Source organism: Bradyrhizobium sp. UFLA05-125 (genome assembly GCF_059803515.1).
Genome location: NZ_JBANBJ010000010.1, coordinates 56,985 through 112,708, shown reverse-complemented (window position 1 = coordinate 112,708; position 55,724 = coordinate 56,985). Strand labels below are relative to the sequence as shown.

Sequence of the window (55,724 nt, the reverse complement as noted above, 5' to 3'; positions counted from 1 at the left end):
GAGCTCAATGACCAGCGCGCGCGGCGCGGCCGCCGGGGGCGGCACCGGCTCCGCTCGGGCAAGTTCGTGCTGCCATTGGGGCTGCTCCATTCGAATACGCGCTCTTAACTGGCTGGCATGACCGGCCAGCGGCCGGGGAGCAGGGAAATGGACGGATAAAACCGTAATTTCCAAACGCTAAGGACGGCTTAATCGGACCGGAGAAGGTGGGGCGGGATTTCCCGGGATCAGGAACCGGCGGCAATGGCTCGGGGCCGGCTGCCCATTCGGACCCATGGCAGCGCCAAGGCCTCGATTCGGCCGTCACATCAGGGAGCTACCGAGAAAAATGGTGCCCAGGAAAGGACTCGAACCTTCACGGCCGTGAAGCCACTGGCACCTGAAGCCAGCGCGTCTACCAATTCCGCCACCTGGGCATGCCTGTGAGGCACGGGGGCGGTTACTACGGATCGATGACGCGCTTGTCAAATCGAACGTGACCAGCCGATTGCGCATCGCAAACCGGCCCGATACAAGCCTGCCTCAGGCACAGCCTTCGGCAGGAACACCCCCATGGCATCGAATCTCGACACCCTCGTCACGGTTTTCGGCGGATCGGGGTTTTTGGGCAGAAACGTCGTCCGCGCGCTCTGCAAGCGCGACTACCGGATCCGGGTCGCGGTCCGGCGGCCGGAGCTCGCCGGCTTCCTCCAGCCCTCCGGCAAGGTCGGGCAGGTCCATACCGTGCAGGCCAATCTGCGCTACCCGGCCTCGGTCGAGGCGGCGCTGCGTGATTCGCACATCGTGATCAACCTGGTTGGCATCCTCGCCGAGAGCGGCGGCCAGACCTTCGATGCCGTCCAGGCCAAGGGCGCCGAGACCGTGGCCAAGGCCGCGGCGGCGGCTGGGGCCGCCCTGGTGCATGTCTCAGCAATCGGCGCCGACGCGCAGTCGGCCTCGCACTATGCCCGCGCCAAGGCAGCCGGCGAGCAGGCGGCGCTGGCGGCGGTGCCTTCGGCCACGATTTTCCGTCCCTCGGTGGTGTTCGGGCCTGAGGATCAGTTCACCAACCGCTTCGCGGCGCTGGCGCGGATGTCGCCGGTGCTGCCGCTGATCGGCGGCGAGACGAAGATGCAGCCGGTCTATGTCGGCGACGTCGCGACCGCGATCGCGGATGCCGTCGACGGCAAGGCCAAGGCTGGCGCGACCTATGAGCTCGGCGGTCCGGAAATTCTGACCATGCGCGAGATCTTCGAGACCATCCTCGCGATCACCGACCGCAAGCGGATGCTGGTGCCGCTGCCGTTCGGGCTTGCCCGCTTCCAGGCGAACTTCCTGCAATTCGCGCCGGGCGCGTTCAAGCTGACGCCGGACCAGGTGACGCTGCTCGAGAAGGACAATGTGGTCTCGGACACGGCGAAGGCGGCCGGGCTGACGCTGCAAGGCCTCGGCATCACGCCGGATTCACTGGAAGGGATCGCCCCGCAATATCTCTGGCGCTTCCGCCCCGCCGGGCAGTTCCAGCGCAAGAACGGTGTAGCTTAGCCGCCATCCAAAATTTGCGAAAACAACCCCATGCAAAGTAGGGGGGCTTGGCTCGTCCTGTAGGTGGCAGGTCCTTTGTGCCGCGGGGCATTGCGTGAATGGCCGGGACAAGCCTGGCCACGACGATCTGGAAGCTTCAGAACTTCAGCTTCTTGAACACGGCTTCGGGCAGCGCCTTGATGGTGAGCATCACGAGGCGCCATTTGCCGCTGACATAGACGACGTCGGTACGGCGCTCGACGGCGCCAAAGATGGCATCGCCGACGATCTGTGCCTCCACGGTCAACGGACCGATCAGCTTCATGCCCTCGGTCATCTTGGTGCGCACGAAGCCGGGCTTGACGGTGACGACGTGAACGCCACTTCGGCTGGCACGGGCGCGCAGGCCGGACAGGAATGCGGAAAACCCGGCCTTGGCGGACCCGTAGACGTAGTTCGAGGCACGGCCGCGGTCGCCCGCGACCGAGGACACGCCGACAATCGAGCCATTGCCGCGCGCAAAAAATTTTTCGGCGAACAGGCCGAGGATCAGCGCGGGGCCTTCGTAGTTGGAGCGCATGATCGTCGTGGCGTGATCGAGGTCACGTTGTGCCGTCTCCTGCGAGCCCAACAGTCCGACGATCGAGATGACGACGTCGGGCAACACCGGCAGGCCGGCCGTAAAGCTTTCGAACGATGCGGTATCCAGCACGTCGAAGCGATGCGTGCTGGCGCTGATGCCGTAGCGCGCGTGCAGGTCGGCGGCATCAGGCTCCAGCGCCGCGGCATCCCGGCCCGCGAGCTGAACGTGCCAGCCGGCCTTGGCGAAGCTGCGCGCAGTGGCGCGTCCGATATCGGAGCTGCCCCCTAACACCAGCACGATCTTGCGAGTAGTCACGGCTGCACCTCATCAAACAGACGCTGTGAAAGCTTTGAGCGGATTTTTCCGGTTGGATCGAGCGATGCCCGGATTTCCTTGAACCGTTGCAGGGCCGGATAGCCGGCCTCGAAAGTGGCGCGCGACTGGCGCGCGTCCTTCGCGAGATAGAGACGGCCACCGGCGGCGACGACGAGACGGTCGATCTCGTCGAGAAAATTCAGGATGTTTCCGGTCACCGGGAAATCCAGCGCCAGCGTGTAGCCGGGCATCGGAAACGACATCAGGCCGTCGCTTGGTCCGAGCTTCTTGAGCACGGCGAGAAAGGAGGCATCGCCGCGCCGCGAAACGCGATCGAGGATGTCACCGAGCACGGCAAGCGCGCCCTCGTGCGGGATCACACATTGATGCTGGAGGAAACCGCGCCGGCCGTAGATCCGATTCCAGGCCCCGACGCCGTCGAGCGGAAAGAAGTAGGGAAAGATCGAGACGAGGTGACTGCCGCCGGCGCGCCGCGCACCCGTGCGGTAATAGAGCTCGTTGAAGGCGCGGACACTGTAGCGGTTCAGCGTCATCGACGGGAGATCGATGGGCACGTTGAGCCGCGGATCCTGCCCGCGGAAGAATGCTTCCGCGCCATGCGGAACCTCGTTCGCGCGGGCATGCTCGCCGAGATAGATCAGCGAGCGGCCGAGGCTGCTGCCCGTCGCCACGCAATCGATCCACGCTACCGAATAGGTCGCGGAGTCACCGGCATCGAGCGCGCGCATCGCGGCATGCAGATCGGATGTCGAGATCACCCGCTCGCGGATCCAGCCGGTCTCGACCGGTCGGAGGCGCAGCGTCGCCTCGAGGATCACACCGGTCAGGCCCATGCCGCCGATGGTGGCGAGAAAGACGTCCGGATTCTCCTCGCGCGACACCTCGATGGTCTCGCCTGCACCGGTCGCGAGCTGAATGCTGTCGACATAGCGGCCGAAACCGCCTTCGCAATGATGGTTCTTGCCGTGCACGTCGGCAGCGATGGCGCCGCCGACCGAGACGAAGCGGGTGCCCGGCACGACGTAGGGAAGAAAGCCGCGCGGGCCAAAGGTGTCGATCAGATCCGACAGCAGCACGCCGGCCTCGAGGCGAATGCGCCCGGTTGCCGGATCGAACGACCTGATGCGGTCGAAGGCCGTCATGGCGAGGGTCTGGCTGACGCCGATGCCGGCATCGCCATAGGCGCGGCCGTTGCCACGCGCGACGCCGCCGGAGGTCGCGGCAATGGCGTCGCCGACCGCACCGAACGATCGCGGCGTCAGGAGGTCGGTATCGACGACCGGGAAACGTCCCCAGCCGCTGACGAGGGTCATGGTTCAGCTCCTGCGCCGGGCGCGCGCCGCCCGGCTCTGGAAACTGCCTACCGATCAAAAGCTTATTTTGCGTTGAGCTGCGTTAGTGAGTTTTCGAGAAGTTAACGGCCGAACGCCAGCGGCGTCGCCCGGATGGAGCGCAGCGCAATCCGGGGTCGGTAGCGCTTGTGGCACGATCCCGGATTACGCTTGCGCTCCATCCGGGCTACGGGCCTACGCGATTTGCGGACGGAATTACCGTCCCAGCGCCAGTGCGATCAGGCCGAGCGAGCCGACGATGACGCGCCACCAGGCGAACAGCGTGAAGCCGTGACGCGTGACATATTCGAGGAAGGACTTCACTACGATGATCGCGGTGACGAACGACACCACGAAGCCGATCGCGACGATGCCCATGTGATCCATCGTCATCTCGGCGCGGTTCTTGTAGAAGTCATAGGCGAACGCGCCGATCATGGTGGGGATGGCGAGGAAGAACGAGAACTCCGCCGCCGCGCGCTTGTCCGCCCCGAGCAGCATCGCTGCGACGATGCTGGCGCCCGAGCGCGACACGCCCGGAATCATCGCCAGGCACTGCGCGATGCCGATCAACAGATAGGTCAGAAGCGGAAACCGCGTCGCATCGTGCTCCCGCGGCTTGAGATCGAGCTGATCGACCCAGAGCAGGATGGCGCCGCCGACGATCAGCGTGAAGCACACCACCCAGGGATTGAAGAGCATGAGCTTGATGTATTTGCCGGCAACGAGGCCGACGATGACGGCGGGGAGGAATGCGACGAGCACGCCGATCACGAAGCGGCGCGCATAGGCATCGCCCGAGAACATGCCGATCGCGACATCCCACAGCTTCTTGAAATAGAGGCCGACGATCGCGAGGATCGCGCCGAGCTGGATCAGGACGGTAAAGGAGTCCCAGAACGCGCCTTCGCCGAGACCAAAGAAGCGCTCGGCAAGCAAGAGGTGTCCGGTGGAGGAAACGGGGAGGAACTCGGTCACACCCTCGATGATGCCGAGGATCACTGCCCGTATTGTGTCTGACATATTTACGGTCCATTTCGGCTGGAAAAGCGGGGCTCTTCTCGCCTATTCGTCCCTCTGCCGCAATCGCTAAATGCGAGTTACACGGGGTTGCCTCGCGGATTTGAGGAACTAGTGTGGCGCCGAACAAACATTGATGGATTCTTAAGCACCCTCGACATAGTCAAAGACATGTTCACGCTGTTTCATCATCCTTTCTGCCCGCATTCGCGCTTCATTCGCCTGATCATCGGCGAATACGGGCTCGACCTGAAGCTGGTGGAAGAGCGCGCCTGGGAACGGCGCGAGGCCTTTCTGACGCTCAATCCAGCGGGCACCACCCCCGTGCTGGCGACCGAGGAACAGCCCTCCGTTCCCGGCGCCACCATCATCGCCGAATATATCGACGAGGCCCATGGCGCCGCGATGGGCGTCAAGCGGCTGATGCCGGAAACAATTGCCGAGCGCATCGAGGTGCGGCGGCTGATGGCGTGGTTCAACGAAAAATTCTTCGAGGAAGTGTCTCATCCGCTGGTGACCGAACGCATCTACAAGCGTTTCATGAGCGAGGAGAATGGCGGCGGCCCGCCTTCGGCGGACGTGATGCGCGCCGCCAAGGCCAATGTGCGCTATCATCTGGCCTATATCGGCTGGCTGGCGCAGACGCGAAACTTCCTCGCCGGCGACCGGCCGACCTATGCGGATCTCGCCGCCGCGGCGCATCTTTCGGCGATCGACTATCTGGGCGACGTGCCATGGAGCGAGGACGACGCAGCAAAGGCGTGGTACGCGCGGGTCAAATCCCGCCCGTCGTTCCGCCCGCTGCTGAGCGAATGGCTGGCCGGCGTGCCGGCCTCGCGGACCTACGTGGACCTGGATTTCTGATGAAGATCGTCATGCCCGGGCTGGTCCCGGGCATCCACGTTCTTTCTGTCTTCCTGATTGCTGAACGAAGACGTGGATGGCCGGGACAAGCCCGGCCATGACGACGTCAAGCGTGGATGCTTCAACATTGAATACGTCGGAAGCAGACACTGTTGCTCTACGCGCCGCCCTTACGGAACAGGCGCAAGCCTTGGGCTTCGACTGCATCGGCGTCACCGCGCCCGGTGCAATCGAGGGTGCCGGACGACACTTCCTCGAGTTCATCGCGTCCGGCGCACATGGCGACATGGACTGGCTTGCGGCACAGCCGGAGCGTCGCGTCGATCCGCGCGGTCTCTGGAGTGACGTGCGCTCCGTGATCATGCTCGGCGTCAATTACGGCCCCGACGAGGATCCGCTGGAGATCCTGAAGCAACGCTCTCGCGCCGCGATCTCGGTCTATGCGCAAGGCGATGACTATCACGACCTGATCAAGAAGCGGTTGAAGGCGCTGGCGCGCTGGCTGGTCGCGACTGCACCTTGCGAGGTCAAGGTGTTCGTCGACACCGCCGCCGTGATGGAGAAGCCCTTGGCACAGGCTGCGCGCCTCGGCTGGCAAGGCAAGCACACCAACCTCGTCTCGCGCGAGTTCGGCTCCTGGCTGTTTCTCGGCGCAATCTACACCACGCTGAAGCTGCCGCGTGATGAGAGCGAGATCGATCATTGCGGCTCGTGCCGTGCGTGCCTCGACATCTGCCCGACCGCGGCATTCCCCGCGCCCTACAAGCTCGATGCGCGGCGCTGCATCTCCTATCTGACCATCGAGAACAAGGGACCGATCCCGCACGAATTCCGCAAAGCGCTCGGCAACCGCATCTACGGCTGCGACGACTGCCTCGCCGCCTGCCCCTGGAACAAGTTCGCGAAGGAGGGACGCGAGGCAAAGCTCGCCGCACGCGAGGCGCTGCGCGCGCCTGATCTGGCCGAGCTCGCGCGGCTCGACGACGCGGCGTTCCGCGCGCTGTTCACGAAGTCGCCGGTGAAGCGCATCGGTCGCGATCGCTTCCTGCGCAACGTGCTGGTGGCGATCGGCAACTCCGGCGATGTGAGGCTGGCGGAGGAGGCGCGGCGTCTGCTCGCCGATGCAAGCCCCTTGGTGCGCGGCGCGGCGGTGTGGGCGCTGGGGCAACTAACGTCGCACGAAGAGTTCGTGGCGTTGAGGTCGGCGGCGATTGCCGCCGAGCACGACGAAAGCGTGCGTGAGGAGTGGCAAGCCGCTTCCTAAATCTCGATGTCATGCCCCGCGCAGGCGAGGCATCCAGTGCGCCGCGGCCTATCGATTCAATCACAACGTCTCGGAGTACTGGATCGCCCGATCAAGTCGGGCGATGACAGCGGTGGATGAGGAAAGCGCCCATCGCTCCTTCCCCTCATCCTGAGGAGCGCGCTTGCGCGCATCTCGAAGGATGAAGGCCAGGATGCTGCAGCAGATCTGCATGGTTCGAGACGCGCGTTCCGCGCTCCTCACCATGAGGGTTGGACATCTTGATTTCCCCGCGCGTTCCTTCAAGGTCGCGCGTCATGACAAACATGCCTTTCTTCACGCGCAACGGCGACGCATTCCATCCGACGGAAGTTGCCAACGGTCCGTGGGATCCGAAGTCGCTGCACGGCCGCGTCATTGTCGGCCTGCTCGGCTTCGGCATCGAGGAGCGCTATTGCGGACCTGAGTTCGTGCCGGCGCGGCTGACGGTCGACATGTTTCGCCTGCCGACGATCGACAAGCCGGTCGAGATCACCACGCGGATCGTCCGCGACGGACTCCGCATTCGCGTGGTCGAGGCGGAGTTCGTCTCCGGCGGCGTCAGCATGGCGCGCGCCTCGTGCCAGCTCCTGCGCCGGACGCAGAATCCGGACGGCAACATCTGGTCGCCGCCAAACTGGGATGCACCGAGGCCTGCCGACATTCCGCCACCGACCGATCCGCGCCTCGGCATGCACGGCAAATGGACGACGCGCCCGATTGTCGGCCATATGGGATCGCTCGGTCCGCGCCGGCTCTGGATGAGCGAGGTGCGCGAGCTGGTCGACGGCTTTGCGCTGACGCCGTTCACGCGCGTCGCGATGGCTGCGGATTTCGCCAGCCCGTTCGCCAATGCCGGCGATCATGGGCTCGCCTTCATCAACGGCGACGTGACCGTGTACCTGCATCGCCTGCCGGTCACGGAATGGATCGGCTTCGAGGTGGTGAACCACCACTCCGCCGAGGGCGTCGCGATCGGCGAATGCTGGCTCTATGACGAGCAGGGACCGATCGGCACGTCGACCGTGGCGGCGCTGGCGCAGCGCAAGCCGATGCCGAATCCGTCGAAGCGGTAGGATTGTTGAGCCGCTTGGGCTGCTGCGCTTCCCCTATCTGTCATGCCCTCGCGAAGGCGGGACATCCAGTACGCCGCGGCTTCTGGGTCAATCGCAGGCACCTCGGAGTACTGGATCCATCCGCCTTCGTGGATGATGGCACCAACAGTCGGGAAGCACCTCACCCGATCTCCGCGACCGCGGCAAGGATGCGTGCGATGTCCTGCGGGCGCGACAGGCGATGATCGCCATCCTGGATCAGCGTCAGCACGACGTCGTCGGCCGGCAGTCGGTGCGTCAGCGCAAAGGCGTGCTGCCACGGCACGTCCGGATCCTTGGCGCCTTGCAGGATGCGCACGGGGCAGCCGACATCGATGGCGCTGCCGAGCAGGAGATGGTTGCGGCCCTCCTCGATCAGGTTCCGCGTGATCGGATAGGGCGAGCCGTCGCCATACTCCGACGGCCTGAGCCAGAGACCCTTGGTTTCGATCTCCTGTTTCACGGACGCCGGAAAATTCTTCCACATCAGCTCCTCGGTGAAGTCAGGCGCCGGTGCAATCAGCACCAGCCCCGCCAGCGATGGCTTGCTGGTTTGCTTGCTGGCTTCCTGGCCGGCCCGTTTCCTGATCTCGCGCGCGAGCAGCAGCGCCATCCAGCCGCCCATGGAGGAACCGATCAGAACCTGCGGCCCCTCGCAGAACCGCTCGAACACCGCGACGCTCTCCTCGAGCCACCGCCCGATGGTGCCGGCGGCGAAATCGCCACCGGATTCGCCGTGGCCGGAATAGTCGAACCGGACCGAGGCGCGGCCATGTGCCGCCGCCCAATCGTCCAGCGCCACGGCCTTGGTGCCCTGCATGTCCGACTTGAAACCGCCGAGCCAGACCAGCCCGGGCCCCTTGCCGGCCCGGGCGCGAACCGCGATCCGCCGCAGCGCTGGGCCTTCGCCCACATCGATGAAGGTGGGAGCCTGGTTGGCAATCGAATTGATCATGGAACGTTTACTCTTGCTGTGCGGTTTGAGCTGTTCGGCGCCCCTGCGCCACGCCGGGATAGCCATTGACCTTTAGGGACGCTTGCGGAACTGCGGCAAGGTGTCTATGTCGAGCGGCGTGCGGATGGGCGTGACCAAAATGCCTCGCATTTGAGGGTTTTTCGCATGCGGCAAGCCCGACTTGCTTGCCCGCCGCTGCATCTTCCTTCAGACTACCCGCTTCGTTCACAACTTTGGAGAACCAACATTCGTCGTCCCAATAGAGCCCCGGCCCCTGCTGCCAAAGACGGGCCGCGCATCAATGATGATATTCGCAACGCGCAGATCCAGCTCATCGACCAGACCGGTGACAACAAAGGCACGGTCGAGACGATGATGGCCATCAAGATGGCCCAAGAAGCCGGCATGGATCTCGTGGAGATTTCGCCGAATACCAGCCCTCCCGTCTGCAAGATTATGGACTACGGGAAGTACAAGTATTCCGCCCAAAAGAAAGCCGCTGAAGCCCGCAAGCGCCAGAAGACCGTCGAGATCAAGGAGATCAAGCTCCGCCCGATGATCGACGATCACGATTACGACGTGAAGATGCGCGCGATGCAGCGGTTCTTCGAAGAGGGCGACAAGGTCAAGATCACGCTGCGCTATCGCGGCCGCGAAATGGCGCACCAGGAGATCGGCACCAAGCTCTTGGACAAGATCAAGAGCGACGTCGCCGAGCTCGCAAAAGTCGAGCAGGACGCCAGGTTCGAAGGCCGCCAGGTCGTCATGGTGCTGGCGCCGCGCTGAGCCGGATCAGCTCTTATGAGGTCGACGGCCCGTCAGCATCTGGCGGGCCGTTTTGTTTGCTGCAGCCGCGAGCTCCGCTGCAACCTCTCCCGTTTGCGGGAGAGGTCGGCGCGCAGCGCCGGGTGAGGGCTTTCTCCTCTTGGGGGTTCACGTCTGCGGAAGCACCCTCTCCCCACCCCTCCCCCGCAGGCGGGGGAGGGAGCGCATCGAGCGCTTGGCGAGACTTACGTCCGCGTCGCCTGCCAGGTGCCGCTGCAGCGGTCGCCGGAGATGATCCCGCTCCAGAAGCCCGCACCGCCGCTACCTGCAAGCCGGCCGCCGCCGCTGGCGTGCGAAGCGCCGACCGACACCTGGACGGCGACGGAACCGGCACGGTTGACCGTGCCGGCGACCCGGCCGCCGCCGGCGGAGGTCACGCGGCTGCCGGTCACCGTGAAGGGGACGCTATAGCCGGAGCTGCAATTGCCGCGCGTGGTGGCGAAGGTGACGTTCCAAACCCCGTCATAGCCGCCAAGCCGGGCATCGGCGGCGGATGGAACGGCAGCCGCGCCGAGCACGGCAAGGAGCGCGGCAAGCTTGAGATGGCGACAAACACGAGACAAAGGCGATTGCGGAAAATGGGCCATTTTGGTTCGCCTCCAGGCTGCAAGGCATGCAAATGTGAGGGTAACGTCAAATAGTCGGCGAGCCCGTTTCCGCGGTTCATCATTGCCAATTGGCCGCACCTCTGCCATAAGCCCAGCCTTCATCGCCCGGCTGATTTAAAGGGCTGCCGTGGCGGTGCCCGTGCGGGTTTCGCGCTAGTTCGCAGAAACCTGAGCACAATCAACGCTCTAACGAGCATTTTTGACGGCCAGCCGCCTTCACAGGCGGTATTCTGTTATGGCCATTAGGAGAGCCAAATGCCCAAGTTGAAGACCAAGTCGGGCGCTAAAAAGCGCTTCAAGGTGACTGCTACCGGCAAAGTGATGCACGCCCAGCGCGGCAAGCGTCACGGCATGATCAAGCGGACAAAGAAGCAGATCCGTCAGCTCCGCGGCACCCGCGTGCTGTTCAAGACCGACGGCGACAACGTCAAGAAGTACTTCTTGCCGAACGCCTGATCGCGTCCGCGATCAATCCAGCCGAGCCGCAACAACAGCGGCGTTCCGAAAACCAAAGTCATCTCTGAAGGAATTCTGTCATGTCTCGCGTCAAACGCGGTGTGACCGCCCACGCCAAGCACAAGAAAGTCTACAAGGCCGCCAAGGGTTTCTACGGCCGCCGCAAGAACACGATCCGCGCCGCCAAGCCGGCCGTCGAGAAGGCCGCGCAGTACGCCTTCCGCGACCGTAAGCGCCGCAAGCGCACCTTCCGCGCGCTCTGGATCCAGCGCCTCAACGCTGCAGTCCGTCCGTTCGGCCTGACCTACAGCCGATTTATCGACGGCCTTGCCAAGTCGGGCATCACCGTGGACCGCAAGGTGCTGTCGGATCTCGCGATCCGCGAGCCCGCCGCGTTCCAGGCGATCGCCGAGAAGGCCAAGGCCGCGCTGGCGGCGTAAGCCGTCGTCCACTGTGCTCTGCGCAGCTTTCAGCTTGTGATGGCCCGGGCCAAGGCGCGTTGTCGCGCTTGAACTGCCCCGGCCGTCATCTCTCGCGCAAACACACTTCTCAGACGTGGATGCCCGGCGAAACCGCCGGGTGTGACGGGCTAGGAGCATCGGCTAAGCATCCTGGCCAAAAGGGATTGCCATGACCGATCTTACCAGCACCGATCTTGCCAACCTCGAATCCCAGATCATCGCCGACGTCGCGGCCGCCAACGACGAGGCCGCGCTCGAAGCCGTCCGCGTCGCTGCGCTCGGCAAGAAGGGTTCGATCTCCGCGCTGCTTGCAACGCTCGGAAAAATGTCGCCCGACGAGCGCAAGACGCACGGCGCAGCGATCAACCAGGCCAAGGACAAGGTTACGCAGGCGCTTTCCGCCCGGCGTGACGTCCTGAAGTCGGCAGCGCTCGATGCGAGGCTCGCCGCCGAGACCATCGACGTCACCCTGCCGCTGCGTGATACTGCAACTGAGACCGGCCGCATCCATCCACTGAGCCAGGTCTGGGACGAGCTGACCACGATCTTCGCCGACATGGGCTTTTCGGTCGCCGAAGGTCCCGATGTGGAGACGGACGACTACAACTTCACAAAGCTGAACTTCCCGGTCGGCCATCCCGCGCGCGAGATGCATGACACCTTCTTCTTCCATCCGAAGGAGGACGGCTCGCGCATGCTGCTTCGCACCCACACCTCGCCGGTGCAGGTGCGCACCATGCTGAGCCAGAAGCCGCCGATCCGCGTCATCTGCCCGGGCCGCACCTACCGCATCGATTCGGATGCGACCCACACGCCGCAATTCCACCAGGTCGAAGGCCTCGTGATCGACAAGAGCTCGCATCTTGGCCACCTCAAATGGATCCTGCACGAGTTCTGCAAGGCATTCTTCGAGGTCAACCACATCAACATGCGCTTCCGCCCGTCGTTCTTTCCGTTCACGGAGCCGTCGCTCGAAGTCGACATCCAGTGCCGCCGCGACAAGGGCGAGATCCGCTTCGGCGAAGGCGAGGATTGGCTGGAGATTCTCGGATGCGGCATGGTGCATCCGAACGTGCTGCGCGCCTGCGGCATCGATCCCGACGAGTACCAGGGTTTTGCCTGGGGCATGGGCATCGACCGCATCGCCATGCTGAAATATGGCATCGCCGATCTGCGCCAGATGTTCGACAGCGACGTCCGCTGGCTGTCCCACTACGGCTTCAAGCCGCTGGAGGTACCGACGCTTGCTGGAGGACTGAGCACGTGATGGTGGCGTATCCATATGGGCTCACGAAGACTTTCTCCGTTCCCATCGTGGAGAGAACCCTCTCCCTGCCCCTCCCCCGCAAGCGGGGGAGGGAATGGATAGAGCCTGCGCGCAACGTCGATTTCATGGATACGAATGCTCACTCCGCCCAACAGGTCGGACTCCCTCCCCCGCTTGCGGGGGAGGGTTGGGGAGAGGGTCTCTCAACGATGGGATTGCCGATGGTCGATCCTGAACATCCGGACTGGAAAGTATCGGCCAGGCTGCGAGCCAATGCGCGCGCACTCAGGTGCAACTCGACCGATGCAGAGCGAATCCTCTGGTCGGAGCTGCGCGCTGGTCAATTGAACGGCGTGATTTTCCGCCGCCAAGAACCGATCGAGAGCTATGTCGCCGATTTCGTCTGCCATGCAGCAAAGCTCGTCATCGAACTCGATGGAGGCCAGCATTTCTCCGATGAGGGCGAGCGCGCAGACGCACGCCGCTCGGCCGTCATCGAGGCAAGAGGCTTCAAGGTTCTTCGCTTTAGCAATCATGATGTGATGACAAATCGCGTCGGTGTTCTCGAAACAATCGTCACCGCTGTTGCGGAGAGAGCCCCCACCCCGGCCCTCCCCCACAAGGGGGGAGGGAACACCGACCAAACCGACTTAGTGAACACCGATCAGACCCGAGGCACACAGCCATGAAATTCACCCTCTCCTGGCTGAAGGACCATCTCGACACCGACGAGACGCTCGACAGGCTCGCCGAGAAGCTCACCATGATCGGGCTCGAGGTCGAGAACATCGAGGACAAGGCGAAGGCGCTGAAGCCGTTCACCATCGCGAAGGTGATCTCCGCCGAGCAGCATCCGAATGCCGATCGTCTGCGCGTCTGCATGGTCGACACGGGTGACGGCGGTGCGCCGGTGCAGGTCGTGTGCGGCGCGCCGAATGCGCGCACCGGACTCGTCAGCGTGTTCTCGGCCCCCGGCACCTACATTCCAGGCAAGGACATCACGCTCGGCGTCGGCACCATCCGCGGCGTCGAGAGCCGCGGCATGCTGTGCTCTGCGGCCGAACTGCAGATCTCCAACGATCACGACGGCATCATGGAATTGCCGGCCGACGCGCCCATCGGCGCAGGCTATGCCGAATGGGCGGGCCTCGGCGATCCCGTGATCGAGATCAACCTGACCCCCAACCGGCAGGACTGCACCGGCGTGCACGGCATCGCGCGCGACCTCGCCGCTGCCGACATGGGCAAGTTCAAGGACCCGACCATCAAGCCCGTGAAGGGCGAGTTCCCTTGTCCCGTGAAGGTGACGGTCGAGGACACGACGCTATGCCCCGGGTTCGCACTGCGCCTGGTGCGCGGGGTGAAGAACGGCCCCTCCCCGGAATGGCTGCAAAAGCGCCTGACCGCGATTGGCCTGCGTCCGATCAACGCACTGGTCGACATCACCAACTTCATGACCTTCGACCGCGCGCGCCCGCTGCACGTGTTCGACGCCAGGAAGGTGACGGGCAATCTCACCGTGCGCCGCGCGCGCGAGGGCGAGAGCCTGCTCGCGCTCGACGGCCGCAGCTACAATCTCGACTCCAACATCTGCGTGATCGCGGACGAGCACGGCGTCGAATCGCTCGCCGGCATCATGGGCGGCGAGACCTCGGGCTGCGACGAAAACACCACCGACGTGCTGATCGAATCGGCGCTGTGGAACGAGATCAACATCGCGCAGACCGGCCGCAAGCTCGGCATCAATTCGGACGCCCGCTATCGCTTCGAGCGCGGCGTCGATCCGGCCTTCATGGTGCCGGGTCTGGAACTCGCGACCAGGCTGGTGATGGAGATGTGCGGCGGTACGCCGTCGGAAACGTTCGTGACCGGCAAGGCGTTCGGCGACGATCGCGTGATCGATTTCCCGCTGTCCGAGGTCAAGCGTCTCTCCGGCATCGAGGTGCCGCAGGTGGAGATGAAGCGCATCCTCAGCCATCTCGGCTTCATGATGGCGGGCGCGGGCCCAACCGTGAAGGTCGCGGTCCCGTCCTGGCGTACCGACGTGCACGGCAAGGCCGACATCGTCGAAGAGATCGTCCGCATCTATGGCGTCGACAAGGTGCCCGAAACGCCGTTCGAGCGCGGCGAGGACGCGCGCAAGCCCGTGCTGACCGCGCTGCAGCTCCGCACCCGCCGCGCCAGGCGCGCGCTCGCGACGCGCGGCATGGTCGAGGCGGTGACATGGTCGTTCATCGCCAAGCCGGCGGCTGAACTGTTCGGCGGCGGCCAGCGCGAGCTCGAGCTTGCCAACCCGATCGCATCTGATTTGTCCGACATGCGGCCCAGCCTGCTGCCAGGCCTGATCGCCGCGGCGCAGTCCAATGCCGATCGCGGCTTTGGCGATGTCGCGCTGTTCGAGGTCGGCCAGCTCTTCAAAGGCGATCGTCCGCAGGATCAGTTCCTGGCAGCGTCTGGCGTGCGTCGCGGTTTCGCTTCGTCGGAGGGTCTCGGTCGTCACTGGTCGGGCTCTGCCGCGGCCGATGCCTTCGACGCCAAGGCCGATGCGCTCGCGGTGCTCGCTGCCGCCGGCGCGCCGATGCAGGCGCTGCAGGTCGTCGCGGGGGGACCAAAATGGCTGCACCCCGGACGCTCCGGCACCATCCAGATCGGCCCGCAGAACGTGCTCGGCTATTTCGGCGAGATGCACCCCCGCGCGCTCGAAGCGCTCGGCGCCGACGGCCCGGTGATGGCGTTCGAGGTGATCCTCGACCGCATTCCCGAGGCAAAGAAGAAGCCGACGCGGGCAAAGCCTCTGATCGAGCTGTCGGCGTTCCAGCCGGTCTCGCGCGACTTCGCCTTCATCGTCGATCGCGGTGTGAAGGCCGGCGATATCGTGCGCACGGCGCAGGCCGTCGACAAGAAGCTGATCACCGCGGTCAACGTGTTCGACGTCTATGAGGGCAAGGGCATCGACGACGACAAGAAGTCGATCGCGATTGCCGTGACGATCCAGCCGCGCGAGAAGACGCTGACCGACCAGGAGATCGAAGCGGTGGCCGCCAAGATCGTGACCGAAGTGACGAAGAAGACCGGCGGTACCTTGCGGGGATGATGCCGAAAAGCGCAAAGCGGTTTTCGGACAACATCATGCTCCTGAATTTAGAGCATGAGTCTTTGCGACTTCCTCCCCGGGGATGTCAGTCTCACCACTGCGATGGCGCTTTGCGCCATCGCGCTGGATGGGGTGTTGCGATAAACCATCCCCGTCGCAGTCCCGGCGGCGGCCGGGTGACGAGCTGGTCTTGAGTCGCCAATTCAATTGCGCGGCACGTTACGGCCGCGGCGTGCGCCGCCGCTTGGTCGGTTGCGTCGGCATCTCGACCGGCTCATCCCTTAGCGCGCCGATCCTGCGCAGCGCAGCCTCCGCGGCGCGCTCGCCGCTCTCCCAGGCGCCATCGACGGTGCCCCAGAGCGTCTCGTGCGTGGCCTCGCCGGCGAGATACATGCAGCCGATCGGCTCGGTCAGGATTTTTCGCGAAAGCTGGCCGCCCGGCGCGGACGCCGACATCGCGCCCATCACGAAGGGCGAGGCGTTCCAGCGCGTCGCGCTGACCTTCTTGATACCCGCCGTCGCCTCGCTGCCAAACAGCTTCGTCAGCCATTCCCTGGCGAATGCGGCCATCGCTTGCTCACCCTGCTCCGACAGGTCGTGGCCGAAGGAGCCGCCGACGTCGATCGAGCACAGCGAGGAACCGCCGATATTGGCGAACAAAAGTGCGGTGCGGGTCGAATTGCTCTGCTCGACCAGAATGTCGTCGCGCGCGAGCCCGAGCGGATTGCCCGGCAGTTGCAGCACGATGTGATCGTAGCTGCCGAGGCTGAGCTTGGAGGCCGCATCGAGCGTGCGCTTGGGGATGTCGGGCGCAAACTTGATCGCGCCGGCGGTGAGCACATTGGTCGAGACAGTGATAATGGCGGCGCGCGCGACGATCTTGCCGGCCGGCGTCTCGACGCTGACGTCGCGGTTGCTCCAGAGGATACGGCTTGCCGGCGTCGACAGCGCAACCGGCGTCTGCTCGCCGAGCTTGGTGATCAGCGTGCCCAGACCCTGCTTGCAGGCGATCGCGGAATTGCGATCCTGCGCGCGCGCCTTGTCGATGGCCGAAAGCTCCTTGAGGTCCTTGCCGGCAAAGTTCGCGCCCAGCAGGAATTCGGCCGTAGCAGCCCAGTCGCCGAGATCCTTCGGCAGCACCGACGCGCAGGAGGTGTCGAGCTTGCCACGCGAAGCCTCGTCGATGGCGCGATTGGCGCGCACCAGCGCCGCCAGGAATTCCTCGGTCTCGCCGGCGCGCGCGTTGCGGCGGCCGATGCGCATCTTCTGGCCGGCGGGAGCCGGCGAAACGTCGAGCCCGACGCTGCGCGCAAGGCGGATCATCGGGTTGGTGTCGGGATTGTGCATCCAGCGCGCGCCGCGATCGAATGCCGCATCGAACGTTGAGCTGTCCGTGATGCAGCGGCCGCCGATCTGGCTTGCCGCTTCCACCACCACGACCTTGCGGTTGGCCGCCATCACCCGCCGCGCTGCAGCGATTCCCGCCGCGCCGGCGCCGATCACGACGATGTCAGCCTCGCGCGGCAGAGGTGCCGCGGCCGCGCGCAGGATCGGTGCTGCGGCGAACGCCGCCGACGCCGAGAGGAAGCCGCGGCGCGTGATTGTCATGTCATGGTTTCCGGGGACTTGAAGCGAACGGGAACAGCTAGCGAACCTTGCCGTATCTGGCGCAGCGCGGCAACCATCATGGTGAATCAATCGTACTTGATCGCCATGCGCAATGAACCAAATTGCAACGCGTATCGACCATGATAGAGAAGGGGAAAAGGCAGCCGGAAAAGGCTGCGGGGAGCTCGCAATGGGGACCGTCCTAGACTCAGTCGGCAAGCTGATTGCCGCGTACCTCTCCAAGGAGGTGCCGGGCTACGAGCCGTTCACGCCGAGCGATCCCGAGCATCTTCGCGGCGTCATCCAGCCCGGCGACGTGCTGCTGGTCGAGGGCAACAACCGCATCTCGGGCATCATCAAATATCTCACGCAGTCGACTTGGTCGCATGCTGCGCTCTATGTCGGCCCCGTCGAGGGCGCGGAAGAGCCCGACGGTGAGCAGCACGTGCTGATCGAGGCCAATATCGGCGAAGGCGTCACCTCGGCCCCGCTGTCGAAATATTTTCCGTATCACACCCGGCTCTGCCGCCCGGTGGGACTGTCCTACGAGGATCGAACGACCGTCTGCCGCTACGCCGTCAACCGCATCGGCTTCGGCTACGACACCAAGAACATCCTGGACCTGATGCGCTATCTGTTCCCGCTGCCGATCCCGCAGCGCTGGCGGCGGCGCATGATCGCGATCGGCTCCGGCGATCCGACCAAGATCATCTGCTCGGCGCTGATCGCGCAGGCCTTCGACGCCGTGCGCTATCCGATCCTGCCCAAGATCACCAAGGCTGGCAGCCGGCAGGCCAAGCGCGAAATCCTGCACATCCGCGATTCCTCACTCTACATGCCCCGCGACTTCGACATCTCGCCCTATTTCGAGGTCGTCAAACCCACCATCGTGCATGGCTTCGACTACACAGCCTTGCACTGGGCCGACAAGCAGAAGCCGCTCGAGGAGGTAGCGGGCACTTTCAGTGTGTTTCCAGAAACGCTCCGTTCGCCGCCGCTCGTTCCTGAAGCGCCTGACAAAGAAGCGCCGACTGAGGTTCCGACTCAAGAAGTGAGTGCGGCCAAGGCCGATGCAGCTGCGCACGTTCCAGTCAGGGATCGCTTTCCGTTGTTGAAGAGCATCGCCGGGTACCGCCCCCGCCGCCGTGCGCGGACGCGCGATTTCGCGGCGTAACGTCAGCCCCAATGTCGTCCTGGCGAAGGCCACGGGATCCATAGCTTGGGACTAGCTGCGGCGGGAAGCGCCTCGCTGTCATTCCCCGCGAAAGCGGGGAATCCAGTACGCCGCGGCTTCTCGGTTCAATCACAACCGCCTCTGGAATACTGGATCGCCCGCCTTCGCGGGCGATGACAGCGAGAGTGTGGGCAGAGCACACTCCAACCCCGTCATTGCGAGCGTAGCGAAGCAATCCAGACTGCTACCCGCGGAGGGATTCTGGATTGCTTCGCTGCGCTCGCAATGACGGGGAAAGGGGAACTACCGTTCCGCGCGACTGATCACCGCCATCAACTCCGCGATCTTTTCCCGCTGATCCGTCTTGCTGCCGCTCGAGATCGCATGCTCGACGCAATGCGCGACGTGGTCTTTCAGGATCTCCTCCTCGACCCGGCGCAGCGCGGCGCGCACCGCCGAGATCTGCGTCACGATGTCGATGCAATAGCGATCCTCCTCGACCATCCTCGAGAGGCCGCGGACCTGCCCTTCGATCCGGCCGAGACGTTTGCCGACGGATGCCTTGATGTCCTTGCGCATGACGTCTATATACCCCTACCGGGTATGGGTTGCAAGCACCTGAACCGAGGCCGGAGCGCTGGAATGAACGAAACCGAACACAAGCGGGTCGACACGACCGCAGAGCACTCCGGATGCGGCTGTTCGGCCAAGGCTGCCCCGCCACTCGAAAAGCCCGCGGCGTCATCCTGCTGCGCCGGCCATGGCGATCAAGCCGGCCACGCCCATCACCATCACACCGCGTCCGGCGACAAGGTGCGCGATCCCGTCTGCGGCATGACGGTCGATCCCGCAACATCGAAGCACCGCTTCGAACATCACGGCGAGACCTTCCATTTCTGCTCCGCCGGCTGCCGCACCAAATTCGCGGCCGATCCCGCCAAGTATCTTGCGAAGGAAAAGGCATCCGAGCCCGAAATGCCCGCGGGCACGACCTACACCTGCCCTATGCATCCCGAGATCCGCCAGGTCGGCCCCGGAAGCTGCCCGATCTGCGGCATGGCGCTGGAGCCGGACGTGGTGAGTCTCGACACCGGTCCCAATCCCGAGCTCGCCGACATGACGCGGCGGTTCTGGATCGGCGGCGCGCTGGCCCTGCCCGCGGTCGTGCTCGAGATGGGTGGCCATCTTGCGGGCCCGCACAACTGGATCGATCCGACGCTCTCGAACTGGATCCAGCTCGCGTTCGCCACGCCCGTGGTGCTGTGGGCCGGCTGGCCATTCTTCGTGCGCGGCTGGCAATCGCTGGTCACGCGCAACCTCAACATGTTCACGCTGATCGCGATGGGCACGGGCGTTGCCTACGTCTACAGCCTGTTCGGCACGCTGGCGCCGCAGATCTTCCCCGCGACCTTCAGAGGTCATGAGGGGGCGGTTGCGGTCTATTTCGAGGCGGCCGCTGTCATCACCGTGCTGGTGCTGCTCGGCCAGATGCTGGAGCTGCGCGCCCGCGACGCGACGTCAGGCGCGATCAAGGCGCTGCTCCAACTCGCGCCGAAGACCGCGCGGCGCGTCGAGCCTGATGGCAGCGAGCACGAGGTCGAGATCGACACTCTTCATGCCGGCGACCGCTTGCGCGTCCGCCCCGGCGAGAAGGTGCCGGTCGACGGCATTTTGCTGGAGGGGCGTTCCTCGCTCGATGAATCCCTCGTCACCGGCGAATCGATGCCGGTCACCAAGGACGTCGGCGCCAAGGTCATCGCCGGCACGCTGAACCAGTCAGGCAGCTTCATCATGCGCGCCGAAAAGGTCGGGCGCGAGACGCTGCTGTCGCAGATCGTGCAGATGGTCGCCGACGCCCAGCGCTCGCGCGCGCCGATCCAGCGTCTCGCCGACCAGGTCGCCGGCTGGTTCGTGCCGACGGTGATCGCCGTCGCCATCATCGCCTTTGCCGCATGGGCCTGGTTCGGGCCGGAGCCGCGGCTCGCCTTTGGCCTGGTCGCGGCCGTCAGCGTGCTCATCATCGCCTGCCCATGCGCATTGGGCCTCGCAACCCCGATGTCGATCATGGTTGGCGTCGGCCGCGGCGCGCAGGCAGGGGTCCTGATCAAGAACGCCGAAGCGCTCGAGCGGATGGAAAAGATCGACACGCTCGTGGTCGACAAGACCGGCACGCTGACCGAAGGCAAGCCGAAGGTGGTCACGATCGTTCCGGCGGAGGGCTTTGCCGAGGATGACATCCTGCGCCTTGCTGCCAGCGTCGAGCGCGCCAGCGAGCACCCGCTGGCCGATGCGATTGTGCGCGCCGCGAAGGAGAAGCAGCTCATCATCGGCGCGGTCGAGCAGTTCGATTCGCCGACCGGCAGGGGCGCGACCGGCAAGGTCGAAGGCAAGGCCATCGTGCTCGGCAATGCAATATATCTCGGCTCGATCGGCATCGACACGATGCCGCTCGCTCCGGAAGCAGAGCGGCTGCGCCAGGACGGCGCCACCGTCATCAACATTGCCATCGACGGTAGGCTGGCCGGGCTGTTCGCGATCGCCGATCCGGTCAAGGCGTCGACCCCGCAGGCGCTCAGGGATCTCGCCGCCGAGGGCATCAAGGTGATCATGCTGACGGGCGACAACCGCACCACGGCAGAGGCCGTCGCGCTTAGGCTCGGCATCTCCGACGTCGAAGCCGAGGTGCTGCCGGATCAGAAGAGCGCGGTCGTGACCAGGCTTCAGACATCGGGCCGCACCGTCGCGATGGCCGGCGACGGCGTCAACGATGCGCCGGCGCTGGCGGCGGCCGAGGTCGGCATCGCCATGGGCACGGGCACGGATGTGGCCATGGAAAGCGCCGGCGTCACCCTGCTCAAGGGTGATCTCACCGGCATCGTTCGCGCGCGGAAACTGTCGCAGGCGACGATGCGCAACATCCGGCAAAACTTGTTCTTCGCCTTCATCTACAATGCGGCCGGCATCCCGATCGCGGCCGGCATCCTCTACCCGGCCTTCGGTATCCTGCTGTCGCCGATCATCGCGGCCGCCGCGATGGCGCTGTCGTCGGTGAGCGTCGTCGGCAACGCGCTGCGGCTTCGCGCAACACGGCTGTGACCCGCTTGCGCGGCGAGGCAAGATGTGTGTAGCCCGGATGGAGCGAAGCGAAATCCGGGTTCTGTCCACATGCCGATGTCGTCCCGGATTGCGCTTCGCTCCATCCGGGCTACGCACTAAAGCGCGATGAGATTAGGACGAATCGTCATCGCGCTTCAGATTGTTGTTTGCGCATGATCTTTTCGGAAAACCGCTTCGCACTTTTCCGGATCATGCTTTAACGGCCAAGCGGCACGCGGGGAGAACATGTGATGGAGCGGATTACGATCACGATCGAGGACGATTTGCTGGCGGAGATAGATGCGGCGGCGCAGGCTCGCGGCTACCAGAATCGCTCGGAGATCATCCGCGACCTCGCCCGGGCGGGGCTGCAGCAGACGGCCGAAGACACCGCGCAGACGGGTCCCTGCGTCGCCGGGCTCGTCTACGTCTATGACCACGCGGCGCGCGATCTTTCAAAGCGCCTGGTGCAGGAATTCCACGGCCATCACGACCTCGCGCTCGCCACGCTGCACGTCCATCTCGACGACGACAATTGCATGGAGATGACGGCGCTGAGGGGATCCGCCGACGAGGTCAAGCATTTCGCCGACCGCATCATCGCCGAACGCGGCGTACGCTACGGTCGCGTGGTGATGATCCCGACGGGAGAGGGCAAGCAGGCGAAGCCGCGCAAGCACGCGCATAAGCGTGGGTGACTTGGCCCTAGCGGCGTGCACGCTGCACCCTCTCCCCTTGCGGGAGAGGGTGGCTTCGCAAAAGCGAAGCCGGGTGAGGGGTCTCTCTCCGCGGGTGAGTCCTCTGCAGTTGAATTCGCGGAGAGACACCCCTCATCCGGCGCTTCGCGCCACCGTCTCCCGCAAGGGGAGAAGGAAAAGCAGCGCGCACGCGGCTTCACGCCGCCTTCAGGCAGACCTCGCGTCAGAACACGAATAACCCCAAGCCTGCCTTGACCTCGTCCAGCGTCGCCTGAGTGATCCCTTTCGCGCGTTCGGTACCCCTCCGTAGCTCTGCGAGCACGTAGGATCGATCCCGCGCGAGCCGGTGCCGACGTTCGCGAATCGGCGCGAGCAAGGCTTGCAAGATGTCCTCCAGGCGTCTCTTGACCGCGACGTCGCCGAGGCCCCCGGCCCGATAGTGCGCCTTCAGGTCATCCACTTCGGCCTGATCCTCGGCGAATGCATCGAGATAGGTGAAGACGACATTGCCCTCGACCTGTCCGGGGTCGCTGGCCCTGACATGTCCGGGATCTGTGTACATCTTGCGCACGGCCTCGCGAATCTCGTCCGGGGATGCCGACAGCGCGATGCTATTGCCCAGCGACTTGCTCATCTTCGCCCGGCCGTCGATGCCGGGAAGCCGCCCCGTGGTCGGGATCATCGCCTCGGCTTCGGGCAGCAGCTCGCGTCCGGCCTGGCGATTGATCCGCCGCACGATCTCGTTGGTCTGCTCGATCATCGGCGCCTGATCTTCCCCCACGGGAACGACACTCGCCCTGAACGCGGTGATGTCTGCGGCCTGCGCGACGGGATAGCAGAGGAAGCCGGCCGGGATGTCGCGCTCGAAGCCCCGCATCTGGATTTCCGCCTTGACCGTCGGGTTACGCTCCAGCCGCGCCACGGTGACGAAGTTCAGATAGAGCAGCGACAGCTCCGCCAGCGCCGGCAGTGCCGATTGCAGGCAGATCGTCGTCTCGCGGGGATCGATGCCGACGGCGAGATAGTCCAGCGCCACCTCGATGATATTCCGCCTCACCTTGTCGGGATCATCGGCATTGTCGGTCAGCGCCTGGCCGTCGGCGATGAGGACGAATTGCCGGTGCGACCGTTGCAGGGCGACGCGGTTTCGGAGCGAGCCCGCATAGTGCCCGAGATGCAACGGACCGGTGGGGCGATCACCGGTCAGGATGATCGGCTTGATGATCGGCTTTTCATGCGCAGAGGAAAGCATTGACGTCTCCGGAATTGGAGCCGCCGCGCTTCGACAGAGGGTTCTTGAATGACGACCATGCCGAACACGGCGGCGATGGTCGAATGAAAGACATGACGACGCGCCGCTCCTTCAGAAGGAGCGCCACCAGGTGCAGATGGATGGGGTCATCGGATCGGTCATGAGCATCTCCTCGCATAACTCGGGTTCATCGGCAAGGCGCTCGATACCGACGCCACATCCGTCATTGCGAGGAGCACTTGCGACGAAGCAATCCAGAGTCTTTTCACGGAGGCGGTCTGGATTGCTTCGCTGCGCTCGCAATGACGGAGAGGAGGCGCCCCTCTCCCCGCGACGGGCGGGGAGAGGGCAGCCTGAATCACGCCGCCAGCAGATCCTGCAGCGCCGTGCCGTTGGGAACGCCGAGACCGGAGCAGGCATCCCAGCCGGGGCCGGCCTTGTACATGCCGTGCAGCTGACCGGTGATGTCGTTGTTGCCACTGGTGATGTCGCGGAACGCACCTTTCGCGCTGGTTGCGTAGATCAGCGGATTGATGAAACCGACCGTCTTGCCGAACTTCTTGGTCGTCGCCTCATTGATCCGCGCGATCAACCCGGCCATCAGTGGGGCCACCGCGCTGGTGCCGCCGATCGTGGCGCCGGCGCCGTTGAGGAAGATCTGATAGCCGGTCGCCGGATCGGCGTCGCCCGCGATATCGGGCACGCCGCGCCCGCCGTGATGCGTCGGCGATTTCGGGACATGGGCGTTGGCCTGGTACTTTGGCTGGGCGAACACGACGCTGACGCCGCCGCCGCCCGCTCCATCCTGGGGCCCGCCATTCCAGACCACCTCCTGGATCTGGCCATTCGACGCCGTGAGGTTGGTACCGCCGCAGGCCAGCGCAAACGGGCTCGACGCCGGGAAATCGGCATGCGGCTTGCCGTCCCAACCCTCGCCCATGTCGGCTGAGCCGTTGTCGCCGGAGGCGACACAGACGGTGACGCCCATTGCGGCTGCGTCGCGGATCGCCTCGTTCAGGCCATCGACGAATTGCTGCGAACCTTCCGGGTCCTCCGGGCCGCCCCAGCTGATCGAGATCACCGACGGTTTTCGCGCGCTGTCGTGGACTGCCGCCTTGACCGCATCGATGAAGCCGTTGGTGGTGTTGGGCGCGAAATAGACCACGATCCTGGCCCCCGGCGCGATGGCGCCTGCGACCTCGATATCCAGCACGACCTCGCCGTCGGCCTCGGAGTGGCCGGGCTTGTTGGCGCCGCCATCGACGCTCGCCGGCGCGATCTGCGGCATCGGGATTCCCGCTTTCTTGAAGAACGTCTTCAGGTCCGACGTCTTGTAGCCGGCTCCCGTCGGCTTGCCCTTCTGGTCGATGTCGTTGAGCTCGATGATGGCGATGCACTGGCCGGCGCCGGTCTCGCCGTCCGGGAAGTTGTAGAGCTGGGCGACCTGCTCGACCGAGAAGCTGCGGCTCTGCGCCGCGTGCGCGATCGCCGCCCGTCCGATCCGCTTGCGCCGGAAGTGCGGACGCGCGACCGGACGATTGTCGAGCCCGTGCACGCCGATGACGATCCCCTCGAGCTCAGTTGGAATCTGCACGCTGCCCTTGCGCATCCGATAGGTCGCGCCCTCGTGCTTGACCTTGTTGAGCTTGACGCCGAAGGCCGCGCTCAGCGCCTTCACCGTGCCGGTCAGCTTCACCGTGCGCGAGGCCAGATGCACGCTCTTGACGTTGAGATCGTTGTGATGCGCAAAATTGTCGATCTTGGCGACATCAGCGGGATCGGCGCCCATCTGCTCGGCAAATTCGGCGCGGGAAAGATATTGCCGTTCTCGCGGCAGTTGCGCACCCAGCGCCATCACGGTCTCATCGTCGGAGCGCTTGGCGCGCAGGCGGACACTGATCTCGATCTCCTGCTTGGGATCGGCCGCGCCAACCAGCTTGGCCCCTTTCGGCAACTTTCGTGCGCTGTCCGCCAGTGCCACGCGTTTGATCGTGCCTGCCATGACTTCCTCCGTTTGTGATTGGAAGGTCGATTGCCGGTATTCAACTATAGGTGTAATCTGCGATCGAAATTGGTTCAGATATTGGACGATCTTTTTTCAGAAATACCTTTGTTATACCGATCAAAAGATCGACATCCTCAATCCGGAACGAAATTGGTCAGTGGCTCAGACCAATGGATATCCGCGAACTCGATTTAAAATTGCAACCGTCGGTCCGCTTGGCCGACCAATGGAAGATACTGTCAAAATCAATTGCGCAGGAGTTGAGCGATGCTGGCTGATCGCAAATGGGTTCAGAGAAATCTGGGTTTCGATCCGATCACGACGCCGCCGCCGCGAGATACCTTCGCGGTCAAGCGTCTGGCGGACGCAGCGGTGAAGCGGTCCGTAAAAGTTTCTCCGGAAGATTTTCAGCGCGAGATCATCGACTTCGATTCGGAATCGCCCGCGGGCCGCGAGTTCATGGCCTTCTCGACGGCGACCGGACTGTCGCGCTTCACCGACATTCCCTGGCCGAAGGGCCTGGCGCCGCAGACCGGGCCGAAGCCGAAGGGCAACGGCAACAGCCCGTTGCCGCGCGCGGACGTACTCGTGGTGACCTGGACGGTCGACGAGGGCCATGCGCTGAGCCGCGTGCTGACGCCGGGTAAGGACTCCCGCAACGACTACCTGCCCTACAAGCACAATTTCGCGACCATCTCGAAGAAGATGCGCAACGGCTGCCCCGCCATGGAGCTGAAGCGGCTCGGCACCTACTGGACCACGACGATCGGCAAGAAGAAGGTCGTGATCTTCAAGTCCGATTCGCACATGTCGCAGGACGGTCCGCAATTGCCGAACATCGACGTCTGGCGCCAGATCATCCAGGAGGTGCAACCCTCGCTCGTCATCACCACGGGAACCGCCGGCGGCATCGGCAAGCAGGTCGAGGTCGGCGACGTCATCGTCAGCCCGATCGTTCGCTTCGACTGCCTGTCGAAATTCAAGAAGCAGCCGTTCGCGCAGGAGCATTTTTCGAGCAAGTCGGCGAAGACGACGCGCTTTGCAGAGGCCAGGACGCTGTTCAAGGCCAATGCCGGACAACTGCCGAAGGACAATACGCGGCCGCCAAAAATCTTCGTGGTGAAGCCAAGTGGATTGAGCTCGTCCGTGGTCACTACCGACTTCTTCGGCTTTGACACCTCGGACGATCACTTCCATCTCCAGGGCCTCGGTGACGTCTCCGAGATGGGCGATGCGATCCTCGGGCTCGTCGCCAAGGACATGGGCGCGAAGGCGCCGCGCTGGCTTGCGATCCGCAACGTCTCCGACCCGCAGATCAAGGCCGAGGGCACGCTGAAGCAGCAGGAACAGGTCGCAGCCCAGATCTACAAGGGGTTCGGCCGCTGGAGCTCGGTCTGCAGCGCCATCACTTGCTGGGCCAGCATCGCGGCTGAACACTAAAGCGCGATGAGATTGCGCTTTAGGTTGTTGTTTGAGCATGATCTTTTCGGAAAACCGCTACACACTTTTCCGGATCATGCTGTAGGCCGTACGCGCGGCAGGTCAGCCTCACTCGTCAGCCTCCCTTGCCGAAAGAGGTCGGCATGGCTACCTCTCGCGGGTGAATTCTCCTGAGAGGTACCCCGATGCTTGATGCCGCCGTCAAGGCGCTGTCGCAGATCATCTCACCGCCGATGCGCTCGATCCTGTGGCGCTCGATCGGCGTCGCGCTCGTGCTGATCACCGTGCTGGCGATCGGCTTGCAGCGACTGCTCAGCTGGTTTGCCACCTATGGCGAGGCGTGGCTCGAGGGGCTGCTCGGTCCCGGCTGGCACTCCGCGCTGGAGGTGCTGGCCTGGATCGTCTCGATCGCGGCCGGCCTTGGCGTGGTGTTCGGCGGCATCCTCCTGATGCCCGCGATCACCTCGCTGGTGGCGAGCCTGTTCGTCGACGACGTCGCCGATCATGTCGAGCGCGAGCACTATCCGGCCGAGCGACCGGGCGTCGCACTGCCGTTCACCATGGCCATCCATGAGGGCGTCAAGACGGCACTGCTGACCATCCTGGTCTATCTGATCGTGCTGCCCTTCGTGTTTCTCGCCGGCGCCGGCTTCCTGATCTTCTTCCTCGCCACCGCATGGCTTCTGGGCCGCGAATATTTCGAGCTTGCCGCCATGCGCTTCCGCCCGCCGGAGGACGCCAAGGCGATGCGGCGCGATAACGCTGCGACCATCTTCGCCGCGGGCCTGATCATCGCCGCCTTCGTGTCGATCCCGATCGTCAACCTGGCGACGCCGATCTTCGGCATGGCGTTCATGGTCCACATGCACAAGCGCCTGTCGGGGCGGCGGCCCGAGCTGATCGAGCCGGCGCGGTATATGCGGTGACGGCGAGCGATCGCCAGAAGCGGACGATCGGGGCCTTAGCCTGAAAGTGGACGCCCGAGGAGAACGTCCCCACGATGGACCATCGCCGTAGTTTTGCGGATCTTTCGCCACGAATCAGGATTCTCAATCAGCTCGCCAGTCCGAGGCGATCCCGCGGAATGGCGGGGCCTGCGAACAGTTGTCCGGAATCTCTCGCGCATCGGCTCCATTTCCTGAGGGTAGAGTCCATTAGGAGAATTGATCCATGGCAAACATCGAAAGATTTCCGAGAAACAAGTCAGTAGATCTGGCCAGGCTTGAAGCAGATGTCACGGCGGCTTTGCCCGGGTCGCCCGGCTGGGTTGTCCCACCGCCTCTATCCGAGTCATTGCCTGACTACGTCGAGCATCGAGATGGGGTTTCGCGTGTAGGCCAACTCACTGCCGAGGCGGTTGTGCGCGACTATGAGGCCGCGGCCAAAGAGATCGAAGCTATGGGGACCGAGTTGATCAGCGCGGCAAAAAAATGCGAGGCGATGACCGCCGAGGTGCACACTACGATTGCCTTCATGCGAGACACTGCGGCCTCATATCGCGAGGAAGCCAAGAAGATTTTCAAGCGCATCGAAGAATGTGCGCTGTTTACGGAGGATGTTCGCAAGACTTGCGAAACTGTCAAACTCCGGATGATGGAGGGCAGAAGTATCGCCTGATCCGCACGCCGCCGCGCACGAACAGGTTGACCAGTACCCTCCCGGACTCGCGCGCGAGCCGGGCGACAGTTGGCTTGCGGTCGGGTCACGAGCAGCAATGCCCTGGCTGACCGTGAGGTTTCCGCACCCCGAAATCATGCCGCGAATGCAGTTCTTCCATCGTCATTCCGGGCGATACGACGGGATCGCGCGAGCGCGACCCGGAGCATCGCCCCGGAATGACGGAGGAACCTTGCTCAGACCGTCTTCTCCGGCCACCGGCAGAGATCGTTGATCAGGCATACCTCGCAACGCGGCTTGCGCGCGAGGCAAGTATAGCGGCCGTGCAGGATGAGCCAATGATGGGCATGCAGCATGAACTCGGCCGGGATCACCTTTTCGAGACCGAGCTCGACCTCGAGCGGCGTCTTGCCGGGCGCAAGGCCCGTGCGGTTGCCGACGCGAAAGACGTGCGTGTCGACCGCCATCGTGTGCTCGCCGAAGGCCATGTTGAGCACGACATTGGCGGTCTTGCGCCCCGCGCCCGGCAGCGACTCGATTTCAGCACGCGTGCGCGGCACCTCGCCGCCGAAATCGGTCAGCAGCTTGGCCGACAGCGCGATCACGTTCTTCGCCTTGGTGCGGTAGAGGCCGATGGTCTTGATGTACTCGCGGAGGAGCTCCTCGCCGAGATCGAGCATCTTTTGCGGGGTGTCGGCGACCTGAAACAATTCGCGCGTTGCCTTGTTGACTCCGGCGTCGGTGGCCTGGGCCGACAGCACGACGGCAACGAGCAGCGTGAAGGGATTGAGATGCTCGAGCTCCCCCTTCGGCTCAGGATTGGCCTTGCGAAAGCGAGAAAAGACCTCGTGGATCTCGGCCGGCGTCCAGGGTTTCATCGCCTTGAGCTTTGGCTTTGGCTTTGGCTTGGGCTTGATCGTCTTGGGCTTTGTGGCCTCGAGCGATGTCTTTGCGGCCCGCGCGGGCTTGGCGGCTTTCGTCTTTGCCTTCTTCGGCGCAGGGGATTTGCGGACGGCCGCCTTGCGGGTGATTTTTGCCATGACCGGGATATACTGACAGGCCATGAACACAGGCAACGAATTTGAGCGCGAGAGCGAGGTGCAGATCTTCTCCGCGCTGCTGACGCCACATCGCTCGCTGAACCGCACCGGCTTTCTTGCCGTGATGCTGTTCCTCAGCGTCGTCAGCTTTGTGACCGGGATCGTCTTCCTGATGATGGGCGCCTGGCCGGTGTTCGGCTTTTTCGGCCTCGACGTACTGGTGATCTGGTGGGCCTTCAAGGTCAATTTCCGCGCCGCGCGGGCGAGCGAGGAGATCGTGGTCACGGTTTCCGAATTACGCGTGCGGCGGGTCAGCCATCGCGGCCATGTCGCCGAGTGGGTGTTCAATCCGCTCTGGGTCCGGCTCGAGCAGGAGGCGGACGAGGAGTATGGCCTCGAACGGCTCTATCTGGTGTCGCGGGGCCGCAGCGTCTCGATCGCCAGCTTCTTGGGCCCGGAGGAAAAGGCAAGCTTTGCCAAAGCCTTAATTGACGCCCTGAATGCCGCCAGGCGTGGCCCGACCTACAACCCGATCGCGTGAACTCTGTCAGAAATCGGGTGGTTTGGAGCGCCTCCTCCTCCTACATTTCCGGTCATGATGACACTCGCCATACATGACCAGCGCCTGGCCAGGCCGGGCCACCAGAACGCCGCGCTGCGGGACTATGATTCCGTGCGCCGCGCGATCGCCTTCATCTCGGAGAACTGGCGCGCGCAGCCAACCATCGAGGCGATGGCGGACGCTGCCGGCGTCACGCCGGACGAGCTGCACCACCTGTTCCGCCGCTGGGCGTCGATCACGCCAAAAGCCTTCATGCAGGCGCTGACGCTCGACCACGCCAAGCACCTGCTGCGCGATTCCGCAAGCATCCTCGACGCCGCACTCGACTCAGGCCTCTCGGGCCCGGGACGGCTGCACGATCTCTTCGTCACCCACGAAGCGATGTCGCCGGGCGAATGGAAGAATGGCGGCGCCGGCCTGACCTTGCGTTACGGTTTCCATCCCTGTCCCTTCGGCACCGCGATCGTGATCGCGACCAATCGCGGATTGTCGGGGCTTGCCTTCGCCGATCCCGGCGAGGAGCAGGCCGCACTCGCCGACATGACGCGGCGCTGGCCGTCCGCCACTTACGTCGAGGACCATGAGGGCACCGCGCCGCTCGCACAGCGCATCTTCGACACGAAGCTGTGGCGGCCGGACCAGCCGCTGCGTGTGGTCATGATCGGCACCGATTTCGAGGTGCGGGTGTGGGAGACGCTGCTGAAGATCCCGATGGGACGCGCGGTGTCCTATTCGGACATCGCCTGCAAGATCAACAGCCCGAAGGCTTCGCGCGCCGTCGGTGCCGCGGTCGGCAAGAACCCCGTCTCCTTCGTCGTGCCCTGCCACCGTGCACTCGGCAAGGACGGCAAGCTCACCGGCTATCACTGGGGCGTTACCCGCAAGCAGGCGATGCTGGGCTGGGAAGCGGGGCAGCTCGGGGTGCAGTAGCTGCGCCACCTACTCCGTCATTCCGGGGCGATGCGTAGCATCGAACCCGGAATCTCGGGATTCCGGGTTCGCCCTTCGGGCGCCCCGGAATGACAACGTTGTTAATTTGCTACCCCGCCAGATCCAGCTTCGACTCCACCGTCGAATCCGCATTGAGTCGGTAGATGATCGGCACGCCGGTCGCGAGCTCGCGCTTCAAAATGCCCTCGGGCGAGAGCTTTTCGAGCACCATGATCAGTGCACGCAGCGAGTTGCCGTGGGCGGCGACCAGCGTGCGCTTGCCGTTGAGCACGCCCGGCAAAATCTCCTGCACGTAGTAGGGCAGCGCGCGCGCCAGCGTGTCCTTCAGGCTTTCGCCGCCGGGCGGCGGCACGTCGTAGGAGCGGCGCCAGACGTGGACCTGCTCCTCACCCCATTTCTTGCGCGCATCATCCTTGTTGAGGCCGGAGAGATCACCATAGTCGCGCTCGTTCAGCGCGAGGTCCTTTGACGTGGGCAGGCCGGTCTGGCCGAGCTCGGTGAGAATGAGATCGAGCGTGTGCTGGGCGCGCGACAGCACCGAGGTGAAGGCGACGTCGAAGACGAGTCCTTTCGCCTTCAGCTTGCGACCGGCGTCCTTGGCTTCCGCCACGCCCTGCTCGGTGAGATCGGGATCCTTCCATCCCGTGAACAGGTTCTTCAAATTCCATTCGCTCTGGCCGTGGCGCACGAGCACGAGAAGACGTTCGCTCATTCCTGCTTTCCGTTCGTTGCGTTCGATTGATCAGGTATCGCCCAGACCGAGCACATCGGCCATCGAGTAAAGGCCCGGCTTCTTGCCATGGGCCCACAGCGCCGCCTTCAGCGCGCCATGGGCGAACAGCATCCGGTCCTCGGCATGATGCGACAGTGTCAGCCGCTCGAAGGGGCCGAAAAAGCTCACGCTGTGCTCGCCGGCGACGGTACCGCCTCGCAGGGAGGCAAAGCCGATATCGCCGGGCTTGCGCGCGCCGGTGATGCCATCGCGGCCGCGGGCCGAATGGTCCCTCAGCGAAATGCCGCGACCGCTCGCTGCGGCTTCGCCCAGCATCAGCGCCGTGCCCGAGGGCGCGTCGATCTTGGCACGGTGGTGCGATTCCACGATTTCGATATCGAAGTTGTCGCCCAGCGACTGCGCCACGCGCTTGACCAGCGCGGTGAGCAGATTGACGCCAAGGCTCATATTGCCGGATTTGACGACGACGGCGCGGTTGGTGACGCTCTTGATCACCGCGTCGTCCGACGCCGAGAGGCCGGTCGTACCGATAACATGAACGAGCCCGCGCTGCGCGGCGATCGCGACATTGGCAATGGTCGCGGCCGGCACGGTGAAGTCGAGAATGCCATCGGCCTCTGCCGACATCGCCCAGAGATCGGCCGAGAGTTGCACGCCATTGGCCGGCAAGCCTGCGAGAACGCCGGAATCCTTGCCCAGGAGTTCCGAGCCCGGCGCCTCCAGCGCGCCTGCCAGCACCGCACCCTCGGTCTCGGCAATCGCACGCGTCAACGTCCGGCCCATCCGGCCACCGGCTCCTGCAACAATCAAGCGCATCTCGGACATGGTGTGATCCTCTTCGCGAGCCCGTTGTAGCGGGGGGATGCTGTTCCGGCAACCGAGGGGGGCATCCAAACACCGTCGTCATTCCGGGGCGATGCGACGGGACCGCGCAAGCGCGGCCCGGAGCATCGAACCCAGAATCTCGAGGTTGTAGCGCGAGATTCCGGGTTCGCCCTTCGGGCGCCCCGGAATGACGGTTAAGATTTGGACGACCTTACGGCTGCGGGCCGTCATAGCCTTCGATGACGATGAGGTCGGCGATCGAGTGCGGCTGGCGCACCTTGATGTTGGCCTGGTACTCCGGCGAGTTGTAGCAGGCGAGCGCGGTCTCGTAGTCGGGGAATTCGATCACGACGTTGCGTGCGCGGCTCTGGCCCTCGACGCTGGTGAACTTGCCGCCGCGAACGACATAGCGTCCGCCGAACTTCTTGAAGATCGCGAGATTGGCGGCCGCATAGGGCTTGTAGCCCTCGTCATTGTGAACGTCGACGCGCCCGATCCAGTAGCCTTTTGCTGCCATTCTTCTTCTCCTTGTGATGTTCAGGTCAGCGCCTGCGCGATCTCGGCCTGGATGGCCTCGGCAGTCGCCTTGGGATCTGCGGCCTCGACGACCGGGCGTCCGACCACGAGATAGTCGGCGCCCGCGGCAATCGCGCGTCCCGGCGTCATGATGCGCTTTTGGTCACCGGTCGCCGAGCCTGCGGGACGGATGCCGGGCGTGACGAGGTTCATCTGGTGGCCGACGATCTTGCGCAGGCTACCGGCTTCCTCGGGCGCGCAGACGATCCCGTCGACGCCGAGCACCTGGGCCTGCTGCGCGCGCGCCTCGACCAGCTCGGAGACGCCGAGCCGGTAGCCGGCCGCATGCAGATCGTCATCGTTGTAGGAGGTCAGCACGGTCACGCCGAGAATCTTCAGGGCGGACGACCCGCGCCCTTCGACCGCCGCCTTCATGGTCTGCGGATAGGCGTGCACCGTGAGGAAGGTCGCGCCGAGTTTGCTGATGCTCTGGACGCCCTGCATCACGGTATTGCCGATGTCGTGCAGCTTGAGATCGAGGAACACTTTCTTGCCGCGGTCCGCGAGCTTGCCGACCAGCGGCAAGCCGCCGGCATAAGTGAGCCGATAGCCGATCTTGTAGAAGGTGACGCTGTCGCCGAGCCGATTGATCATCGCCTCCGCCAGGTCCGGGCTCGGCAGGTCGAGCGCGACGATCAGGCGGTCGCGGGGGGCGATTTCGGCTTGCGTCATGTCACCTCACATCATGCGTTGGGAAATGTCGATCAGTTGCCGCACCAGGTCCTGCAACGCGGCGATATCGCCCTCGTTCTTCAGCCTGTCCATATCGTCATAGGCCTGGTCGGCAAAGCCGAGCGCGAGCTGGCTGGCAATCACATTGGCGTGGCAGGAGGTCAGGATCAATCGCAGCGCCTGGAGCGCACGCGCGCCGCCGAGACGGCTCTGCGAGGCGCCGGCGATGGCGAAGGCACGACCCCGGAACACCTCCCCGCGCGCTTCATGCGGGTCCTGCACACGACTGACCCAGTCGATCGCATTCTTCAGCAGTGGCGGCACGGAGGCGTTGTACTCCGGCGTCACGATCAACACGCCCTGATGCGCGCCGATCATGCGCTTGAGATTGACGGCGTGCTTGGGCACGCCGGATTTCGCCTGGAGGTCGCCGTCATAGATCGGCAGCGGGAAGTCGGCGAGCGAGACTCGGGTGACGTCGACGCCGGCTTGCGCGAATTCATAAGCGGCGACCGCCGCCAGCTTCGCATTGTGCGAGCCGGTGCGCAGCGAGCCGGGAATGACCAGGATCTTGGGTGCGGGCATCCAGAAAAACGCGTTCGGCGAAAAGGGTCCGCCGCGCGAAGACGAAAGCCGGCGGAATTAGTCTTTGCGATACACCCAGACGCGGGCCGGCGGAAGGTTCATCCAGATCCGTTCCGAGGCCTCTGTGGACACGCCGGGCAGCGATTTCGGGATCGGCGGCACCACCGAATAGGTGAACTGCACGAAGGGCGCGCCGGGCGCGAGCGCGGCGAAGGAATCGCGAATGAGCCGCAGGCGCGTGAACATCGGCTTGGTGACCAGCGGCAGGCCGGAGACGACGGCCGAGGCGGGTGCGCCCAGCACTTTCCAGAGCGTGTCGCGCAGGCGGTAGGCATCGCCCTGCACCACCGTAGCTTGCGGATAGCGGTCGCGCAGCAGCGCGCAGAAACCGGGATTGTATTCGACGAGGACGAGGCGCTTCTGGTCAATGCCGCGCTCGACCAGCGCGGAGGTGATGGCGCCGGTGCCGGGCCCGAGCTCGACCACCGGCGCGTCCGAATCGACATCGACATATTGCGCCATGGTGCGGGCAAGCAGGCGCCCCGACGGCATCACCGCACCCATGTGCAGCGGCTTTTCAATCCACGACCGGAGAAAGCGTACCTCGTCGTCGAGACGGGGCTTCTTCAACGCGCGCACGGACGATTGCATGGGCATGTCAGGACCGGACGGGACCGCGTCGCCGCGGCGTGTCAGAAAATGGTCATAAAGACGTATAGGCCGCGAACGATACGGTCAAGCCGAGTCAATTCGCCCGATTACCGAAGAAATCCTTGACCTTGGCGAAGAAGCCCGCGGATTCCGGCTGGGTCGCACCGGAGGAGAGTTTTTCGAACTCGGCCAGCAATTCCTGCTGCTTCTTGGTGAGATTTTGCGGCGTCTCGACGGCGACCTGGACGTACATGTCGCCCATCTGGCGCGAGCGCAGCACCGGCATGCCCTTTGATGCAATGCGGAATCGGCGGCCGGACTGGGTTCCGGCCGGAATCTTCACCTTGGACTTGCCCTTGTCGATGGTCGGCACCTCGAACTCGCCGCCAAGGGCCGCCGTGACCATCGAGATCGGTACACGACAATGCAGATCGGCACCATCGCGCTGGAAGAACTGGTGCTGGGACAGCGACAGGAAAATGTAGAGATCGCCGGACGGACCGCCGCGCACCCCTGCCTCGCCTTCGCCGGCGAGCCTGATCCGCGTGCCGTCCTCGACGCCCTGGGGGATATTGACCGACAGCGTCCGCTCGCGCGTGACGCGGCCTTGCCCGGCGCAGGACGGGCAGGCGTCCTCGATCATCTGGCCGCGGCCCTGGCAACCCGGGCATGTGCGCTCCAGCGTGAAGAAGCCCTGCGACTGCCGCACGCGGCCGGCGCCGGCGCAGGTCGAGCAGGTCTTCGGCTTGGTGCCGGCCTTGGCGCCGGTACCCGAGCAGGATTCGCAGGTGACGGAGACCGGGATCTCGATCTGCGCGGTCTTGCCACCAAAGGCTTCCTCGAGCGTGATCTCCATGTTGTAGCGCAGGTCGGCCCCGCGCTCGCGGCCGCCACGGCCGCGCTGTCCGGCCATGCCGAACAGGTCCTCGAAAATGTCGGAGAAGGAGGAGGCAAAGCCGGCGCCGAAACCGGCGCCACCGCCGCCGAAGCCGCCGCCCTGCTCGAAGGCCGCGTGGCCATAACGGTCATAGGCCGCGCGCTTGTCCTTGTCCTTCAGGACCTCATAGGCCTCGTTGATCTCCTTGAAGCGAACTTCGCTGCTGTCGTCCCCGGGATTGCGGTCGGGGTGGAATTTCATCGCGAGCTTGCGGAAGGACGATTTCAATACGGAATCGTCGGCGTCTCGTTCGACTTCGAGGGTTTCGTAGTAGCAGCGCTTGGTGGACATTGTGAGCTCGGTCGGTCGTTCAGGCCGGGACAAAACAGCGTCGCCACGCGACGATATGAGCACCCCCTCGCCTCACGGCAATGGGCTGCATGGCTGCATGCAGAATAGCGGCTGGGAGTTGATCGATGGTAACGGGGAAGCGCCCCGTCTGACCCGGCACGACGGCCTCCCCCTTGTCGGGGGAGGCGATCGCAGCATGGGTGCAAGCCGTCCGCATCATGACCCTCTAAGGGTTCAGGCGGACTTCTTGTTGGTCTTGTCGTCGTCGACCTCGGTGAACTCCGCGTCGACGACGTCGTCCTTGGCAGCATCCTTCTTGGCGTCGGCCTCGGCCTGCTGCTTGTACATGGCTTCGCCGAGCTTCATCGAAGCCTGGGCCAGCGTGTTGGTCTTGGCCTTGATCGCCTCGGCATCGTCGCCCTTCAGCGCTTCCTTGAGGTCGCTGACGGCATCCTCGATGGCGCGTCGCTCGGTCTCGGCGACCTTCGAACCGTGCTCGGCCAGCGCCTTCTCGGTGGAGTGCACCAGCGCGTCGGCGTGGTTCTTGGCGTCGACCGCCTCGCGGCGCTGCTTGTCGGCCGCGGCATTGGCCTCGGCGTCCTTGACCATCTTGTCGATGTCGGCTTCGGACAGACCACCGGAGGCCTGGATGCGGATCTGCTGCTCCTTGCCGGTCGCCTTGTCCTTGGCGGACACGTTGACGATGCCGTTGGCGTCGATGTCGAAGGTCACCTCGATCTGCGGCATGCCGCGCGGGGCCGGCGGAATGCCCATCAGGTCGAACTGGCCGAGCATCTTGTTGTCGGCCGCCATCTCACGCTCGCCCTGGAAGACGCGGATCGTGACCGCGTTCTGGTTGTCCTCGGCGGTCGAGAACACCTGGCTCTTCTTGGTCGGGATCGTGGTGTTGCGGTCGATGATGCGGGTGAACACGCCGCCCAGCGTCTCGATGCCCAGCGACAGCGGGGTGACGTCGAGCAGCAGCACGTCCTTGACGTCGCCCTGAAGCACGCCGGCCTGGATCGCGGCGCCGATGGCGACGACTTCGTCGGGGTTGACGCCCTTGTGCGGTTCCTTGCCGAACAGCTGCTTCACGACTTCCTGGACCTTCGGCATGCGCGACATGCCGCCGACCAGAACGACTTCGCCGATCTCACCGGCGGTGACGCCGGCATCCTTCAGCGCCTTGCGGCAGGGCTCGACGGTCTTCTGGATGAGGTCATCGACCAGCGCCTCGAACTTGGCGCGGGTGAGCTTCATGGTCAGATGCTTCGGCCCGGTCTGGTCCGCCGTGATGAACGGCAGGTTGATCTCGGTCTGCGTCGTCGAGGACAGCTCGATCTTGGCCTTTTCAGCGGCTTCCTTCAGGCGCTGAAGCGCGAGCTTGTCGTTGCGCAGGTTGATGCCCTGCTCCTTCTGGAACTCGTCGGCCAGATAGCCAACGAGGCGCATGTCGAAATCCTCGCCGCCGAGGAAGGTGTCGCCGTTGGTCGACTTCACCTCGAACACGCCGTCGCCGATCTCGAGAATCGAAATATCGAATGTGCCGCCGCCGAGGTCGTACACGGCGATCGTGCCGGCCTTGGTCTTGTCCAGACCATAGGCGAGCGCGGCCGCGGTCGGCTCGTTGATGATGCGCAGCACTTCAAGGCCCGCGATCTTGCCGGCGTCCTTGGTCGCCTGGCGCTGGGCGTCGTTGAAGTAGGCGGGAACGGTGATGACGGCCTGGTCGACCTTCTGGCCGAGATGGGCTTCCGCGGTCTCCTTCATCTTCTGCAAGATGAACGCCGAGACCTGCGAGGGCGAGTAGGTCTGGCCATCGGCCTCGACCCAGGCGTCGCCGTTGGAAGCCTTCACGATCTTGTACGGAACGAGCTTCTTGTCCTTCTCGACCATCGGGTCGTCGTAGCGGCGGCCAATGAGGCGCTTCACTGCGAAGAAGGTGCGCTCGGGATTGGTGACGGCCTGGCGCTTGGCGGGCTGGCCGACGAGGCGCTCACCGTCGTCCGTGACGGCGACGATCGAAGGCGTCGTGCGCATGCCTTCAGAATTCTCGATGACTTTGGCGTTCTTGCCATCCATTACGGCGACGCACGAATTCGTGGTGCCGAGGTCGATCCCAATGACCTTTCCCATGGTCCTGATATCCTTCTTTATTGCGGCAGGTTGGTTGGGCCCAGAAGGCACCCGATCCAAAACCCCCTAAGATCAAACATCCGCGATATTGCGATGGTTGAGGCTCATATAGGAGGGGGGGAGGGGCCCGCAAGGACCGAACGCAAGTTTCAGCCGCGAAAACATTGGGTTTTGGAAGATCATATCGGCCTTTCGGGCCCCTTGACGGTGAGGGTTTATTAACGGGTTCAGCCGTCAGCCGGACCATGCCCCGACGGCACGCGCGCCACCCTGTTACGGCGCAGCCAAACCCGTTAAAAGTCCGGGCGACAAACGTCCGGACGGCCGGACAGCTCAGCCAGGGGCCACGCCCCGCGCGACAAAGGGGCCCGACGCCCCACCATCGAACGGCCTCAATGTGGACCAAGTAGACTAGCCATGAAATTGATACGCCCCCTCGCCGCGCTTGCCGTTCTCATTGCCTCCGCCCTTGCGGCCTTCGCGGCCGATGCCGTTTTCCCGCCGGGCCAGCGCGTCGGCATGGTGCCGTTGATCGGCCTCTCCCAGGCCAAGACCTTTCCGGGCTTCGAGAGCGAGGACGGAGGCGTGAAGGTGCTGGTCACCGAGTTGCCGCCCGACGCCTATGGCGAGGTCACCAATGCCTTCAAGGCCAATCCCGGCGGCACCGGCGGCATCAAGCCGGACAAGATCGAGACGCCGGCGGGCCTTGCCTATTACACCGTCGAGACCGGCAAGGCCGGCACGGAAACGGTGAAGCGCTATTCGATGATCGTGCCGGGCACCGGCTTCTCCGGCTACGTCGCCGTGCAGATCCCGGAGAACGCCGCCAAGATCTACTCGGACGACGCGGTGCGCCAGATGTTCGCCACCGCGGTCACGCGCAAGGAGGTGCCGGTCGACGAGCAGCTCGCGCAGATGCCGTTCCGGATCACCGATCTCGCCGACTTCAAGAACGTCCGCATGCTGTCGCCGGGCGCCAGCATTGTGCTTGCCGACGGCAACGAGACCACGGGCTTCGAGCCCAAGCCGTACATGATCATTGGCCTGATCGGCGCAACGCCGCAGCAGCCGGATGATCGCGCCCGCTTCGCGCAGGAGGCGGCGATGCAGATCCCCGGCATGCGCGAGTCCAGAATCACCATGTCCGAGCCGATCCGCGTCAACGGCCAGCCGGCCATCGAAACCCGGCTCGACGGCGTCAGTGGCAAGGACAAGACCCAGGTTACGGTGGTGCAGTGGATCCGCTTCGGCGGCGGTACGTCGCTGCGCATCATCGCCAGCGCCCCGCGTGACCAGTGGTCGGAGGCGTTCACCCGCTTCCGCGCGGTGCGCGACGGCATCCAGCCCAAAGGCTGACCAAAGCCGGCCGCATTTTCGGGCTTTTGTTCGTACACAAATGGAACTACGCTTTCCTCCTTGGTTCATCCTGGAGGGAGGACGTACGATGCTGGATCGGCGCAAAGTACTCGCGGGCGTTTCCACTGTTGCTCTCGCGAGCCTCGTTTCAAGCAAGCTCTGGGCAGCGACGGCGATCAAGCCCGACGATGCCTCCGCGCTGCTCGTGATCGACGTGCAAAACTGCTTCCTGCCCGGCGGCAGCCTCGCCGTGAAGGAAGGCGAGCAGGTGGTGCCGGTGATCAACAAGATCGCAAAATCGTTCGCCAATGTCGTGATGACACAGGACTGGCACACGCCGGGGCACGTGTCGTTCGCCTCCGTTCACTCCGGCAAGAAGCCGTTCGAGACCATCGACCTGCCCTACGGCAAGCAGGTGCTGTGGCCCGACCATTGCGTGCAGGGCACCGACGGCGCCGCGCTGTCGAAGGACCTGTCGATCCCGCAGGCCGAGCTCATCATCCGCAAGGGCTTTCACAAGGACGTCGACAGTTACTCGGCTTTCCTGGAGGCCGACGGCAAGACATCGACTGGCCTCGCCGCCTACCTGAAGTCACGCAAGATCAAGCGCGTGTTCGTCGCAGGGCTAGCGACCGATTTCTGCGTCGCCTGGACCGCGCTCGACGCGCGCAAGGCCGGCTTCGAGGTCTATGTGGTGGAAGACGCCTGCCGCGGCATCGACACGCAGGGCTCGCTGGCCAAGGCCTGGGCCGACATGGCCAAGGCCGGGGTGAAGCGGATCCAGTCTGCGGATATCGCAGCCACAGCGTAACACCAGCAAGCTGTCATTCCGGGACGGCTCGGAGAGCCGAACCCGGAATGACGACACAGCTTTCAGAACACGGCTTACGCCGCGCCGTTCGACTCGTTGTTGTTGGCCGCGGCAGCGGCTTTCGCACCGCCCTTGGCAACGCCGACGAGAGCCGGGCGCAGCACGCGCTCGCCGATGGTGTAACCGGCCTGGACCACCTGAACCACGGTGCCCGACGGCACCGACGGATCGGGCACCTCGAACATCGCCTGCTGGAAATTCGGATCGAACTTCTGGCCCGAGGGGTCGAACTTCTTCACGCCGTGTTTTTCCAGCGCGTTGAGCAGCGAGCGCTCGGTGAGTTCCACGCCTTCGATCAGCGCGGTCAGGCCGGGATCGGCATTGGCACGTGCCTCGGCCGGCACCGCATCAAGCGCACGCTGGAGGTTGTCGGCGATATCGAGCACGTCGCGCGCAAAGCCGGTAATGCCGTAGAGCCTGGCGTCGGCGACCTCCTTGGTGGTGCGCTTGCGCAGGTTTTCCATCTCGGCCAGCGTCCGCAGCATGCGGTCGCGCGCCTCAGCCGCTTCCTTCTGCAAGATCTCGACCGAACCGGGCTCCGGATCGTCGGGCATGATGTAGGGCTTCGACACCACGGGCTCGCCGGTCGGCGCAGTCGTGTCTTCGGGTTGCCGGTCTTGATCGGTCATCGGCTGCCTTCTCGAACTCGTCTCAAGGGATTTTTCTCGCCGGGATATCGTGCTTCGCAGCGCGAAAATCAAGCGCCCGTGATCAGGCGAAAACGGCCGTCAGCCCCCCAACAGGCGGCTGACGATGCGGGCGGCATAGTCCACGGTCGGGATCACGCGGGCATAATTCAGCCGCGTCGGCCCGATCACGCCCAAAACACCGACGATGTGCCCGGCGGCATCCCGATACGGCGAGATGATCGTCGAGGAGCCCGACAGCGAGAACAGCTTGTTCTCAGAGCCGATGAAGATGCGCACGCCCTCGGCGGTCTCGGCGCGCCCCAAGAGGTCGATCACGCCACGCTTGGTCTCGAGATCGTCGAACAGCAGCCGCACCCGTTCGAGATCCTCCAGCGCGTGCAGGTCTTCGAGCAGATTGGCGTGACCGCGCACGATGAGCTGCCGGTCCTCATTCTCGCCACCCGACCAGCTCGCGATGCCGGCCGCGATCACCTTCTGGGTGAGCTGGTCGAGCTCGGCGCGGGCCTGCCCGAGCGCCGTTTCCAGCTCGAGCCGCGCCTCGGCGAGGGTCCGGCCGCGGATGCGTGCATTGAGGAAGTTGGAAGCCTCCGTCAGCGCCGAGGAGGGAACTCCAAGCGGTAGCGTCAGCACGCGGTTCTCGACCTGGCCGTCCTCGCCGACCAGAATCACCAGCGCCCGCTCGGGTTCCAGGCGGACGAATTCGATATGCTTCAGTCGCGCATTGGACTTCGGCGTCAACACCACGGCTGCGGCCCGGGTGAGGCCAGACAGCCGCGTCAGCGCCTCCTCCAGCGCCGCCTCGACCGATTGGGCGTGGCCGACATTGGTAAGCTGGCTCTGGATCGATTGTCGCTCGGCCTCGTTGAGTTCCCCGACCTGCATCAGCGCGTCGACGAAGAAGCGCAGGCCGAGTTCCGTCGGCAGCCGGCCGGCGGAGGTGTGCGGGGCGTAGATCAGGCCGAGCTGTTCCAGATCGGCCATGACGTTGCGCACCGAGGCCGGCGATAGCGGCAGCGCGATCAGGCGGGAGATATTGCGCGAGCCGACCGGCTCGCCGGTCGCCAGATAACTCTCGACGATTTGACGAAAGATGTCGCGAGAGCGCTCGTTGAGCTGGGCGAGGCCCGCGCGCGGCGCGATCAGATGAATCGGATCGTGATGGGCCACAGACGGTAACTCCTCTCAGATGCACATAATTTGTCCATCCGGAGGGCCGGTGACAAGCGCGTCTTTGGCCAAATGGGGGCGACGTTCCGACGCCACGGGGGAAAAGCCCTTGCCGGGCCCCCTTCCCCCTCCTACAAGCACCGCGAACAGCCTTTTCCCTGCGAGTTTTGGAGGATTTCCCATGCGGCCAAGCCGCCGTGCGCCCGACGAATTGCGCCCCGTGACGCTGGAGCGCGGCGTGGTCAAATATGCGGAAGGCTCGTGCCTCGTAAAATTCGGCGACACCCATGTGCTGGTCACCGCTACGCTGGAAGACCGCCTGCCGCCATGGCTCAAGGGCCAGGGCCGCGGCTGGGTCACCGCCGAATACGGCATGCTGCCGCGCGCGACCTCGGAACGCACCCGTCGCGAGGCTTCCGCCGGCAAGCAGAGCGGCCGCACCGTGGAGATCCAGCGTCTGATCGGCCGCTCGCTTCGCACCATCGTCGATCTCGAAGCGCTCGGCGAGCGCCAGATCACGGTCGATTGCGACGTGCTCCAGGCCGACGGTGGCACGCGCACGGCCTCGATCACGGGGGCCTGGGTCGCGCTGGCCGACTGTGTCAACTGGATGAAGACGCGCAACATGATCAAGGCGAACGTGCTGCGCGACAACGTCGCCGCGATCTCCTGCGGCATCTATAACGGCACGGCGGTGCTCGACCTCGATTATGCCGAGGATTCCGAGGCCGAGACCGACGCCAATTTCGTCATGACGGGCGATGGCCGCATCATCGAGGTCCAGGGAACGGCGGAACGCGAGCCGTTCACGCAGGAGGAATTCCTGTCGCTGATGGCGCTGGCCCGCAAGGGTGTCGCGCGTCTCGTGGACTTGCAGAAAATGGCGGTGGCGTAGTCAATAGGCCATGCACCGGCGAATCACAGGCAAGCTCATCATCGCGACCCATAATCCCGGCAAGCTTGCCGAGATGCGGGAGCTGCTGGCGCCGCACGGCGTCGAGGCAGTCTCGGCCGGCGAGCTTGGCCTCGACGAGCCTGAAGAAACCGGCAACGACTTTCGCAGCAATGCCGCGATCAAGGCCATCGCCGCTGCGAAGGCCATGAGACTTCCGGCGTTCGCCGATGATTCCGGCATCGTGGTCGGCGCGCTCGACGGCGCGCCGGGAATTTACAGTGCGCGCTGGGCGGGCCCCGACAAGGATTTTGCCGCGGCGATGGCGCAGATCGAGCGCCTGTTGAGGGAGCGCGGCGCCATCACGCCGGACCAGCGCAAAGCGCATTTCGTCTCCGCACTCTGCGTTGCCTGGCCCGATGATCATCTCGAGGAGGTCGAGGCGCGCGTCGACGGCACGCTGGTCTGGCCGCCGCGCGGCACCGCCGGCTTCGGTTACGACCCGATGTTCCTGCCCGACGGCCACACGCGCACCTTTGGCGAGATGGAAAGCATCGAGAAGCACGGCCTGCCGCCGTTGGGCCTTGGCCTGTCGCACCGTGCCCGCGCCTTCGTGAAACTTGCGGAGATCTGCCTTGAGCCGCGCTGACAGGGGCGCCTTCGGCGTCTACGTGCACTGGCCGTTCTGCCTGTCGAAGTGTCCCTATTGCGACTTCAACAGCCATGTCCGCCACGCCGCGATCGACGAGATGCGCTTTGCCCGCGCCTTCGCGCGCGAGATCGAGACCACGGCCAAGCGCGCGCCCGGCCGCGAGGTCACCTCGATCTTCCTCGGCGGCGGCACGCCATCCCTGATGCAGCCTGCGACCGTCGGCGCCGTGTTAGAGGCGATCGGCAAGCACTGGCGCGTCGCCGATGACGTCGAGGTCACGCTGGAAGCCAACCCGACCAGCGTCGAGGCCACGCGCTTTGCCGGCTATCGCGCCGCCGGCGTCAACCGCGTCTCGCTCGGTGTGCAGGCGCTCGACAATGTCTCGCTGAAGATGCTCGGGCGCCTGCACAGCGCGCGCGAGGCGCTCGATGCGGTTGCCATCGCGCGGCGTTCGTTCGAACGCTACTCGTTCGACCTGATCTACGCCCGGCCGGACCAGACGCCGGCGATGTGGGAGAATGAACTCCGCCACGCCATCGATGAAGCCGCCGAGCATCTGTCGCTCTACCAGCTCACGATCGAGGAAGGTACGCCGTTCTTCGGCCTGCACCAGGCCGGCAAGCTGAAAACGCCGGACGAAGCGGTCGCGCGCGCGCTCTATGACGTCACGCAGGAGACCTGCGACAAGCTCGGCCTGCCCGCCTACGAGATCTCCAATCACGCACGCCGCGGCGCCGAGTGCCGGCACAATCTGGTCTACTGGCGCGGCGAGGAATATGCCGGCATCGGTCCCGGCGCGCATGGCCGGCTCGACATCGACGGCATCAGGCACGCGACCGCCACCGAGAAGCGTCCCGAGGCCTGGCTGATGCGGGTCGAGACCAACGGCGACGGTGTCGTCACCGACGAACTCCTCAACAGCGAGGAGCGCGCCGACGAATTCTTGCTGATGGGATTGCGCCTCGCCGAAGGCATCGACCCCAAGCGCTACGCCGCGCTCGCCGGCCGCCCGCTCGATCCCCGCCGCATCGCGCTCCTGCGCGAGGAAGGCGCGATCACAGTCGACACGACGGGCCGCCTGCGCGTCACCAGCAGCGGATTTCCGGTGCTGGATGCGGTGGTCGCGGATCTCGCGGCATAGCCAACTGCCGTAGGGTGGGCAAAGCGACTTGTCCGCCGTAGCTCGAAGAGCGAAGGCGGAAGCGTGCCCACCTCTTCTGACGCAATCGTGGAGAGATGGTGGGCACGGCGCGAAGAGCACCTTTGCCCACCCTACGGCAGCCTCACTTGCTGCTAAGCCCCAAAGCTCTTCGGCGAGCCCGCGACCGCGACGCCGCCGCCGGTCGCCACCTTCATCACCGCAAGTCCCCGCTCATTGGTGCCGTCGGCGCGGAAACGGAACAGGCCGTCGATGCCGGCGAAGCCAGACGGGTTGGTCAGCACGTCCTGTGAGAAGCGCGTGGTGCCTTGTGTGCGCGCGAGCGCTGCGACGAGCGCCACTGCGTCATAGGCGAGCGTCGCCGTGCGCACCGGTTCGGCGCCATATTTCGTGCGGTAGCGGCCGGCGAAGGCGCGAAAGCCTGCCGGGTCCGGCGCGGCATAGAGACCACCCTGCAGCGCCTGGCTCGCATAGACGCGCGGGTTGTCCCACAGGCCGGTGCCGAGCAACTGGATGTTGCGCAAGTTGGCGCCCGCAGCGGTCAGCGCATCGGCCACCGCGACGACGGAATCGCCGTCATCGGCAATGAACAGCGCGTCCGCGCTGCCGAGCGCCTGCGCGACGTTGCGCGCCGGCGTGGCGCGATCGCCGCCGAATTTCTCGAACGCAACCACGCGTCCACCCCGCCGCGGCACCGCCGCCTTGAAGGCTGCCTCCACCACATTGCCATAGGCATTCTCCGGCAGCAGCGCCGCGAAGGAGCGCTTCCCGATGCTGGCGGAATATTCGACGATGCGGTTGACGTCCGATTCGGGCAGAAAGCTCAACAGGAAGACGCCGCGGCCGGCGATGCTGGCATCGGTCGAGAACGCCATCACCGAGATGCCACGCGTACGCGCGACCTGCGCAACGGCCGGCACGGATTGGGCGAACAGCGGCCCCAGAATGATCTCCGCGCCTTCGTCGACCGCCTGCTGCGCGCCGCCTTGTGCGCCCTGCGGCGTGCCGTTGTCGTCCTTGATCAGAAGCTGGACGTTCGGGTTCTGGAATTCGGCGAGCGCCATTTCGGCGGCGTTGCGCATCGACTGCGCGGCGAGCCCGGCATTGCCGGCGGCCGAGAGCGGCAGGATCAAGCTGACCTTCACCCCGCCGGTGCCGGCGGTGGTGGCCTGCTGCTGTGGCCCGGCGGGCCCCGGCTGAGAGGGGGAACTGAAGGGATTGGAGAACTGGCTGAGACTCTGCTGCACGCCGGTGCAGGCCGAGAGCAAGGGCGTGCCGAGCAGGAGCCCTAGCGCGCTCCGCCGGGTCGCTCCCGACGATCGGGGCCCGGAGGTGACAGACTTGGGATAGCGCGGGCCCGGCATGGCAACTCTTCGTAACGACCAGACCACTTAAGGCCCGGTCAGGACTTCACCTCCGCAAGGGAGGACGCGGATTCCAGCATATTGTCGGCAAATAGTTAACCAAAACAAAAGGATAATGACCGCTTAACGCGACCGCCCTTCCACCATGGCGAGCTGCCCACCGAGTTTTAAAGGCTGCACCAACGCGGGCTTTATCGCCGCGAATATGGCGCAAGCACGTCTCTCCCTTTAAGTGTATCCATTATGCGCGCAAAGACCGCCCCAATAAATACGCCTGAAGGTGCGGCGGAACCCGCCGCACGCGGTTTTGCCATTGGTCCCCATCACTTTTCAGCCAGCAAGGCGGCGCCGGGCCTCTACCTCGTCGCCACCCCCATCGGCAATCTCGGCGACGTCACCTTGCGGGCGCTCGAGACGCTGGCCGGCGTCGACATCGTTGCCTGCGAGGACACCCGGATCACCCGGCGGTTGACCGAGCGCTACGGCATCACCGCCCAGCTCAAACCCTATCATGAGCACAATGCAGAGGCTGCGCGGCCGAGGATCCTGGAGGCGCTGGCGCAGGGCGGTTCCATCGCGCTGGTCTCCGACGCCGGCACGCCGCTGATCTCCGATCCCGGCTTCAAGCTGGTGCGCGAGGTTTCTGCCGCGGGCCACGCGGTGTACGCGCTGCCCGGTCCATCCTCGGTGCTGGCGGCGCTGTCTGTCGCGGCGCTGCCGACCGATCGATTCTTCTTCGAAGGTTTTCTGCCCGCAAAATCGACCGCCCGCCGCAAGCGCCTCGGCGAGCTCGCCCGGATCGATGCGACCCTGGTGCTGTTCGACTCCGGCAATCGCGTGCAGGAGACGCTGGCCGATCTCGCCGAGGTCATGGCAGATCGCGAAGCCGCGATCTGCCGCGAGCTGACGAAGCTGCACGAGGAGATCTCGCGCAGCCCCCTCAGCGAGCTCGCCGGCCGTGCCGATACGCTGGAGACCCGCGGCGAGTTCGTGCTGGTCATCGGCCCGCCGGCAGCCGATGCGCGGGAGATGACGCCGGATGCGCTCGACGATCTCCTGCGCGAACAGCTCGCGAACAGCAGCGTCAAGGACGCGGTCGCGCATGCGGTCGAACTCTCGGGCCGGCCGCGCCGCGAGGTCTATGCCCGCGCACTCGAACTTGCCAAGAACTTGCCTGCCAAGAACTTGCCTGCCAAGAACTTGCGGGGCGACGATGGGGAAGACTGACGGCGCCCTGCCCGCCGAGCCCAAACTCCCCTCGCCGGAACGCGTCGCTGCGTTCCAGACCGGCATTTCGGCAGAAAGCCGCGCCGCGGCCTTCCTGATCGCCAAGGGCTATCGCATTCTGGCGAGACGCTTCCGCACGCCGCATGGCGAGATCGACATCGTCGCGCGCCGGCGCAATCTGATCGCCTTCGTCGAGGTCAAGGCGCGCGCCAGCCTCGATGAGGCCGCCTTTGCCGTGACGCCGCGCCAGCAGCAGCGCATCATCGACGCCGCGCAGGGGTGGCTTGCGGCGCATCCCGAGCATGCCGAATTTGAATTGCGATTCGACGCCATGCTGATTGCGCCGAAGTCCCTTCCACGCCATGTGTTGGCGGCATTCGACGCCTCGACCTGAAAGGCAGCCCATGAAACTGAACGTCGCCGTCCAGATGGACCCCATCGCCAGCATCAACATCCGCGGCGATTCCACCTTTGCGCTGCTTCTGGAGGCGCAGAAGCGCGGCCACGGGCTGTCCTACTATACGCCCGACAAGCTGTCGCAGGTCGGCAACGAGCTGGTCGCACCGGTGCAGCTCCTGACCGTGCGTGACGAGCCCGGCAATCACTTCACCCTCGGCGAGCCCAGGCGCGAGGCATTGAACGGCTTTGACGTGGTGCTGCTGCGGCAGGATCCGCCGTTCGATCTCGCCTACATCACCTCGACCCATTTCCTGGAGTGCATCCATCCGAAGACGCTGGTCGTCAACGATCCCGTGAGCGTGCGCAACGCGCCGGAAAAGCTGTTCGTGATGAACTTTCCGCAGCTGATGCCGCCGACGCTGATCTCGCGCGACCTCGACGAGATCAACGCCTTCCGCGAGCAGCACGGCGCCGTCGTCATGAAGCCCCTGCACGGCCATGGCGGTGCCGCGGTGTTCCGCGTGATGCCGCAGGACATGAATTTCGGCTCGCTCTACGACATGTTCTCGGTGACCTTCAAAGAGCCCTGGGTGATCCAGCAGTTCATCCCCGAGGTCAAGCACGGCGACAAGCGCATCATCCTGGTCAATGGCGAGTTCGCCGGCGCCGTCAACCGCGTCCCGGCGCCCGACGATCTCCGCTCCAACATGGTGCGCGGCGGCGCGGCGCAAGCCACCGACCTCACCCCGCGCGAACGCGAGATCTGTGAAACGGTCGGGCCGGCACTGCGCGAGCGCGGCCTCCTGTTCGTCGGCCTCGACGTCATCAACGACCGGCTCACCGAGATCAACGTGACCTCGCCGACGGGCATCCGTGCGATCGCGCGGCTCGGCGGGCCGGACATCGCGGCGAAGATCTGGGATGTGATCGAGACGAAGCGGAGCAAATAATCCGCACGGGCCGAAATTCTCCGATGTCGTCCTGGCTTTCGCCAGGACGACATCGAGGGAAGACGCCTCCCTCTCGCGCGTTTGGGCTTTCGCGTCGCGGGCTAACCACGCGTTCACCATGTCGCGTCACGCACAGACACAAAACGCCTGATCTCTTGCGTGAATCTACGGAGTTATCGCTTTCCGAATAACGCGGCGTTCACCATGCAGCCAAAACCCGCGGCGTGACCGGCGATCACATTCGGCCTCGCAACACCCCTTATACCTTTACTGCCTACTCATCGACGACGGGGAACCCGCCACGTGCGGTTCGAGTGCCCCGCGTAAGAGTAAAGGCGTATGAATACCGCACGCATCGTGGTTCTAGTCATTGCGCTCGGCGCCGGCGGCGTCGCCGCATATCTGGCGAGCAGCTATGACAACAGGCCGGCACCCGCGGCAGCACCCGTGGCTGCGCCGCTGCCCACTGTCGAGGTTCTCGTCGCAAAATCCGACATCGGCCTTGGCCAGACCGTCAAGCAGGAAGACCTGCAATGGCAGACCTGGCCAGCGTCTGCCGCGAGCGGCAGCTTTATCCGCCGCGAAGGCCGACCCGACGCCGTGACCCAGATTGCCGGCTCGATCGCGCGCACGCCGCTGATGCAGGGCGAGCCGATCCGCGAACAGAAGCTGGTGAAGGCCGACGGCTCGGGCTTCATGGCCGCGATCCTGCCTTCAGGCATGCGGGCGATCTCGACCGAAATTTCCGCGGAGACCGGCGCCGGCGGCTTCATCCTGCCGAACGATCGCGTCGACGTGCTCCTGACACACCGCCTGAAGAATGCCGACGCCTCGACCGGGGCGAATGACGTCATCGTTTCCGAGGTCATCCTGGCCAATATCCGTGTGCTCGCGATCGACCAGGCACCGAAGGAAAAAGACGGCCAGACTTCCGTGGTCGGCAAGACCGTCACGCTCGAGCTCAGGCCCGACCAGGCTGCTGCGCTCGCAGCCGCGCGACAAGGCGGCACGCTGCAGCTCGCGCTGCGGAGCATCGTCGATGCCAACGCACCGGACGGCTCGTCCGAGGGCCCGGCGAACAAGCGTCCCGACGGCGTCAGCGTGATCCGCTACGGCGTTTCGACGCGGCAACAAACGTCACAGAAGTGATGGGGATACCCAAGATGAAGAATGGGGATGATCGGACCCGCCTGCGCATTCGGGGGAATGGCGCGCGCGCGTTCTGCACGGGGGCCATGCTGATGCTCGGCCTCGCCGCAGCACCGGCGATCGCGGCGGACGCACCGGTCGGCGACCAGACCCCGGTGCAGGCGCCTGATCTCGGCGTGTCGCCGGTCGCAACGATCGCCCCGGCCAGGACCCGCTTCCTTGCACTCGGCGTCGGCAAGTCGGTGGTGATCGACCTGCCGCGCGAGGTGAAGGACGTGCTGGTCGCCGATCCCAAGATCGCCAACGCCGTAATCCGCTCCGCACAGCGCGCCTACATCATCGGCGGCGCGGTCGGGCAGACCAACGTCGTGTTCTTTTCGGCCGACGGCCAGCAGGTCGCCTCCTACGATATCGCGGTGAAGCGCGACCTCAACGGCGTGCGCGCCGCGCTCCGGCAGTCGATGCCGGGCGTCCAGATCGAGGGCGTCGGTGACGGCGTCATGCTGACCGGCTCGGTGTCCAGCCCAGTCGAGGCTCAGCAGGCCGGCGACGTCGCCGCGAAACTGGTCGGAAACGCCGACAAGGTCGTCAACAACATCGTCGTGCGCGGCCGCGATCAGGTGATGCTGAAGGTCGTGGTCGCCGAAATGCGCCGCGACATCGTCAAGCAGATGGGCGTCGACCTCAGTGCCAGCCTGAACGCCGGCACCGCGATCGTGAACTTCAACAATTCCAACCCGTTCACCGCGAGTGGCGGGCCGCTGGTCAGCGGCAACGCGCTGAGCGCAGCGGCCGCCGCCAAGGGCCTGCCCACGGTCACCGCGACCATGCGCGCCATGGAAAGCGCCGGCGTCATCAAGACGCTCGCCGAGCCGAATCTGACCGCAATCTCCGGCGAGTCCGCGACCTTCATTGCAGGCGGCGAATTCCCGATTCCGGGAGGCTATGCCTGCGATCCCGTCACGCATGTCTGCACCACGCAGATCTCCTACAAGAAGTTCGGCATCTCCCTGAACTTCACGCCGGTGGTGCTGAGCGAGGGCCGCATCAGCCTGCGTGTGATGACCGAGGTCTCGGAGCTGTCGAATACCAACGCAATCACCGTCTCGCAGTCCATCTCCTCGAGCTCTACCAGCTCCGTCACGATTCCCTCGATCCAGACCCGCCGCGCCGAGACGACGCTCGAGATCCCGTCAGGCGGCTCGATGGCGATGGCGGGCCTGATCCAGCAACAGACCAAGCAGGCGATCAACGGCCTGCCCGGGGTCGACCAGATTCCGATCCTCGGCCAGCTGTTCCGCAGCCAGGACTACGTGAACAACGAAACCGAGCTGATGGTGATCGTGACGCCCTATGTCGTGCGCGCAGTCGCACAAAAGGAATTGTCGCGGCCCGATGACGGGTTTGCGCCGCCATCGGATGCGCATTCGGCGTTGCTCGGCCGCATGAACCGTCTCTACGGCATCGCGCGCCACATCGATCCCGTCACTGGTTACCAGGGCGATTTCGGCTTCATCATCGACTGAGACGAACGAGGCTTCAACACGAGGGGGATGAAGCGATGACGAGACTACCGGTCGATAGCCGCAAGAAGCTGTGCCTCGCGGTCATGCTGATGGGGCTCTCCGTGATGCTCGGTGCGTGCAACACGACCGAGGAGATCGTCACCCAGACCGTGCCGACCGACTATCGCCAGCGCCATCCGATCGCGGTGCAGGAAGGCAAGCGTTCGATCGTGATCTTCGTCGGCCAGGCCCGCGGCGGCCTGTCGGAGGCGCAGCGCGCCGACGTCATGGGCATCGCGCGGGACTGGGCGCGTGAAGGCACCGGCGCCGTCGTGGTCGACGTGCCCGTCGACACCAAGAACGCCCGCGCTGCGGCTGCGACCTACCACGAAATCCGTTCGGTGCTGGCGGCCGGCGGCGTGCCTGCGCGCGGCATCGTGCAGCGCCCCTATCGCCCCGACGATCCCGGCCTGCTGCCGACCATTCGCCTGAGCTACTCGAAGATCGCCGCAGTCGCAGGTCCCTGCGGACTGTGGCCGGAAGATATCGGGCCGTCGATCTTCGACCCTGGCTACAACGAGAACAAGCCGTACTTCAATCTCGGCTGCGCGACGCAGCGCAATCTCGCCGCGATGATCGATAACCCTGCCGATCTCGAGCAGCCGCGTGCCGAAACGCCTGCCTATACATCGCGGCGCGCGATCGCGTTCGACCGGTACCGCAAGGGCATGCCGACCTCGACGACCTATCCCGACGCCGACAAGGCCAAACTCAGCGACACGGGCAAATGACAATGAGCGGCCAATACGAAGACGACGCCGACGACCTGCAGCACCCCGACCAACACATTGCGCCGGTCCCGCGAGTTTCGGTGCAGGCGTTTTGCGAGACCGAGCAGACCTACGACGCGATCACCGCGGCCGGCCAGGACCGCCGGCTTGCGAAAGCCCATCTCACCGTCAAGGAGGGCGGCCTTGCGGCGGCGGTCGAGGCTTATGGCTCGATGCCGACGCCGAACGTGATCGTGATCGAATCCGACGGCACGCGCGACATCCTGGAAGGGCTCGACGATCTCGCCGGCGTCTGCGATCCCGGCACACGCGTGGTCGTGATCGGCAATCCCAGCGACGAGGCGCCCTATCGCGAACTGGTGCGCCGCGGCGTCAACGACTACGTGATCGGACCGGTCGAGACCATCGACGTGGTGCGATCGATCTGCAGCCTGTTCTCGGCCTCGGAAGCCATCATCACGGGCCGCGTCATCGCGGTGGTCGGCGCCAAGGGCGGCGTCGGTGCATCCACGATCGCGCACAACGTCGCCTGGACCATCGCGCGCGATCTGGCGCTCGATTCGGTCGTGATCGATCTCGATCTCGCCTTCGGGACCGCGAGCCTCGACTACAACCAGGATCCGGTGCAGGGCATCGCCAACGCGGTGCTGACGCAGGAGCGCCCCGACACCGCGCTGATGGAGCGCCTGCTCGCCAAATGTACCGAGCGTCTCAGCCTGCTGGCAGCACCCGCCACCCTCGATCGCGTCTATGATTTCGGCGCCGAGGCCTTCGACGCCGTGTTCGATACGCTGCGCATGACCACGCCCTGCATCGTGCTCGACGTGCCCCATCAATGGTCGGGCTGGACGCGCCGCGCGCTGATCAACGCCGACGACATCGTGATCGTGGCCGAGCCGGATCTCGCCAATCTGCGCAACACCAAGAACATGCTGAGCGTGCTGAAGGCCGCGCGGCCCAACGATCGCCCGCCGCTCTACTGCCTCAACCAGGTCGGCATGCACAAGCGCGCGGAGATCGAGGTCAAGGCCTTTGCCAAGACCATGGAAAGCCAGCCGGTCGCGGTCATTCCCTTCGATTCGAAGCTGTTTTCGACGGCCGCCAATAACGGCCAGATGATCGCCGAGGTCTCCAAGAGCCACCGCACCGCCGAGACGTTCCAGAACCTCGCCAACCGGCTTGCCGGCCGCGGCGAGGTCAAGAAGCCGAGACAGTCATTGCTGGCGCCGCTGCTCAAGAAGCTGAAGGGCAAGCCGAAGCGCGAGTCAGCGCCACATCGCAAGGCGTCGTAGAGCCTGATCCGGACCCGAAGGGCCGCGTTAGCGCAAAGTGCGAAGCGGTTTTCCCTCGCGACAAACGCGAAACGCGTTTGCGCAGAGATCATGCTCAAACGATAAGTTCAGACGCGCTGCGGGCGGCGCTACTTCTCCGCCCGCTGCTGCTTCCTGGCGAGGAGCTGCCGCAGCGCCGTGACCTTGGCCTGGGCCTGGTCCGGCGGCAGATCGGCCTTCACGATGCCCTCGGCCTCGGCCTGGCGGCCCTGCAGTCCAACCACGAGCGCGAGATTGGCCCGCACGCGCGCATCCTGCGGGGCGCGCTCGTGGGCACGACGCAGCGTCTCCTCCGCCTTCGGCAGATTGTTCTGGAGCACGTAGGACAGGCCGAGATTGGACAGCACCGATGGCTCATCCGGCACGATCTTCAAGGCACTGCCGTAATATTGCTGCGCTTCCTCGTTGCGGCCGAGCTGATCGAGCACCGCGCCTTGCGCCGACAGGATGTGCCAGTCGGGATCCTCCGGCGTATGTGCGCGGCTCAGCACGTCGAAGGCTTGCTGGAAATTACCGTTGTCGGCGAGGGCGCGGCCATAAGCCGCAAGCAGCGGCTTGTTGCTCGAGTGGGTGAGCACGGCCTGCTCGAGCACGGCGACGGCCTGCGCATGCTGGCCGTTCTCGCGCAGCGCCCTGCCATATTGTAGCGCGATCTCGGGATCGCTTGGGGTCGCGCGGTAGCGCTCGCGCAAGCCCTCGAGATCCGGCTTGGCCTCGCGGGCGGTTTCCGGCTTGGCGCCGAGCGCGCCGGTGATGTCCTCGAGTCCCGTGGTCTGGCAGCCGCAGAGCCCGAGCGCGAAAAGCGCGGACAACAGCAATCGCGCCGGGGACGAAACAAGGGACGAACGCTGGGACATACTCTGATCTACCGTCGGCGACTGATCAGAGATGCTTTCCCGATTAACGCTAATTTCCCGTTAAGGAACGCGCACCTGCACGGCCTAATTGTTCGAGCATGATCTCCGCGCAAACGCGTTTCGCGTTTTGTCGCGAGGGAAAGCCGCTTCGCACTTTGCGCTACGCGGCCCATCGGGCCTAAATCACGCGCTAATCGATGAATTCGGCGCCGAATTCGCAGCCGATGCGCCAGCGGAGCTGGCACTGGCGGGAATAGTCCGGCGCGAAAATGATGGTGAAGTGCGGCGGCACCTCTAGAAACTCCGCCACAACTTTCACACCGCCATCGGAAATATCCGTGATCGTGCAATCCCTCGGCAGCGACCCCGCGCCAAAATGAATCTTGGCAAGCCGACTGCACACCCGACGTTCGCTTCTCCGGCGATTTGCAAGCATCTCGATTTTCACTTGTTAGATCACGGCCCATCCCGCGTCCTAGGAGTACCGAACATTCGTTGGGATGTGCTGAGCGGATCGGCTCGCATTCGAGGCTTACTGTCCCGGTCCCGTTTACGCCTCGTTAGGACCTTGGCTTTGCTCCCTTGATTTGCCGCGCCGCCTGCGACCCGCAAGCTCCGCAACCCCCTGCTTTAAACCAAGCCAAAGTTCGTCAGACCATTCCGAGGTACTCACCACTGCCAGTTGCCCGTCCGGTGGAAAGGTTATCACTTTTAGGTAATTGCCCGGGTAGTCGCACCGAGGCGCTACCAGATCCGAGGAGCGGGAGTTGCTCGTAGAGAACGGGAAGTTGGAGCCTCGTTTGATCCGCTCCGAGGGGGTCTCGTGCTCGCAACGGCCTGGAGCCCAGCCTGGAGCCCAAGACACACTGGGCAACG

The 55,724-nt window shown here is 64.7% G+C and carries 55 protein-coding genes and 1 tRNA gene (2 of these 56 cut by a window edge); 31 read left to right on the top strand and 25 right to left on the bottom strand.

From position 1 onward, the window contains the following. Window positions 1-90, bottom strand: partial view of a UbiA family prenyltransferase gene (locus SO156_RS13000; protein WP_498535039.1) — the beginning only. Its footprint begins 1,221 nt before the window's first position; 90 of the gene's 1,311 nt are visible here — the first part of the coding sequence; the start codon lies at window positions 88-90; the stop codon falls past the left edge of the window. Between the two features lie 239 nt (window positions 91-329). Further along, a tRNA-Leu gene (locus SO156_RS12995) sits at window positions 330-416 on the bottom strand. A 136-nt stretch (window positions 417-552) separates the two neighbouring features. Here SO156_RS12995 and SO156_RS12990 point away from each other — a divergent pair. Continuing rightward, window positions 553-1,524 (top strand): complex I NDUFA9 subunit family protein, encoded by a 972-nt coding sequence (locus tag SO156_RS12990; protein WP_498535038.1) that lies wholly within the window; start codon window positions 553-555, stop codon window positions 1,522-1,524. A 136-nt stretch (window positions 1,525-1,660) separates the two neighbouring features. Here SO156_RS12990 and SO156_RS12985 read toward each other — a convergent pair whose 3' ends face one another. The 3 genes from SO156_RS12985 to SO156_RS12975 form a co-directional block, all read right to left on the bottom strand. Continuing rightward, window positions 1,661-2,401 carry an SDR family oxidoreductase gene (locus SO156_RS12985; protein WP_498535037.1) on the bottom strand — a complete coding sequence of 247 codons (741 nt, stop codon included), beginning with the start codon at window positions 2,399-2,401 and terminating at the stop codon, window positions 1,661-1,663. Beyond that, complete coding sequence (locus SO156_RS12980) at window positions 2,398-3,735, bottom strand: FAD-binding protein (protein ID WP_498535036.1); 1,338 nt, start codon at window positions 3,733-3,735, stop codon at window positions 2,398-2,400. The genes SO156_RS12985 and SO156_RS12980 overlap by 4 nt, the downstream gene beginning before the upstream one ends. A gap of 234 nt (window positions 3,736-3,969) precedes the next feature. Next, complete coding sequence (locus SO156_RS12975; RefSeq protein WP_458144511.1) at window positions 3,970-4,776, bottom strand: undecaprenyl-diphosphate phosphatase; 807 nt, start codon at window positions 4,774-4,776, stop codon at window positions 3,970-3,972. A 168-nt stretch (window positions 4,777-4,944) separates the two neighbouring features. On the opposite strand from SO156_RS12975, the gene SO156_RS12970 reads away from it, so the two are divergent. From SO156_RS12970 to SO156_RS12960, 3 genes are all read left to right on the top strand, one after another. Next, window positions 4,945-5,637 (top strand): glutathione S-transferase family protein, encoded by a 693-nt coding sequence (locus SO156_RS12970; protein WP_458144512.1) that lies wholly within the window; start codon window positions 4,945-4,947, stop codon window positions 5,635-5,637. A gap of 97 nt (window positions 5,638-5,734) precedes the next feature. Then, window positions 5,735-6,901 (top strand): tRNA epoxyqueuosine(34) reductase QueG, encoded by a 1,167-nt coding sequence (queG, locus tag SO156_RS12965; protein ID WP_458144513.1) that lies wholly within the window; start codon window positions 5,735-5,737, stop codon window positions 6,899-6,901. Window positions 6,902-7,197: 296 nt separating this feature from the next. After that, window positions 7,198-7,995 (top strand): acyl-CoA thioesterase domain-containing protein, encoded by a 798-nt coding sequence (locus tag SO156_RS12960; protein WP_498535035.1) that lies wholly within the window; start codon window positions 7,198-7,200, stop codon window positions 7,993-7,995. A 160-nt stretch (window positions 7,996-8,155) separates the two neighbouring features. On the opposite strand, the gene SO156_RS12955 is transcribed toward SO156_RS12960, so the two are convergent. Then, entirely contained in the window at window positions 8,156-8,968 is an 813-nt protein-coding gene (locus SO156_RS12955; protein WP_498535034.1) for an alpha/beta hydrolase, read from the bottom strand. Window positions 8,969-9,214: 246 nt separating this feature from the next. Here SO156_RS12955 and infC point away from each other — a divergent pair, with 246 nt between their 5' ends. Beyond that, complete coding sequence (gene infC, locus SO156_RS12950) at window positions 9,215-9,754, top strand: translation initiation factor IF-3 (protein ID WP_027528252.1); 540 nt, start codon at window positions 9,215-9,217, stop codon at window positions 9,752-9,754. A gap of 224 nt (window positions 9,755-9,978) precedes the next feature. Here the strand turns inward: infC and SO156_RS12945 are convergent, their stop codons facing one another. Further along, window positions 9,979-10,380, bottom strand: coding sequence for a hypothetical protein (locus SO156_RS12945; RefSeq protein ID WP_498535033.1), 402 nt, complete (start codon window positions 10,378-10,380; stop codon window positions 9,979-9,981). Between the two features lie 276 nt (window positions 10,381-10,656). Between SO156_RS12945 and rpmI the strand changes: the two genes are divergently transcribed. The 5 genes from rpmI (at window position 10,657) to pheT (ending at window position 15,679) form a co-directional block, all read left to right on the top strand. Beyond that, a complete protein-coding gene (gene rpmI / locus SO156_RS12940; RefSeq protein ID WP_008539890.1) occupies window positions 10,657-10,857 on the top strand; it encodes a 50S ribosomal protein L35 in 201 nt (66 codons plus the stop codon). An 80-nt stretch (window positions 10,858-10,937) separates the two neighbouring features. Further along, complete coding sequence (gene rplT, locus SO156_RS12935; protein ID WP_027528250.1) at window positions 10,938-11,297, top strand: 50S ribosomal protein L20; 360 nt, start codon at window positions 10,938-10,940, stop codon at window positions 11,295-11,297. Between the two features lie 190 nt (window positions 11,298-11,487). Further along, entirely contained in the window at window positions 11,488-12,585 is a 1,098-nt protein-coding gene (gene pheS / locus SO156_RS12930; protein ID WP_498535032.1) for a phenylalanine--tRNA ligase subunit alpha, read from the top strand. Window positions 12,586-12,806: 221 nt separating this feature from the next. After that, window positions 12,807-13,274, top strand: coding sequence for an endonuclease domain-containing protein (locus SO156_RS12925; RefSeq protein ID WP_498535031.1), 468 nt, complete (start codon window positions 12,807-12,809; stop codon window positions 13,272-13,274). Further along, on the top strand, window positions 13,271-15,679 hold the full coding sequence (pheT, locus tag SO156_RS12920) for a phenylalanine--tRNA ligase subunit beta (protein WP_498535030.1): 2,409 nt from the start codon (window positions 13,271-13,273) through the stop codon (window positions 15,677-15,679). Before SO156_RS12925 ends, pheT begins: the two co-directional genes overlap by 4 nt. Before the next feature lie 219 nt (window positions 15,680-15,898). Here pheT and SO156_RS12915 read toward each other — a convergent pair whose 3' ends face one another. Then, window positions 15,899-17,287, bottom strand: a complete 1,389-nt coding sequence (locus SO156_RS12915) for a flavin monoamine oxidase family protein (protein WP_498535029.1) — start codon at window positions 17,285-17,287, stop codon at window positions 15,899-15,901. Window positions 17,288-17,477: 190 nt separating this feature from the next. Between SO156_RS12915 and SO156_RS12910 the strand changes: the two genes are divergently transcribed. Then, window positions 17,478-18,461 carry a YiiX/YebB-like N1pC/P60 family cysteine hydrolase gene (locus SO156_RS12910; protein WP_498535028.1) on the top strand — a complete coding sequence of 328 codons (984 nt, stop codon included), beginning with the start codon at window positions 17,478-17,480 and terminating at the stop codon, window positions 18,459-18,461. A 303-nt stretch (window positions 18,462-18,764) separates the two neighbouring features. Here the strand turns inward: SO156_RS12910 and SO156_RS12905 are convergent, their stop codons facing one another. After that, window positions 18,765-19,040 carry a metal-sensitive transcriptional regulator gene (locus tag SO156_RS12905; protein WP_498535027.1) on the bottom strand — a complete coding sequence of 92 codons (276 nt, stop codon included), beginning with the start codon at window positions 19,038-19,040 and terminating at the stop codon, window positions 18,765-18,767. 63 nt (window positions 19,041-19,103) lie between these two features. On the opposite strand from SO156_RS12905, the gene SO156_RS12900 reads away from it, so the two are divergent. Further along, a complete protein-coding gene (locus tag SO156_RS12900; protein ID WP_498535026.1) occupies window positions 19,104-21,557 on the top strand; it encodes a heavy metal translocating P-type ATPase in 2,454 nt (817 codons plus the stop codon). Between the two features lie 251 nt (window positions 21,558-21,808). Further along, entirely contained in the window at window positions 21,809-22,255 is a 447-nt protein-coding gene (gene nikR / locus SO156_RS12895; RefSeq protein ID WP_498535025.1) for a nickel-responsive transcriptional regulator NikR, read from the top strand. Between the two features lie 223 nt (window positions 22,256-22,478). Here nikR and trpS read toward each other — a convergent pair whose 3' ends face one another. Further along, on the bottom strand, window positions 22,479-23,507 hold the full coding sequence (trpS, locus tag SO156_RS12890) for a tryptophan--tRNA ligase (RefSeq protein WP_498535024.1): 1,029 nt from the start codon (window positions 23,505-23,507) through the stop codon (window positions 22,479-22,481). A gap of 358 nt (window positions 23,508-23,865) precedes the next feature. Continuing rightward, window positions 23,866-25,509 (bottom strand): S53 family peptidase, encoded by a 1,644-nt coding sequence (locus tag SO156_RS12885; protein WP_498535023.1) that lies wholly within the window; start codon window positions 25,507-25,509, stop codon window positions 23,866-23,868. Window positions 25,510-25,779: 270 nt separating this feature from the next. Between SO156_RS12885 and SO156_RS12880 the strand changes: the two genes are divergently transcribed. The 3 genes from SO156_RS12880 to SO156_RS12870 all read left to right on the top strand — a co-directional run bounded on the left by SO156_RS12880 (window position 25,780) and on the right by SO156_RS12870 (window position 28,569). Beyond that, window positions 25,780-26,952, top strand: a complete 1,173-nt coding sequence (locus SO156_RS12880; protein WP_498535022.1) for a phosphorylase family protein — start codon at window positions 25,780-25,782, stop codon at window positions 26,950-26,952. Between the two features lie 185 nt (window positions 26,953-27,137). Further along, the gene (locus SO156_RS12875) at window positions 27,138-27,878 is read left to right on the top strand and encodes a sulfate transporter family protein (RefSeq protein ID WP_498535021.1); all 741 of its coding nucleotides are present in this window, start codon (window positions 27,138-27,140) and stop codon (window positions 27,876-27,878) included. A 244-nt stretch (window positions 27,879-28,122) separates the two neighbouring features. Then, window positions 28,123-28,569 carry a hypothetical protein gene (locus tag SO156_RS12870; RefSeq protein WP_458144528.1) on the top strand — a complete coding sequence of 149 codons (447 nt, stop codon included), beginning with the start codon at window positions 28,123-28,125 and terminating at the stop codon, window positions 28,567-28,569. A gap of 236 nt (window positions 28,570-28,805) precedes the next feature. On the opposite strand, the gene nth is transcribed toward SO156_RS12870, so the two are convergent. Next, complete coding sequence (gene nth, locus SO156_RS12865; RefSeq protein WP_498535020.1) at window positions 28,806-29,609, bottom strand: endonuclease III; 804 nt, start codon at window positions 29,607-29,609, stop codon at window positions 28,806-28,808. 22 nt (window positions 29,610-29,631) lie between these two features. Here nth and SO156_RS12860 point away from each other — a divergent pair, with 22 nt between their 5' ends. Both SO156_RS12860 and SO156_RS12855 read left to right on the top strand, forming a co-directional pair. Continuing rightward, window positions 29,632-30,150 carry a DUF2244 domain-containing protein gene (locus tag SO156_RS12860; protein WP_498535019.1) on the top strand — a complete coding sequence of 173 codons (519 nt, stop codon included), beginning with the start codon at window positions 29,632-29,634 and terminating at the stop codon, window positions 30,148-30,150. A 54-nt stretch (window positions 30,151-30,204) separates the two neighbouring features. Continuing rightward, window positions 30,205-31,101 (top strand): methylated-DNA--[protein]-cysteine S-methyltransferase, encoded by an 897-nt coding sequence (locus tag SO156_RS12855; RefSeq protein ID WP_498535018.1) that lies wholly within the window; start codon window positions 30,205-30,207, stop codon window positions 31,099-31,101. A gap of 109 nt (window positions 31,102-31,210) precedes the next feature. Here SO156_RS12855 and SO156_RS12850 read toward each other — a convergent pair whose 3' ends face one another. The 8 genes from SO156_RS12850 to dnaK form a co-directional block, all read right to left on the bottom strand. Beyond that, window positions 31,211-31,834 carry a 2,3-bisphosphoglycerate-dependent phosphoglycerate mutase gene (locus SO156_RS12850; RefSeq protein ID WP_458144532.1) on the bottom strand — a complete coding sequence of 208 codons (624 nt, stop codon included), beginning with the start codon at window positions 31,832-31,834 and terminating at the stop codon, window positions 31,211-31,213. 30 nt (window positions 31,835-31,864) lie between these two features. Further along, window positions 31,865-32,680 (bottom strand): 4-hydroxy-tetrahydrodipicolinate reductase, encoded by an 816-nt coding sequence (dapB, locus tag SO156_RS12845; RefSeq protein WP_498535017.1) that lies wholly within the window; start codon window positions 32,678-32,680, stop codon window positions 31,865-31,867. Window positions 32,681-32,891: 211 nt separating this feature from the next. Continuing rightward, on the bottom strand, window positions 32,892-33,197 hold the full coding sequence (locus tag SO156_RS12840) for a DUF1330 domain-containing protein (RefSeq protein ID WP_498535016.1): 306 nt from the start codon (window positions 33,195-33,197) through the stop codon (window positions 32,892-32,894). Between the two features lie 20 nt (window positions 33,198-33,217). Further along, window positions 33,218-33,928, bottom strand: a complete 711-nt coding sequence (pyrF, locus tag SO156_RS12835; RefSeq protein WP_458144535.1) for an orotidine-5'-phosphate decarboxylase — start codon at window positions 33,926-33,928, stop codon at window positions 33,218-33,220. Between the two features lie 6 nt (window positions 33,929-33,934). After that, on the bottom strand, window positions 33,935-34,513 hold the full coding sequence (locus SO156_RS12830) for an NADPH-dependent FMN reductase (RefSeq protein ID WP_458144536.1): 579 nt from the start codon (window positions 34,511-34,513) through the stop codon (window positions 33,935-33,937). Window positions 34,514-34,570: 57 nt separating this feature from the next. Then, the gene (locus SO156_RS12825) at window positions 34,571-35,170 is read right to left on the bottom strand and encodes a class I SAM-dependent methyltransferase (protein ID WP_458144537.1); all 600 of its coding nucleotides are present in this window, start codon (window positions 35,168-35,170) and stop codon (window positions 34,571-34,573) included. A gap of 88 nt (window positions 35,171-35,258) precedes the next feature. After that, a complete protein-coding gene (gene dnaJ / locus SO156_RS12820) occupies window positions 35,259-36,392 on the bottom strand; it encodes a molecular chaperone DnaJ (RefSeq protein ID WP_458144538.1) in 1,134 nt (377 codons plus the stop codon). Window positions 36,393-36,626: 234 nt separating this feature from the next. Further along, the gene (dnaK, locus tag SO156_RS12815) at window positions 36,627-38,528 is read right to left on the bottom strand and encodes a molecular chaperone DnaK (protein WP_458144539.1); all 1,902 of its coding nucleotides are present in this window, start codon (window positions 38,526-38,528) and stop codon (window positions 36,627-36,629) included. A gap of 417 nt (window positions 38,529-38,945) precedes the next feature. Here dnaK and SO156_RS12810 point away from each other — a divergent pair, with 417 nt between their 5' ends. Then, entirely contained in the window at window positions 38,946-39,884 is a 939-nt protein-coding gene (locus SO156_RS12810; RefSeq protein WP_498535015.1) for a hypothetical protein, read from the top strand. Window positions 39,885-39,972: 88 nt separating this feature from the next. After that, window positions 39,973-40,695, top strand: a complete 723-nt coding sequence (pncA, locus tag SO156_RS12805) for a bifunctional nicotinamidase/pyrazinamidase (protein ID WP_458144541.1) — start codon at window positions 39,973-39,975, stop codon at window positions 40,693-40,695. A 74-nt stretch (window positions 40,696-40,769) separates the two neighbouring features. Here pncA and grpE read toward each other — a convergent pair whose 3' ends face one another. Both grpE and hrcA read right to left on the bottom strand, forming a co-directional pair. Further along, a complete protein-coding gene (gene grpE, locus SO156_RS12800) occupies window positions 40,770-41,384 on the bottom strand; it encodes a nucleotide exchange factor GrpE (RefSeq protein WP_458144542.1) in 615 nt (204 codons plus the stop codon). A 99-nt stretch (window positions 41,385-41,483) separates the two neighbouring features. Next, window positions 41,484-42,572 carry a heat-inducible transcriptional repressor HrcA gene (gene hrcA, locus SO156_RS12795; protein WP_458144543.1) on the bottom strand — a complete coding sequence of 363 codons (1,089 nt, stop codon included), beginning with the start codon at window positions 42,570-42,572 and terminating at the stop codon, window positions 41,484-41,486. Between the two features lie 181 nt (window positions 42,573-42,753). Between hrcA and rph the strand changes: the two genes are divergently transcribed. The 3 genes from rph to hemW are packed head-to-tail and all read left to right on the top strand — an operon-like array spanning window position 42,754 to window position 45,257. Further along, the gene (gene rph / locus SO156_RS12790; protein ID WP_458144544.1) at window positions 42,754-43,467 is read left to right on the top strand and encodes a ribonuclease PH; all 714 of its coding nucleotides are present in this window, start codon (window positions 42,754-42,756) and stop codon (window positions 43,465-43,467) included. A 10-nt stretch (window positions 43,468-43,477) separates the two neighbouring features. Continuing rightward, entirely contained in the window at window positions 43,478-44,113 is a 636-nt protein-coding gene (gene rdgB, locus SO156_RS12785) for an RdgB/HAM1 family non-canonical purine NTP pyrophosphatase (RefSeq protein WP_498535014.1), read from the top strand. After that, window positions 44,100-45,257 (top strand): radical SAM family heme chaperone HemW, encoded by a 1,158-nt coding sequence (hemW, locus tag SO156_RS12780; RefSeq protein ID WP_498535013.1) that lies wholly within the window; start codon window positions 44,100-44,102, stop codon window positions 45,255-45,257. The genes rdgB and hemW overlap by 14 nt, the downstream gene beginning before the upstream one ends. 152 nt (window positions 45,258-45,409) lie before the next feature. Here the strand turns inward: hemW and SO156_RS12775 are convergent, their stop codons facing one another. Beyond that, window positions 45,410-46,639 carry a penicillin-binding protein activator gene (locus SO156_RS12775; RefSeq protein ID WP_498535012.1) on the bottom strand — a complete coding sequence of 410 codons (1,230 nt, stop codon included), beginning with the start codon at window positions 46,637-46,639 and terminating at the stop codon, window positions 45,410-45,412. Window positions 46,640-46,882: 243 nt separating this feature from the next. On the opposite strand from SO156_RS12775, the gene rsmI reads away from it, so the two are divergent. The 7 genes from rsmI to SO156_RS12740 all read left to right on the top strand — a co-directional run bounded on the left by rsmI (window position 46,883) and on the right by SO156_RS12740 (window position 53,952). Further along, entirely contained in the window at window positions 46,883-47,866 is a 984-nt protein-coding gene (gene rsmI / locus SO156_RS12770; protein ID WP_498535011.1) for a 16S rRNA (cytidine(1402)-2'-O)-methyltransferase, read from the top strand. Then, window positions 47,853-48,260: a YraN family protein gene (locus tag SO156_RS12765; RefSeq protein WP_458144549.1), complete on the top strand. Its 408-nt coding sequence runs from the start codon at window positions 47,853-47,855 to the stop codon at window positions 48,258-48,260. Before rsmI ends, SO156_RS12765 begins: the two co-directional genes overlap by 14 nt. A 10-nt stretch (window positions 48,261-48,270) precedes the next feature. Continuing rightward, window positions 48,271-49,215 carry a glutathione synthase gene (gshB, locus tag SO156_RS12760; RefSeq protein WP_458144550.1) on the top strand — a complete coding sequence of 315 codons (945 nt, stop codon included), beginning with the start codon at window positions 48,271-48,273 and terminating at the stop codon, window positions 49,213-49,215. Window positions 49,216-49,554: 339 nt separating this feature from the next. Then, window positions 49,555-50,364 (top strand): Flp pilus assembly protein CpaB, encoded by an 810-nt coding sequence (cpaB, locus tag SO156_RS12755; RefSeq protein ID WP_498535010.1) that lies wholly within the window; start codon window positions 49,555-49,557, stop codon window positions 50,362-50,364. A gap of 14 nt (window positions 50,365-50,378) precedes the next feature. Next, window positions 50,379-51,890 (top strand): type II and III secretion system protein family protein, encoded by a 1,512-nt coding sequence (locus SO156_RS12750; RefSeq protein WP_498535009.1) that lies wholly within the window; start codon window positions 50,379-50,381, stop codon window positions 51,888-51,890. A 35-nt stretch (window positions 51,891-51,925) separates the two neighbouring features. After that, window positions 51,926-52,660: a CpaD family pilus assembly protein gene (locus SO156_RS12745; protein ID WP_498535008.1), complete on the top strand. Its 735-nt coding sequence runs from the start codon at window positions 51,926-51,928 to the stop codon at window positions 52,658-52,660. Between the two features lie 2 nt (window positions 52,661-52,662). Further along, window positions 52,663-53,952: a CpaE/TadZ family protein gene (locus tag SO156_RS12740; protein ID WP_498535007.1), complete on the top strand. Its 1,290-nt coding sequence runs from the start codon at window positions 52,663-52,665 to the stop codon at window positions 53,950-53,952. A 128-nt stretch (window positions 53,953-54,080) separates the two neighbouring features. Here the strand turns inward: SO156_RS12740 and SO156_RS12735 are convergent, their stop codons facing one another. Beyond that, a complete protein-coding gene (locus SO156_RS12735) occupies window positions 54,081-54,848 on the bottom strand; it encodes a tetratricopeptide repeat protein (protein WP_498535006.1) in 768 nt (255 codons plus the stop codon). 190 nt (window positions 54,849-55,038) lie between these two features. After that, window positions 55,039-55,284, bottom strand: a complete 246-nt coding sequence (locus tag SO156_RS12730) for a PilZ domain-containing protein (protein WP_458144641.1) — start codon at window positions 55,282-55,284, stop codon at window positions 55,039-55,041. 364 nt (window positions 55,285-55,648) lie between these two features. Here SO156_RS12730 and SO156_RS12725 point away from each other — a divergent pair, with 364 nt between their 5' ends. Further along, a protein-coding gene (locus SO156_RS12725) for an AMP-binding protein (RefSeq protein WP_498535005.1) crosses the window boundary here: on the top strand, window positions 55,649-55,724 show its start. Its footprint extends 2,651 nt past the window's final position; only the first 76 of its 2,727 coding nucleotides appear in the window; the start codon lies at window positions 55,649-55,651; the stop codon falls past the right edge of the window.

Bases quoted from the DNA above. Each gene is read 5' to 3' on its own strand.
- SO156_RS12945 (WP_498535033.1), bottom strand. From the start codon at position 10,380: ATGGCCCATTTTCCGCAATCGCCTTTGTCTCGTGTTTGTCGCCATCTC.
- SO156_RS12975 (WP_458144511.1), bottom strand. From the start codon at position 4,776: ATGTCAGACACAATACGGGCAGTGATCCTCGGCATCATCGAGGGTGTG.
- queG (WP_458144513.1), top strand. From the start codon at position 5,735: ATGACGACGTCAAGCGTGGATGCTTCAACATTGAATACGTCGGAAGCA.
- SO156_RS12730 (WP_458144641.1), bottom strand. From the start codon at position 55,284: ATGCTTGCAAATCGCCGGAGAAGCGAACGTCGGGTGTGCAGTCGGCTT.
- SO156_RS12855 (WP_498535018.1), top strand. From the start codon at position 30,205: ATGATGACACTCGCCATACATGACCAGCGCCTGGCCAGGCCGGGCCAC.
- SO156_RS12735 (WP_498535006.1), bottom strand. From the start codon at position 54,848: ATGTCCCAGCGTTCGTCCCTTGTTTCGTCCCCGGCGCGATTGCTGTTG.
- pncA (WP_458144541.1), top strand. From the start codon at position 39,973: ATGCTGGATCGGCGCAAAGTACTCGCGGGCGTTTCCACTGTTGCTCTC.
- dnaK (WP_458144539.1), bottom strand. From the start codon at position 38,528: ATGGGAAAGGTCATTGGGATCGACCTCGGCACCACGAATTCGTGCGTC.
- SO156_RS12910 (WP_498535028.1), top strand. From the start codon at position 17,478: ATGGGGACCGTCCTAGACTCAGTCGGCAAGCTGATTGCCGCGTACCTC.
- pyrF (WP_458144535.1), bottom strand. From the start codon at position 33,928: ATGACGCAAGCCGAAATCGCCCCCCGCGACCGCCTGATCGTCGCGCTC.
- rplT (WP_027528250.1), top strand. From the start codon at position 10,938: ATGTCTCGCGTCAAACGCGGTGTGACCGCCCACGCCAAGCACAAGAAA.
- SO156_RS12830 (WP_458144536.1), bottom strand. From the start codon at position 34,513: ATGCCCGCACCCAAGATCCTGGTCATTCCCGGCTCGCTGCGCACCGGC.
- SO156_RS12885 (WP_498535023.1), bottom strand. From the start codon at position 25,509: ATGGCAGGCACGATCAAACGCGTGGCACTGGCGGACAGCGCACGAAAG.
- SO156_RS12825 (WP_458144537.1), bottom strand. From the start codon at position 35,170: ATGCCCATGCAATCGTCCGTGCGCGCGTTGAAGAAGCCCCGTCTCGAC.
- dapB (WP_498535017.1), bottom strand. From the start codon at position 32,680: ATGTCCGAGATGCGCTTGATTGTTGCAGGAGCCGGTGGCCGGATGGGC.
- rsmI (WP_498535011.1), top strand. From the start codon at position 46,883: ATGCGCGCAAAGACCGCCCCAATAAATACGCCTGAAGGTGCGGCGGAA.
- grpE (WP_458144542.1), bottom strand. From the start codon at position 41,384: ATGACCGATCAAGACCGGCAACCCGAAGACACGACTGCGCCGACCGGC.
- SO156_RS12880 (WP_498535022.1), top strand. From the start codon at position 25,780: ATGCTGGCTGATCGCAAATGGGTTCAGAGAAATCTGGGTTTCGATCCG.
- cpaB (WP_498535010.1), top strand. From the start codon at position 49,555: ATGAATACCGCACGCATCGTGGTTCTAGTCATTGCGCTCGGCGCCGGC.
- SO156_RS12990 (WP_498535038.1), top strand. From the start codon at position 553: ATGGCATCGAATCTCGACACCCTCGTCACGGTTTTCGGCGGATCGGGG.
- rdgB (WP_498535014.1), top strand. From the start codon at position 43,478: ATGCACCGGCGAATCACAGGCAAGCTCATCATCGCGACCCATAATCCC.
- SO156_RS12740 (WP_498535007.1), top strand. From the start codon at position 52,663: ATGAGCGGCCAATACGAAGACGACGCCGACGACCTGCAGCACCCCGAC.
- pheT (WP_498535030.1), top strand. From the start codon at position 13,271: ATGAAATTCACCCTCTCCTGGCTGAAGGACCATCTCGACACCGACGAG.
- SO156_RS12745 (WP_498535008.1), top strand. From the start codon at position 51,926: ATGACGAGACTACCGGTCGATAGCCGCAAGAAGCTGTGCCTCGCGGTC.
- gshB (WP_458144550.1), top strand. From the start codon at position 48,271: ATGAAACTGAACGTCGCCGTCCAGATGGACCCCATCGCCAGCATCAAC.
- SO156_RS12875 (WP_498535021.1), top strand. From the start codon at position 27,138: ATGCTTGATGCCGCCGTCAAGGCGCTGTCGCAGATCATCTCACCGCCG.
- SO156_RS12960 (WP_498535035.1), top strand. From the start codon at position 7,198: ATGACAAACATGCCTTTCTTCACGCGCAACGGCGACGCATTCCATCCG.
- SO156_RS12775 (WP_498535012.1), bottom strand. From the start codon at position 46,639: ATGCCGGGCCCGCGCTATCCCAAGTCTGTCACCTCCGGGCCCCGATCG.
- SO156_RS12870 (WP_458144528.1), top strand. From the start codon at position 28,123: ATGGCAAACATCGAAAGATTTCCGAGAAACAAGTCAGTAGATCTGGCC.
- SO156_RS12970 (WP_458144512.1), top strand. From the start codon at position 4,945: ATGTTCACGCTGTTTCATCATCCTTTCTGCCCGCATTCGCGCTTCATT.
- SO156_RS12915 (WP_498535029.1), bottom strand. From the start codon at position 17,287: ATGACAATCACGCGCCGCGGCTTCCTCTCGGCGTCGGCGGCGTTCGCC.
- SO156_RS12955 (WP_498535034.1), bottom strand. From the start codon at position 8,968: ATGATCAATTCGATTGCCAACCAGGCTCCCACCTTCATCGATGTGGGC.
- SO156_RS12925 (WP_498535031.1), top strand. From the start codon at position 12,807: ATGGTCGATCCTGAACATCCGGACTGGAAAGTATCGGCCAGGCTGCGA.
- nikR (WP_498535025.1), top strand. From the start codon at position 21,809: ATGGAGCGGATTACGATCACGATCGAGGACGATTTGCTGGCGGAGATA.
- SO156_RS12750 (WP_498535009.1), top strand. From the start codon at position 50,379: ATGAAGAATGGGGATGATCGGACCCGCCTGCGCATTCGGGGGAATGGC.
- trpS (WP_498535024.1), bottom strand. From the start codon at position 23,507: ATGCTTTCCTCTGCGCATGAAAAGCCGATCATCAAGCCGATCATCCTG.
- SO156_RS12840 (WP_498535016.1), bottom strand. From the start codon at position 33,197: ATGGCAGCAAAAGGCTACTGGATCGGGCGCGTCGACGTTCACAATGAC.
- rph (WP_458144544.1), top strand. From the start codon at position 42,754: ATGCGGCCAAGCCGCCGTGCGCCCGACGAATTGCGCCCCGTGACGCTG.
- SO156_RS12905 (WP_498535027.1), bottom strand. From the start codon at position 19,040: ATGCGCAAGGACATCAAGGCATCCGTCGGCAAACGTCTCGGCCGGATC.
- nth (WP_498535020.1), bottom strand. From the start codon at position 29,609: ATGGCAAAAATCACCCGCAAGGCGGCCGTCCGCAAATCCCCTGCGCCG.
- SO156_RS12860 (WP_498535019.1), top strand. From the start codon at position 29,632: ATGAACACAGGCAACGAATTTGAGCGCGAGAGCGAGGTGCAGATCTTC.
- SO156_RS12810 (WP_498535015.1), top strand. From the start codon at position 38,946: ATGAAATTGATACGCCCCCTCGCCGCGCTTGCCGTTCTCATTGCCTCC.
- SO156_RS12980 (WP_498535036.1), bottom strand. From the start codon at position 3,735: ATGACCCTCGTCAGCGGCTGGGGACGTTTCCCGGTCGTCGATACCGAC.
- SO156_RS12850 (WP_458144532.1), bottom strand. From the start codon at position 31,834: ATGAGCGAACGTCTTCTCGTGCTCGTGCGCCACGGCCAGAGCGAATGG.
- rpmI (WP_008539890.1), top strand. From the start codon at position 10,657: ATGCCCAAGTTGAAGACCAAGTCGGGCGCTAAAAAGCGCTTCAAGGTG.
- pheS (WP_498535032.1), top strand. From the start codon at position 11,488: ATGACCGATCTTACCAGCACCGATCTTGCCAACCTCGAATCCCAGATC.
- SO156_RS12900 (WP_498535026.1), top strand. From the start codon at position 19,104: ATGAACGAAACCGAACACAAGCGGGTCGACACGACCGCAGAGCACTCC.
- SO156_RS12765 (WP_458144549.1), top strand. From the start codon at position 47,853: ATGGGGAAGACTGACGGCGCCCTGCCCGCCGAGCCCAAACTCCCCTCG.
- dnaJ (WP_458144538.1), bottom strand. From the start codon at position 36,392: ATGTCCACCAAGCGCTGCTACTACGAAACCCTCGAAGTCGAACGAGAC.